Annotated in this window: 40 protein-coding genes; 13 read left to right on the top strand and 27 right to left on the bottom strand. The window is 72.1% G+C overall.

Annotation, left to right across the window (positions count from 1 at the left end; all coding sequences use genetic code 11):
* The 4 genes from E1294_RS26345 to E1294_RS26330 all read right to left on the bottom strand — a co-directional run.
* Positions 1-1,175: MFS transporter (locus E1294_RS26345; protein WP_132512603.1), on the bottom strand; the 1,175-nt coding region annotated here is incomplete at its 3' end.
* A 107-nt stretch (positions 1,176-1,282) separates the two neighbouring features.
* On the bottom strand, positions 1,283-2,683 hold the full coding sequence (locus tag E1294_RS26340; protein ID WP_132512601.1) for an FAD-binding oxidoreductase: 1,401 nt from the start codon (positions 2,681-2,683) through the stop codon (positions 1,283-1,285).
* A gap of 42 nt (positions 2,684-2,725) precedes the next feature.
* Positions 2,726-3,034 carry a hypothetical protein gene (locus tag E1294_RS26335; protein ID WP_132512599.1) on the bottom strand — a complete coding sequence of 103 codons (309 nt, stop codon included), beginning with the start codon at positions 3,032-3,034 and terminating at the stop codon, positions 2,726-2,728.
* Between the two features lie 68 nt (positions 3,035-3,102).
* Complete coding sequence (locus E1294_RS26330; RefSeq protein WP_132512597.1) at positions 3,103-4,002, bottom strand: hypothetical protein; 900 nt, start codon at positions 4,000-4,002, stop codon at positions 3,103-3,105.
* A 232-nt stretch (positions 4,003-4,234) separates the two neighbouring features.
* Between E1294_RS26330 and E1294_RS26325 the strand changes: the two genes are divergently transcribed.
* Positions 4,235-6,055 (top strand): exo-alpha-sialidase, encoded by a 1,821-nt coding sequence (locus tag E1294_RS26325; protein ID WP_132512595.1) that lies wholly within the window; start codon positions 4,235-4,237, stop codon positions 6,053-6,055.
* A gap of 73 nt (positions 6,056-6,128) precedes the next feature.
* Here the strand turns inward: E1294_RS26325 and E1294_RS26320 are convergent, their stop codons facing one another.
* Entirely contained in the window at positions 6,129-7,106 is a 978-nt protein-coding gene (locus tag E1294_RS26320) for a DUF2382 domain-containing protein (protein WP_220447946.1), read from the bottom strand.
* A 349-nt stretch (positions 7,107-7,455) separates the two neighbouring features.
* Positions 7,456-8,598: a methyltransferase, FxLD system gene (gene fxlM / locus E1294_RS26315; protein WP_165977483.1), complete on the bottom strand. Its 1,143-nt coding sequence runs from the start codon at positions 8,596-8,598 to the stop codon at positions 7,456-7,458.
* Positions 8,599-8,736: 138 nt separating this feature from the next.
* Here fxlM and E1294_RS26310 point away from each other — a divergent pair, with 138 nt between their 5' ends.
* Positions 8,737-9,024: a HesB/IscA family protein gene (locus E1294_RS26310; RefSeq protein ID WP_132512589.1), complete on the top strand. Its 288-nt coding sequence runs from the start codon at positions 8,737-8,739 to the stop codon at positions 9,022-9,024.
* A 54-nt stretch (positions 9,025-9,078) separates the two neighbouring features.
* Here E1294_RS26310 and E1294_RS26305 read toward each other — a convergent pair whose 3' ends face one another.
* Positions 9,079-10,059, bottom strand: coding sequence for an acetylxylan esterase (locus E1294_RS26305; RefSeq protein WP_132512587.1), 981 nt, complete (start codon positions 10,057-10,059; stop codon positions 9,079-9,081).
* A 109-nt stretch (positions 10,060-10,168) separates the two neighbouring features.
* On the opposite strand from E1294_RS26305, the gene E1294_RS26300 reads away from it, so the two are divergent.
* Entirely contained in the window at positions 10,169-10,444 is a 276-nt protein-coding gene (locus E1294_RS26300) for a hypothetical protein (protein WP_132512585.1), read from the top strand.
* A gap of 79 nt (positions 10,445-10,523) precedes the next feature.
* Here the strand turns inward: E1294_RS26300 and E1294_RS26295 are convergent, their stop codons facing one another.
* From E1294_RS26295 to E1294_RS26260, 8 genes are all read right to left on the bottom strand, one after another.
* Positions 10,524-14,573, bottom strand: a complete 4,050-nt coding sequence (locus E1294_RS26295) for a hypothetical protein (protein WP_132512583.1) — start codon at positions 14,571-14,573, stop codon at positions 10,524-10,526.
* 173 nt (positions 14,574-14,746) lie between these two features.
* The gene (locus E1294_RS26290; RefSeq protein ID WP_132512581.1) at positions 14,747-15,253 is read right to left on the bottom strand and encodes a methyltransferase family protein; all 507 of its coding nucleotides are present in this window, start codon (positions 15,251-15,253) and stop codon (positions 14,747-14,749) included.
* A 123-nt stretch (positions 15,254-15,376) separates the two neighbouring features.
* On the bottom strand, positions 15,377-16,417 hold the full coding sequence (locus E1294_RS26285) for an ABC transporter ATP-binding protein (RefSeq protein WP_132512579.1): 1,041 nt from the start codon (positions 16,415-16,417) through the stop codon (positions 15,377-15,379).
* Positions 16,418-16,430: 13 nt separating this feature from the next.
* Positions 16,431-18,125, bottom strand: a complete 1,695-nt coding sequence (locus tag E1294_RS26280; protein WP_132512577.1) for an ABC transporter permease — start codon at positions 18,123-18,125, stop codon at positions 16,431-16,433.
* A complete protein-coding gene (locus E1294_RS26275) occupies positions 18,125-19,135 on the bottom strand; it encodes an extracellular solute-binding protein (RefSeq protein WP_132512575.1) in 1,011 nt (336 codons plus the stop codon). Before E1294_RS26275 ends, E1294_RS26280 begins: the two co-directional genes overlap by 1 nt.
* 27 nt (positions 19,136-19,162) lie before the next feature.
* Positions 19,163-20,647: a CehA/McbA family metallohydrolase gene (locus E1294_RS26270; RefSeq protein WP_132512573.1), complete on the bottom strand. Its 1,485-nt coding sequence runs from the start codon at positions 20,645-20,647 to the stop codon at positions 19,163-19,165.
* A 415-nt stretch (positions 20,648-21,062) separates the two neighbouring features.
* A complete protein-coding gene (locus E1294_RS26265; RefSeq protein ID WP_220447945.1) occupies positions 21,063-21,476 on the bottom strand; it encodes an alpha/beta fold hydrolase in 414 nt (137 codons plus the stop codon).
* A gap of 199 nt (positions 21,477-21,675) precedes the next feature.
* Positions 21,676-22,338 (bottom strand): TetR/AcrR family transcriptional regulator, encoded by a 663-nt coding sequence (locus tag E1294_RS26260; RefSeq protein WP_246083293.1) that lies wholly within the window; start codon positions 22,336-22,338, stop codon positions 21,676-21,678.
* Between the two features lie 60 nt (positions 22,339-22,398).
* Between E1294_RS26260 and E1294_RS26255 the strand changes: the two genes are divergently transcribed.
* On the top strand, positions 22,399-23,265 hold the full coding sequence (locus tag E1294_RS26255; RefSeq protein WP_132512569.1) for an NAD(P)-dependent oxidoreductase: 867 nt from the start codon (positions 22,399-22,401) through the stop codon (positions 23,263-23,265).
* A gap of 90 nt (positions 23,266-23,355) precedes the next feature.
* Positions 23,356-23,538, top strand: coding sequence for a DUF1918 domain-containing protein (locus E1294_RS26250; protein ID WP_132512567.1), 183 nt, complete (start codon positions 23,356-23,358; stop codon positions 23,536-23,538).
* Here the strand turns inward: E1294_RS26250 and E1294_RS26245 are convergent, their stop codons facing one another.
* On the bottom strand, positions 23,539-24,066 hold the full coding sequence (locus E1294_RS26245; protein WP_132512565.1) for a hypothetical protein: 528 nt from the start codon (positions 24,064-24,066) through the stop codon (positions 23,539-23,541).
* A gap of 198 nt (positions 24,067-24,264) precedes the next feature.
* Here E1294_RS26245 and E1294_RS26240 point away from each other — a divergent pair, with 198 nt between their 5' ends.
* Positions 24,265-24,804: a GNAT family N-acetyltransferase gene (locus E1294_RS26240; protein ID WP_132512563.1), complete on the top strand. Its 540-nt coding sequence runs from the start codon at positions 24,265-24,267 to the stop codon at positions 24,802-24,804.
* Between the two features lie 174 nt (positions 24,805-24,978).
* Complete coding sequence (locus tag E1294_RS26235) at positions 24,979-25,740, top strand: SDR family NAD(P)-dependent oxidoreductase (protein ID WP_132512561.1); 762 nt, start codon at positions 24,979-24,981, stop codon at positions 25,738-25,740.
* Between the two features lie 622 nt (positions 25,741-26,362).
* Here E1294_RS26235 and E1294_RS26230 read toward each other — a convergent pair.
* The 8 genes from E1294_RS26230 to E1294_RS26195 are packed head-to-tail and all read right to left on the bottom strand — an operon-like array spanning position 26,363 to position 35,002.
* A complete protein-coding gene (locus E1294_RS26230) occupies positions 26,363-27,805 on the bottom strand; it encodes an aldehyde dehydrogenase family protein (protein ID WP_132512559.1) in 1,443 nt (480 codons plus the stop codon).
* The gene (locus E1294_RS26225) at positions 27,802-28,866 is read right to left on the bottom strand and encodes a P1 family peptidase (protein WP_132512557.1); all 1,065 of its coding nucleotides are present in this window, start codon (positions 28,864-28,866) and stop codon (positions 27,802-27,804) included. Before E1294_RS26225 ends, E1294_RS26230 begins: the two co-directional genes overlap by 4 nt.
* A complete protein-coding gene (locus tag E1294_RS26220) occupies positions 28,866-30,044 on the bottom strand; it encodes a M20 family metallopeptidase (protein ID WP_246083292.1) in 1,179 nt (392 codons plus the stop codon). Before E1294_RS26220 ends, E1294_RS26225 begins: the two co-directional genes overlap by 1 nt.
* Positions 30,041-30,841 (bottom strand): ATP-binding cassette domain-containing protein, encoded by an 801-nt coding sequence (locus E1294_RS26215; RefSeq protein ID WP_132512555.1) that lies wholly within the window; start codon positions 30,839-30,841, stop codon positions 30,041-30,043. The genes E1294_RS26220 and E1294_RS26215 overlap by 4 nt, the downstream gene beginning before the upstream one ends.
* On the bottom strand, positions 30,810-31,742 hold the full coding sequence (locus E1294_RS26210; RefSeq protein WP_246083291.1) for an ABC transporter ATP-binding protein: 933 nt from the start codon (positions 31,740-31,742) through the stop codon (positions 30,810-30,812). Before E1294_RS26210 ends, E1294_RS26215 begins: the two co-directional genes overlap by 32 nt.
* On the bottom strand, positions 31,739-32,563 hold the full coding sequence (locus E1294_RS26205) for an ABC transporter permease (protein ID WP_132512553.1): 825 nt from the start codon (positions 32,561-32,563) through the stop codon (positions 31,739-31,741). The genes E1294_RS26210 and E1294_RS26205 overlap by 4 nt, the downstream gene beginning before the upstream one ends.
* 13 nt (positions 32,564-32,576) lie before the next feature.
* On the bottom strand, positions 32,577-33,515 hold the full coding sequence (locus tag E1294_RS26200; RefSeq protein ID WP_132512551.1) for an ABC transporter permease: 939 nt from the start codon (positions 33,513-33,515) through the stop codon (positions 32,577-32,579).
* Entirely contained in the window at positions 33,512-35,002 is a 1,491-nt protein-coding gene (locus E1294_RS26195) for an ABC transporter substrate-binding protein (RefSeq protein WP_132512549.1), read from the bottom strand. The genes E1294_RS26200 and E1294_RS26195 overlap by 4 nt, the downstream gene beginning before the upstream one ends.
* 85 nt (positions 35,003-35,087) lie before the next feature.
* On the opposite strand from E1294_RS26195, the gene E1294_RS26190 reads away from it, so the two are divergent.
* The 4 genes from E1294_RS26190 to E1294_RS26175 all read left to right on the top strand — a co-directional run bounded on the left by E1294_RS26190 (position 35,088) and on the right by E1294_RS26175 (position 38,467).
* Positions 35,088-35,834, top strand: a complete 747-nt coding sequence (locus E1294_RS26190; protein WP_132512547.1) for a FadR/GntR family transcriptional regulator — start codon at positions 35,088-35,090, stop codon at positions 35,832-35,834.
* A 57-nt stretch (positions 35,835-35,891) separates the two neighbouring features.
* The gene (locus E1294_RS26185; RefSeq protein WP_132512545.1) at positions 35,892-36,857 is read left to right on the top strand and encodes an adenylate/guanylate cyclase domain-containing protein; all 966 of its coding nucleotides are present in this window, start codon (positions 35,892-35,894) and stop codon (positions 36,855-36,857) included.
* A 78-nt stretch (positions 36,858-36,935) separates the two neighbouring features.
* Positions 36,936-37,460 (top strand): SigE family RNA polymerase sigma factor, encoded by a 525-nt coding sequence (locus tag E1294_RS26180; protein ID WP_132512543.1) that lies wholly within the window; start codon positions 36,936-36,938, stop codon positions 37,458-37,460.
* Positions 37,457-38,467: a hypothetical protein gene (locus E1294_RS26175; RefSeq protein WP_132512541.1), complete on the top strand. Its 1,011-nt coding sequence runs from the start codon at positions 37,457-37,459 to the stop codon at positions 38,465-38,467. The genes E1294_RS26180 and E1294_RS26175 overlap by 4 nt, the downstream gene beginning before the upstream one ends.
* Positions 38,468-38,511: 44 nt before the next feature.
* Here the strand turns inward: E1294_RS26175 and E1294_RS26170 are convergent, their stop codons facing one another.
* On the bottom strand, positions 38,512-40,029 hold the full coding sequence (locus E1294_RS26170) for an acyl-CoA synthetase (RefSeq protein WP_220447943.1): 1,518 nt from the start codon (positions 40,027-40,029) through the stop codon (positions 38,512-38,514).
* Positions 40,030-40,247: 218 nt separating this feature from the next.
* Between E1294_RS26170 and E1294_RS26165 the strand changes: the two genes are divergently transcribed.
* The gene (locus E1294_RS26165; RefSeq protein WP_165977482.1) at positions 40,248-40,883 is read left to right on the top strand and encodes a class I SAM-dependent methyltransferase; all 636 of its coding nucleotides are present in this window, start codon (positions 40,248-40,250) and stop codon (positions 40,881-40,883) included.
* Between the two features lie 138 nt (positions 40,884-41,021).
* Here the strand turns inward: E1294_RS26165 and E1294_RS26160 are convergent, their stop codons facing one another.
* Together E1294_RS26160 and E1294_RS26155 are read right to left on the bottom strand one after the other, a co-directional pair.
* Entirely contained in the window at positions 41,022-41,471 is a 450-nt protein-coding gene (locus tag E1294_RS26160; protein WP_220447942.1) for a hypothetical protein, read from the bottom strand.
* A 40-nt stretch (positions 41,472-41,511) separates the two neighbouring features.
* On the bottom strand, positions 41,512-42,468 hold the full coding sequence (locus E1294_RS26155; RefSeq protein ID WP_246083294.1) for a LysR family transcriptional regulator: 957 nt from the start codon (positions 42,466-42,468) through the stop codon (positions 41,512-41,514).
* 66 nt (positions 42,469-42,534) lie between these two features.
* Here E1294_RS26155 and E1294_RS26150 point away from each other — a divergent pair.
* The coding region (locus E1294_RS26150; protein WP_246083289.1) for an MFS transporter at positions 42,535-43,114 on the top strand (580 nt) is incomplete at its 3' end.

The raw sequence follows: 43,114 nt of genomic DNA, 5'->3' as shown, positions 1-43,114 counted from the left end.
GCGAGGGTCGTGGCGACGGAGGTGCCGGGGGCGAGCGCGCCGACGCCGACCCCGACCACGACGCTGGCGATCAGGCCCCACACGGTGGGCCCTGACTGCGTCAGCACGAGCACGCAGGCGCCGCCGCAGAGCAGGGAGCCCGCGTAGATCAGCCCGTAGGGGCCGATGCGCTTGATGAGCCGCCCGGCCAGGAAGCTCGACACGACGACGGCCACCGACGTGGGCGTCAGCCACATGGCCACTTCGAGCATGGGATAGCCGAGGTGCAGCAGGTAGAGCGGCTGCACGGTCAGCAGCCCGTACGACAGCGCGCCGAAGCCCCAGGTCGCCAGCCAGCCCCAGACGAAGCGGGGCCGCCGCCACAGGGCCAGGTCGATGGCGGGGAGCCGGTGGTGCCTGGCCTGCGCGAGCGCGCCGCCCAGCAGGGCCAGCGCGGCGAGCGCGAGCCACAACACGTCCGTGCCCCAGGCCATCGCCTTGGAGATGGCCAGCACGATGATCGCGATGCCGGCCGCGAGCAGCCAGGCGCCCAGCACGTCGGGGACGCCCTTGGCGCCGGCCCGCCTGCCGGATGGGAGCCAGGCGCAGGCGATCAGCAGCGCGACGCCGATGACGACGTCGGGGATGAACAGCGCCCGCCATCCGACGGAGGCGGCCAGCCAGCCGCCGCCCGCCTGCATGAGCAGGCAGCCGAGGCCGGACGCGGAGCTCCACAACGCGATCGCGCCGCGCCGCTCCGACTCCGGCAGCTCTCCCAGCAGCAAGCCGAGGCTGGCCGGGATCATCGCGGCCGCTCCCGCGCCCTGGACCGCCCGCGCCGCCAGCACGTACGACCAGGGCTCCACGGTGACGGCGGCGATCCCGCCCAGGACGAACACCACAAGGCCGACGGCCAGCACCCGCCGGCGGCCGAACAGGTCGGCCCACCGGCCCGCGGTGGCCAGCAGCGCCGCGATCGGGATGAACGCCGCGCTGGTCAGCCAGACCAGGTCACCGAGCGGCATGCCCGCGCCGGCGGGCGTGTACCGCAGCACTCCGACTGCCAGGGTGGTGGCCGTGGTGTCGGCCATCACCGTCAACATGACACCCGCACCGACCAGCCGCAGCATCACGCCGTGACGGCGGTCAGCGCCGGCCGTGCTCGTTCCCCGGACGGCCGCTGGTGACGAACGCACGTGGTCCCTCCCTGTCAATCTCGGTGTGGATCTTCGGTGTGGATCTTCGGTTGCCCGGCCGCCCGGCACACTCCGGCTGTGCGGACGGCGGATCAGGATGGGTGGGGTCAGGCGCCGTACCGGCCGGGAGAGAGCAGGCCGTCCGGGTCGAGCGCCGTCTTGAGCCTGTGCAGCATGCCGAGGCTGGCGGTGCTGGTCTCGGACCAGACGTCGGCGGCCGCGTGGTCGATGTCGGAGCGGTAGATGGCGCAGCCGTTGGCGCGCAGGACGCAGCTGCCGTCGTTGCGGAGCTGGTGTGCCCGGTAGGGGGCGTCGGGCGCCCCGCGGTCGAAGAAGATCTGCATGACGCCGTTGGCCATGTGCCTGCTCACCAGGTTCCACTCGACCATGAGGGCGGTGGTGTGCGCGTCGACGGCCGTCTGCAGGGCGGCCAGGACGTGCTCGGTCTTCCGCGCGTGCATGGGCATCAGCGGCAGCAGCGCGAGGAAGCCCATCGGGCCCTCGTCGATCTGGTCGCAGGAGGTCACGCCGAGCGCGTTGTGCACGCCCATGCAGGTGGGGATGCCCTGGGCCATGAGCGCTCTGGGGTAGAGCGGGTCGCCGGCGTCGACCTCGGTGGCGTCGGCCACGCGCAGCGCCTCGGCGCCCTCGACCTCGATGAGCGCCTTGCGCAGCAGTTCCTCGGCCAGTTCGACCGTGGCGTCGCTGCCCATGAGCGGCCCGAGGATGGTGAACAGGCCGGGGTCGACGCCGGCGGGCAGCGCCCAGTCGCCGTGGCCGGGCGTGAGCGACAGTTCGCGCACGCGCATCAGTCCCTCGGCCGGGTTGCCGCGGCGCAGGAACCCGGTCATCGCGCCGACCGCGACGGCCACCTGGTCGCGCGGGATGCGGCCGTGCACGAGAGCGACGGTCTGCGGACGCGGCACGAGCGAGACGGCCATGGCGGTGACGATGCCCAGGTTGTGCTGGACGAACGAGGACGTCAGGTCCGGCCCGGCGACCCGCCCGTGGTAGCGCCCCGCGGGATCGAGCCCGCCCGTGGTGACGACGCTGCCGTCGGCCAGCACGGCCTCGATCCCGGCGACGTCGTGGACGCGGGAGCGGATGCAGCCGTCGCCGCGGTCGAGCGCGTTGCCGATGACGGAGGTGTCGGCGCACGAGGCGGTGACGTTCAGCATCCAGGGGGTGCCGCGCAACACCTCGGCGAGCTGTGCCTGGGTCACTCCCGGCTCGATGACCGCGAATCCGGCTTCGAGGTCGAGGCTGCGTACGCGGTTCATGCCGCCGAGGTCGACGACCAGGTTGTCGTCGGTGACCGGCATGGCCGAGCCCATGCCCCAGTTCCTGCCGGTGCTGATCGGGTAGAGGCGGCGCCTGGCCGTCATGGCCTGGCGTACGAGCGCGCGTACCTCGTCAAGCGTGCGCGGCGTCTCGATGCCCGCCAGGGAGCGTGGCTGGTGTCCCCCGACGTCACGCGACCTCAGCTCCGGTCGCGACAGATCCTGCATGACTCTCCTCAAAGATCAGATATCGCTCGATGGGGGCACACTTCAGGCAGTGTGCTGGAGCAGGTCGTCGATGGAGCCGATGGCCTGGTTGGACATCTCCCTGATCTCGAGCAGCCGCTGCTCGACGTACTCGTCGGGCTCGTCGGGGGGGAGGGTGTCGGGGAAGGCGAGCGTGCCGTGCGGCCCGGCCTGCGCGGGGATCTCGTGCAGGCCGTACGGGTGGCGCCGGGCGTGCCCGGTGTCCCGGTGCCCGGTGTCCCGGTGCCCGGTGTCCCGGTGCTCGGTGTCTCGGGGCTCGGTGTCTCGGGGCTCGTGCCTGGCGCGGGCGGGCAGGTGCGGGGGGGTTCGCATGACGGGAGCTCTCCTACCGGACTTGTGTGGGGTTTCCGGGTGACCGCTCGCCCTTGAGCGGATCGAGGTCAGCGTGCGTCCTCCGTACGGCCGAGGTGTTCGGCCCGTGGAGCGGCGGCCGCGCGGGTCACGCGTGGCACGCCGTGGTTGATGACGCTCGCGGCGATGCGGCGTTCTGCCAGCCCCATGTGAGGGCGGCCGACGCCTGGGGTGCTCGGCCGGGCGCCGGCCGAGCCACGGATCATGGTGCTGGCGTGCACCCAGCGGCGCGACTCCGTCAGCACGTCCCGCTGCGCGCGGGGCAGGTCGCGGTGCCGCGCGTACTGCTCGCAGACGGCACGGGCGAGCACCCGCGCCATGACGAGGTGCTCCTCGCAGGCGCGGGCGACCTTCGCCTCCAGGCCGGCGACCTGCGCGAGGAGGAGCTGCAGATGCGACAGCTCGGAGCTGCGCTCGAACCCGGCGAGCTCGGCCAGCCGTTCCGGCCAGCGCAGCCGCCGCTCGATCGAGGCGCAGACGGCCGTGGCCACCTGCGCGGGCGGCTCGTCGTCCGGGTCCTGCCCGTCGAGCTGCACGGCCCGCTGGGCGGTGTGCCCGAAGTCGGCCAAGCGGCGCAGCCCGCTCTGCAGCAGGCGTACGCGGTTGTGCAGGCAGGCGGCGCTCCAGCCGAGGACCAGCAGGCGGTCGGCGTCCGCCTCGCAGTGCCAGCCGACCAGCGCCACTTCGCGGGCCATGCGGTGGTGCAGCACCCACGGCTCCGGTGCGGCACCGGCGTCCACCGGCGTCTCGATCCACACCTGCAGCCCGCCGGGCGGCAGGTCGCCGACGCCGATCTCCATGCCCTCGGGGGCCACCCTGGCGCAGATCCGCTGGACCACGCGCTGCTGCGCGGCCACCTCCGGCGCGACGGGCACCGGGCCTGGCAGCACACGCTCTGGGGCCACTTGCGCCCTGGGCTCGATGCTCATCTGGGGCCACCTCCCAACCCGTGGTCTTTCGACCTACGTAAATTCACACTTAATGGTGCCGCCTCGATCGTCGTCAGGCAGCGGTTCTCTGTCAACTGTCACTTTACGAATGGCATGAATCCCATCGGCTGTCCAGACGTGAACCAGCGACTCCCCGCAGGTGAATGCCGGGTTACCGGCGCGAGGTGATCTAGAGTCCGTACCGTTGGCGTACGGGCGAAAGGCGAGGCCGGTGCTGGTGCACACAACCGTGGTCACGGCCCTGTCGATGGCCCTGTCGATGGCCCTGTCGGCGGCCGTGAGGCCGCCCGGCGCGCCTGCGCCGGCGCGGGCGCGGCCTGGCTACTGCCTGCTGCCCGACCAGCCCGCATCGGGCGAGGGTTACCTGATCGCCAGTGCTTCCTCACCCGATCTCGTCCATCCTTTTCCGCGGCCGCCCGCGCGGGAGCCGACGGCCTCCGAGCGGCTCGACTTCGCCGGCTTCCCGAACGTGTCGGTGCTCGATGTGACCGGCCGTGGCGGCGCTCCGGAGCGGAAGGTGATCGTCACCTACTCCACGAACGTCGACGAGGTCGTGACCCTCACCAACGCGGCGGCGGTCTCGGACGACGGCGGCGCCGGCTTCGGCCCGCCGAGCCGGACGCCGCTGCGCGAATCGCCCATCGAGCTGCACGACGGCCGCTTCTTCGCCACCGAGTACTATCCGGCCAGGACGGGCCCGCACACGGCCGCCCTGGGCGTGCTCACCTCGTCCTCGCTGGACGACGGCGAGAGCTGGCTGCGTTCCGAGGCGACCCTGACCACGCCGGGCGACCTGCTGCCGGGCGGGGCCGTGCACGGGACGCCGATCCAGCTCGCCGGCGGCACGATCCTGATCACGCTCTACGCCCGTTACAGCGGCACGGGGGCGTACCAGGCCGAGGTGTACGCCAGCGAGGACGGCGGGGCGACGTTCTCGCGGCGCGGGGTGATCGCCACGCCGGCCGAGGGGTTCGCCTACACCGAGGCGGCCGTCGCGCAGACCGTGGACGGCAGCCTGCTGGCCGTGCTGCGCCACGACGGCGGGAAATACTCCACCCTGCGCCAGAGCCGCTCGCTGGACGGCGGCCGCACCTGGTCGCCGGCGCGCGAGCTGCGCTTCACCGGCCGCTCCGGCGCCCCTTTCGCTGACAGGGACTGCGTGGTGCGCGGGGTGGCGCCGAGGCTGCTGCTGACCCCGGCGGGCGTCCTCGTGCTGAGCGCGGGGCGGCCGGACAACTGGCTGGCCGTCTCCCCCGACGGGCGTGGCGAGGCGTGGCAGGAGCCGAGGGTGACGTACCACAACCGTGACGGCATCTGGGACACGCACGGATCGTCCGGCTACACCGGCGTGGCCGCCCTCGGCCCGCACCGGCTGATCCAGGTCTTCGACAACTGCAAACTCCCAGGCGTGCGGCCCGACGGGCGGCTCAACGAGACGGCTTGCCCGGCGCACGGCCGGTTCGAGCACGGCGGCTGGTACGCGATCAAGCGCCGCGTGTTCACCGTGGCCACGCCCGGCCCCGGTCTGCTGGACCTGGCGGCGATGCGCCGGCGCGGCGACCTCACGATCGACACCACCATGACGTGGGCCAGCCCTTACCGGCCCAGGACACGGCCCGCCGCGGCCTTCGACGGCAGCACGGCCTACTGGTCGGCCGCGGTCGCCGCCGGCCGCGGCCGGTACGTCCTGCATCTGGACCGGCCGTACGCCTTCACCCGGATCGGGCTCAGCCTGCGCCCCGGGCGTCCGGCCGGAGCCCGCGTGTACATCTCCCGGGACGGCCGCTCCTGGGGGGAGCCGGCGCTCATTGTCACCGGCAGGACCGACTACGCGATGCGTTACTCGGAGGTCGAGCGCACGGGCCGGCACGTCAAGATCATCCTTGCGCGCACGCGGGACTGCGACCCCGAGATCGGCCGCTCGTGCAGCATGCTCAACGAGGTCGAGCTGTACGGAGCCGGGCCCGGACGGCACGGAAAGGCCCGGGCGCTGACGCCCGCCGCCAGCGGCACGGAAAAGCCCGGGCGCTGATGCCTCTCACCAGCGACCGGGGCTTTTGCCGGTAAGGTCCGCAGCGGCGCGTCCGGCGCCACTGCCCCGTATGTCACCGCTCCGGAGGTAGGTCACCCCCGCGGTGGCCGAACATCCCGTCGGCGTCCCTGTCGCTGGTCACCCCGTCCTCGTCGATCTCCAGCCGCTCCTTGCGGATCTGGCCCTCGACGGTCTCCTCGTGCTGCACGTCCCGCTTGTGAACATGGATCCGCTCGACCGGCCTGCTCTCCTTGCCGACGACCGGACGCTCCTCGTGCAGGACCATCTCGCGATCTTCCTCGCCGATCTCCTGCGCCGCCGTCGCGTCCCCTTCACGGATGGGCTCACGCTCGATCACGAACTCCTCGCGCGAGAGCGGCACCGTCTCGCGGACGGTCTCGGTGTCGACGTACTTGTGGAGGCGGACGCGGCCGGTCTCCCTGCTCTCCTTGCCGATGCGAAGCCGCTCTTCCGACCTGATCATGGAGATGTCGTTCGCGTCGGCGAGGTCGCCGGTGAGCCGTTCGCCGGTGACGTCGGGACCGGCCGTCCTGCCGGCGAAGTCCCGGCGGCCCGTCTCCCCCACGTCGCCCCCTCCGGCCGTCTCCTTGCCCGCTGTGCCGCCCGCCGCGCCTCCGGTGATGAGGTCGTCGCGGGGCGCGTCTGCGGGCCTGTCGGGCCGCTCGCCCGTGACCGGGGTCCGTCCGGTACGCGGTTCGCCGGCGCGCTGCTGCGGGACACCCGAGGGCCGCATGCCGTAGTAGCGGTAGAGGTTGGCCTCCTCGTCGATCGTGAGGCGGTCATCGACGTCGATGTTCGGCGCGCCTTTGATCATCTCCTTGTCGAAGGGGACCCTGATCTCCTCTCCCGAGCGACGGGCGTTGGCCAGAGGTACGAAGGTCTGCTTCATACCGAAGAGCCCCGTGCGTACGGTCACCCACTCCGGCTCGCCCGAGCGATCATTGAGGTAGACCTGGCCCACCTTGCCGATCGACTGACCGTCCGACCCCACCACGTGGCAGTCGAGCAGGTTGCGGATCTCTGTTTCCATTGCCACGACGATCCCCCAATGCGCTCGTCCTGGTTTCAAACAGGACAAATACCCCATATCGCCATAAATCCACATGTGGTCGGGCAGTTTTTGGCCTCATACGGGCATTACTCAAGAGACACACCGTCCCCTTTCGCGCGCCTTCACGTCCGTTCGGCCTCTTCGCCCCTTCACAGCCCTTCACAGCCCTTCACAGCCCTTCACAGCCCTTCACAGCCCTTCACAGCCCTTCACAGCCCTTCACAGCCGTTCGCAGCCCTTCGCGGCCGTTCATGCCCCGCCATGAGGCCGTGTCGGCCACCGTGGGCGCGCCGGCCGCCCCCGCGTTCGGCGGACGGGCGCGGGGCCCCTACAGGAAGCTCAACGCGAGGGTGGTGTGGCGCTTCTCGATGACGGCCGCCCCGCCGCCGGGAACGGGCCCCTGGTACGCCCGGACGCGCAGCGTGCCCGCCTCCGGGCGGCCGGCCGCGTCCCATGCCCTCACGTGCCCGGCCAGGTCGGCCGCCAGCCCGGCGCCGCCGGGTCCGTGACCGCGGGCCACCAGCGGCCCTTCCTGAACGGCCAGCAGGGCGATGCCACCGTCGCCGAGTATGCCCGCCGTGGCGCCGTATCCCGGGCCCAGCCTGCCGCTCAGCGCGCACCAGCGGGGTTCGTGCAGCGCCAGCCACAACGAGACGCCCAGGCCCGCCATGAACGGCGGCGCGTGCTCGATCACGCCGGTGTCGATCTCGGTGGGCGCGGCCTGTAGCGCGGCCGCCACGTCGCCGACCTCCCGCGGCTCCGGCAGGGTCAGCGTCAGCTCAGGGTCGCGGCGCACCGTCACGATCGCCTCCGTGCCGGCGAACGGGCCGCGCATCCGCATGAACCCGCACGGCACCACCGACACGCTCTCCCAGCAGCTCTCGGCGCGCTCCATGGCCACCGACACCTGCACGCCGCGCAGGTCGAGCGGCACCACCAGCCGCCCCGCCGGCGCCAGTTGCTCCAGCCAGGCCGGGGCCAGGTCCCAGACGCCCACCGTGGCGATCACGCGGTCGTAGGGGGCGAGCGGCGGGTGCCCCTGGGCGCCGTCGGCGCACACCACCTCGACCTCGGGTGTCCCGGCGGCGGCGAGGTGGTTCCTGGCCCGGGCCACGACGTCGGCGTCGATGTCGACGCTCACCACCCGGCCGGCGGGACCGGTCAGGCGGGCGAGCAGCGCGGCGTTGTAGCCGGTGCCCGCGCCGATCTCCAGCACCCGGTGGCCGGGCAGCACGCCGAGCTGGTCGAGCATGGTCGCCATGATCGCGGGCTGGGAGGACGAGCTGATCGGCCGGCCCGCCTCGTCGCGTTTGGTGACGATGGGCTGGTCGCGGTAGGCGTCCTCGGGGTCGACGCCGGGCACGAAGAGGTGGCGGGGCACCGCGAGCAGCGCGGCGGCCACGGGCTCGCCGACGTGCCCGCGCTCGCGCAGCGCCGCCACCATGCCTTCCCGCAGCGCCGCGAATTCCATGGGCCCCATTGTCCACGAGCCGGTGTGCGGCCGCGCCCTTCCCGAGAAGTTGGTAAAGAAATGGTCACGAAGGGTTGAGCCGGAGCGAGGAGGGAAGGGCAGCCAACTCGTGAACGTCGAACGTGAGGAGGAGCCGTAGTGCTCACCCTGACAGCCAACGCAGCCCAGGCGATCCGCGACCTGACCGCGGCCGCGCCCGAGCCCACCCAGAGCGGGATCCGCATCTCGTCTCAGGGCGAGGGCGCGAGCTCGCTCACCCTTTCCCTGGCCACCGCCCCGGAACCGGCGGACGAGGTGGTCGAGTCGGAAGGAGCTCGGGTCTACCTCGATCCGGTGGCTGCCACTGTGCTGGAGGACAAGTCCCTGGACGCCGGAGCCGACGACCAGGGGAGCGTGTCCTTCCTGGTCACCGAGCAGAGCGCCTGACGCGGCCTCCGCCGTGCCGGACCCGATCGGCGGTCCGGCACGGCGGGTGTCCGCTCAGCCGTCGCCGAGCAGCTTGTCGAGATAGCGCAACTGCTCCTCGGACTGGAAGCCGCCGCCGCCCTCGTGGTTGTTCCAGGGCCACACCGTGATCTCCTTGGGACCCTGCCAGTGGTTGTAGGCGGCGAACACCGTGGACGGCGGGCACACGTCGTCCATCAACGCCACCGAGTACAACGCCGGGACCCGCCCGCGCGCCGCGAAGTTCAGGCCGTCGAAGTACGACAGCGTGCGGAACACCTGGTCCGCGGTGTCGCGCCGGGTCGCGAGGAAACGCACCAGCTCCTGGTACGGATCACGCCCGGTGATTTCGACGGCGCGCCTGAAGTGGGTCAGGAACGGCACGTCGATGAGCGCGGCCTTGACCGACGGGTGCAGCGCGGCGGTGGCCTGCGCGATGCCGCCGCCCTGGCTGCCGCCCGAGACGATGATGCGCGCGGCGTCGACCGCCGGGTGCTCGATCGCCGCGTCCACGGCCCTGACGGCATCGGTGAAGACGCGCCGGTAGTAGTAGTCGTCCGGGTCGAGGATGCCGCGGGTCATCATGCCCGGCGCCTGCGGTCCCGCGCTGCCGTGCGGGTCGCCGGTGGTGCCGGGGCTGCCCACGTTGCCGCCGCCGTGGCCGCGCGTCTCCATCACGAACACCGCGTATCCGGCGGCCGGCCACATCAGGTGGTCCTTGGGGAATCCGCGCCCGCCGCTGTAGCCGATGTAGTGCATCACGCACGGCACCGGGCCGTCCGCGCCCTTCGGCAGCAGGAACCAGCCGTTGATCCGGTGACCGCCCCAGCCGGTGAACGAGACGTCGAACACGTTCACGGCGGCGAAGGGCAGGTCGTACGGGACGTACTCGGCGGCCGGCCCGGACTCCGCGGTCTCGGCCAGGGTGCGGGACCAGAACGCGTCGAAGTCGGCGGGCTCGTCGCGGTCGGGAAGGTAGCCGCGGAGTTGCTCAAGGGGCATGTCGAACAGGGGCACGAGGTCTCCAACCTGTAGCGGGATCAATGACATTTCATCGCATAGCGCTGGTAAGCGCTATCCCGCACCCCTTTGTTCGAACGAGCCTCCGCCGGGTAGGCGATCACCTGTGACTGAACACGTGGTCGAAGTTCCCTACTCGCACCTCTATCCCGGCCTGGTCTTGGACGCCCCCGCCGGCGCCTTCGACTTCCTCGTGCTGTTCGGCGACGACTCCGAGTCGCGGGCGCAGCTGGTGAGCGACGACACCGGGCGCCCGGTGCTCAGGATGGGCGGCTACATGACGGCCAGGGGCACCGTCATCGACGAGCGCGTGTGGACCGTACGCGAGAGCGTGCGGCACGGGAACCGCGTCCGGCTGCGCCTGGGCCGCTCCCTCCCCTGACCGCACCCTCCCGACCGGGCCGTCCCGTGACCGCGCCGTCCTGACCGCGCCGTCCTGACCGCGCCTCCTGACCGGGCCGTCAGCGGGATTCCGGTCGCGAGGAGTCGCCGCCGGCGTCGCAGGCGCCCGCCTTGGTGTTCGCCACCTTCCACTCCGCGCCCGGGAACGGGCTCATGAAGTGCGTCAGCAGGTCCACCGCGTAGTCCGGCACCTGCCCCCCGGGGTCGAGCAGCGAGACCATCTGAGGACCGTCGGCGCCGCGCAGGGTGATGGAGTTCTTGCCGCCCCCGGCGACGAAACCGGGTTTGGCGTCCACCGTCAGGCAGGCCACGCTGAACCCGGCGGCCTTGATCTCCTGCTTGGCCCCGATGCGCCTCATCCGCTGGTCGTAGCGGCGCATGGCGAGCGACTTGGTGCCGCCGATCCGTACCGACTCGTGGAAGAGATCGTTGCCGATGTCCCTGCTCAGCTTGACGTCCAGGGAGACGTCCGGCCGCAGGTCGACACCATCGGCCGACAGCTTCAGCCGTCCGTAGTTCCCCTCGAAGGCGGGCGTCACGTAGCCGAGGGCGGGTGGCGCCTTCATGCCGAACGGGATCTTGCCCGGCCTGATCCGCAACCACGACATGCCCTGCACCGACAGCGCGACGTCGTCGACCGCGCTCTTGCCGAGCCCGAACTGGCCGGCCACCTGGTAGGTGAGGAAGCCTTTGGTGTGCGGGACCTCCTTGCTCACCGCGATGCGCTGCTTGGCGACCGGGTCCATCCGCAGTCCGGCGCGCAGCGTGATGCGGCCGGTGGCGACGGGTTTCGAGACGAGGTTGAGCGACTGGTCGGGGTTCATGCGGATGGTGGTGTCGGAGGCCAGGTTCTTGACCGCGACCGCCACGTCCCCGAGGCGGCCCTTCGGGTCGATCAGACCGCCTTCCACGCCCAGATAGCCGTCGAGGGTGTTGACGCCGCCCAGCGCCTTGTACGTGACGGCCGGCACGCTGAACCCGGCACCGGAGGCGTCGGCGTCCACCCCGAACCGGGCGGGCACGTCGGAGAAACGCAGCTCGCCGGTGCCCTTGCCGGGCAGGGTGACCTTGGCGCTGAGGCGCTCGACGGCAGCGGAGTTCGTCACGCGGATGCGGGTCTTGGCGCCGTACGTGCCCTGGACGGCCACGGCGGCGGGGACCGGATCGACCGCGACCCTGCCGCGCACCCCGCCCGACTCCGCGTGCACGTCGAGGCTGCCCAGGGTGGCGGCGGGCTCGATGCGGTATCCGGCGTTCACGGCGTTGCCCTTGGCGACGTCGAACGGCCCCAGCGCCATGCTGGTGATCTTGGAGGGCAGCCCGGTCAGGGTGGCCCTGGCCTTGATCGGCACGGGCGCCAGCACGCTGCTGGCCAGGTAGACGCCCAGGCTCTTGCGCTTGGGGCTGAACCCGGAGAATCCGAACGTCTTGCCCGCCAGGTCGACCGAGACCTGCTGGGGCAACCCGGTCACGTCCAGGTAGCCCTGGAGCCCGTAGCAGCCGCGCTGCGGCGTGCAGAAGGGCCCTGGGGAGCAGCCCTTCGATCCGGTGGCGCAGCCTCCGTCCACCAGGGACACGCCGCCGCCGGGCAGGGCGGGGGCGGCCCGCATGCGGTCGAGTGCCGCGACCTTGCCCAGCCAGGCGCGGGCGCGCACGTCGAGGCGGGAGCCCTCGTACGTGAGCTTGCCGCCGGCGGAGGTGACGGCCAGGCGGCCGGGCGCGGGTCCGAGCGTGCCGATCAGGCCGAAGCGGGTGTCGCCTCGGGTGACGTCGGCGTCGACGGCGAGGGTCTGCTTGGCCGAGCGGAAGTCGGCGGCGAAGCCTTCGGCGGCCGGGGTGAACTCGACGTGTTCGAGCCCGTTGACCAGCACGCTGGCGTCCATGTCGCCGGAAGCCTGGTCGTAGTGCGCGGCCAGGTGGGGGCCCGTGGGCGACTTGGCGCCGTCGTGGTTGGTGAAGGCCAGCTCGGCCGTCCCGACGGGGCCCGACTGGCCGCGGAAGCGGTAGGACGTGGCGTTCCACGAGGCGTCGAAGCGGGCCGGCACGTCGCGTACGTCGGCGGCGGCCCTCACGTAGCGGTCACCGAGCTTGACCCTGGCCAGCGCCGTCACCTTGTCGATCGGGGCGGCGGCGGTCCAGGTGAGCGTTCCCGCCTTCGTGTCGGCGACGAGCTCGGCCTGCTTGCCCAAGCCTTTGGCGCTCACCCGCAGGTCCTCGCCGGTCGGCTGCTTCACGTACGCTTTATTGGCATAAATCCGCAGTTCGTCGAGCTTTTTGGACGCGGCGACCCGCATCGTGGACCGCTCGCCCAGCTCCCATGACGCCTTGACGTCGTCGTGCACGCCCATGAGGGTGCCGTCCACGGTGGGGCCGGACTTCAGGTTGGCGTAGGCGGCGTGGATACGCTTGATCTCGCCGCTGGCCCGGAAGGCCGCCTTCCTGGCGGCGGGGTCGAGCGTGACGTCGACGGTGGCGGGCGTGTTCGAGATCTCCATCCTGGCCACGTGGATGCCGTCGAGGCTGGCCGCGCCGATGAACGAGCGGCCGCTGGAGTCGACCTCCAGGTGGGCGTGCGGCTTACCGCCGTACGTGACGTCGAACGCGGACAGGCCCGACAGCAGCGCGGAGACCCCGACCGCCGCACCGTTCTTGATCATGGTGACGTGGCCGCCGCGCGGGCTGGAGATGGCGCCCCCGTTACGCTGCAGCACCGCCTCGAACTTGCCGACCGGCGAGCTCGTCTTGTGCGTGACACGATGTTCGGTCAGGTCGTTGACCAGGCGCACCTTGGCCGGCAGAGCGCTCAGCTCCGTCTTGACCACGGTCTGGGACGCGTTCCTGTCGTAATAGACCAAGCTGGCGGCCCCGGCGCGCGATCGGCCCGCGCCGGCGTTGACCGACACGGTCTGCTTGCTCTTGCCGGAGCCGTACTTGGCCACGAAGGAGCGCGGGACGCGTTCGAGCTCGGCGCTGACCACCTTCGACAACCGTCCGTCGCGGTAGGTGAAGGAGTTCAGGCGGGCGCGCGCGGCGGCCGACGAGCTGGAGAAGCGGATCTGGCCGCCGGAAAGGTTCACCTCGGCGCGGGCCGCCATCTTGTCGAGCACCGCGTGGACGAACCGGCGGCCGTTCACGGCGAGCGCGTCCAGCGTGGCGGGCGAGGAGGCGGCGACGTCCAGCGTGGGCGTGTCGAGCGCGGCGTTGACGGTCAGCTTCTCGGTGGCGGGCGTCTGGCGCAGGCTCACCGCGCTGCGCCCGGTCATGCCGGCGATCATGGCCGCGGACTCGCCGGGCTCCTTGCGCGTGATGCTCGCCTTGACCCGCCTGCCCTCCATGTCGACGGTGAAGTTCCCCCAGTCGCTGGCCGACAGGGACGATCCGCGCTTCAGCCCGTCGAACCCGACCGACACCTTGCCGTCGTACTCGGCCCAGACCCGGGCCTTGAGGTTCTCCTGCGACAGCCGCCTGACGGCGAACCCGAGCCCGACGGACCCATTGGCGGGGCTGGCGGTGGGCACGAGGTCGGCGGCCAGGTCGGGCTTGACGTCCCCCGTCACGTCGGCGGCGACCGGCACGCCGACGGGCTTGGAGATCGAGCAGGACACCGGCACGCTCTCGCTCTCGACACAGAGCCGGTACGTCAGCCCCGGCACGGCCTTGCCGAGATCGCCGAACGACTTGAGCACGGACGCCAGCGGCTTGATGAGCGTCAGCGTCTCGGCCCGGGAGGTGTCGGGCAGCACGTCACGTGCGTCGGGCGCGTTGGCGCCGAGACCCTGCTCCTTCTGGACGGCCGCGGCCTGGGCGGCGATCTCCTGGACGAGCCCGGGGCCTGCGGAGGTGGTCACCTCGGGCGCTTGAGGCCCCACCCCGTCGTCTCCGGCGGGCCGGAGCGCGAGCGACTCGCGGGTGGGCACGGTGACCGTGGCGGGCGCCGGCTCCCCGACGGCGGGCACGGGACGGACCTTCGCCGCATTCTTCTGGACTGCGGCTGATGCGACCCCAGTTGGGGCGATCTCGGCTTTTGCGACGGCCGGAGGCACGGCCACCAGGGCCGCGGCACTTGCGATGGACGTCGAGACGAGCACGCGCAGGAGGGCGTGCGGCATGTAGCGTTCTCCCCGGACCGGTCTAATTCATCCCATCAGAAACATAGGTCACGAGCCGACCACATTCCCTCACTGGCCGTCAAACTGGTTCCTATCTTGGAACTCCAGTTTTCTGACTCCGATGATCACTCACGGTCACTGCCGCGAGAACCGGGAGACTCCCCTGGGGCACGTCAGCGCTGGTAGGGGTGGAACCGCGGCCACCAGCCGGGCACGTGCGAGCGGTAATCGTCATATTCGGCGCCGAACCGCCTGCGCAGCTCCGGCTCCTCGTACCAGCGGACGAACGAGACGACAGGGATCGCCATGACGGCGGCGTAGACGAGCAACCACGGGTCACCGAACACCATCGCCTGGCCGACGATGGCCGCGAAGATCGCCACGTACATGGGATTGCGCACATACCTATAGAAGCCGCCCACCACCAGGCGGTCGGGCGCGGCGACCGGGATCGGCGTCCCGAACCCCTCGACCACGAACTTGAGGAACGCGCCCGCCACCACGACACCTCCCGCGAGCACGAGCACCGCGCCGAGCACCCTGATCGGGAGCATGGCCGCGCCAGGCAGGGGGTCGTGGACCTGCCAGCCGTTGATCCAGTAAGGGACGAGGCCCGTGACGGTGCCGGGCCCGGCGGCGAAGAACAGGGAGCTGACGACCGCGGCGGGACTTCTGCGCATGAGACCGCTCCTTACTCAATTCACTATGTGATGAGTTTATGAAGCGGGATGGAGGCCGTCAACGGGTCGGAGGTGGATCTACGTGGATCTACGTGGACCTCGTGGGCTTCGCGGGCGAACCCCTCAGGCGACGCCGGTGTCCTCGCCGACGACGGTGAACCTCTCGGCCACCAGGCCCACGGTGGCGCCGGTGGCCAGGGGACGGCGGTGCTCGAAGGCGAGCAGCTCCCCTCCGGGCAGCTCGGCGACCGACTCCCTGGTGCCGCCCTGGAAGCTGCTGCGCACGACCTTGCCGGTGAACTGGGCCTGGCCGTTCTCGACGATGCGCAGATCCTCGGGACGCAGCGCCACGTGCACGGCGGCCCCGGCCGGGCCGAGCGGCCGGCCGAACCCGACCTTCCCGCCGCTGCCGAGCGCGAGGTCGCCGTCGTCGGTGACCTGACCGCGCAGCAGGGTGACGCTGCCGACGAATGAGGCCACGAACGTGGTCTCCGGCCGTTCGTAGACGTTCTCGGGAGCGCCGATCTGCTCGACCCGGCCGCCGTTCATGACGGCGACCAGGTCGGAGATCTCCAGGGCCTCGTCCTGGTCGTGGGTGACGTAGACGGCGGTGATGCCGGTCTCCTGCTGGATGCGGCGGATCTCCCTGCGCATCTCGACGCGGAGTTTGGCATCGAGGTTGGACAGGGGCTCGTCCATGAGCAGCACGTCGGGCTCGAGGGCGAGCGCCCTGGCCAGGGCCACGCGCTGCTGCTGGCCGCCGGAGAGCTGTCCGGGCCGGCGCTGCTCCCTGCCGGTGAGCCCGACCATGGCCAGGCCCGTGGCGACCTTCTCCGCGACGGCCTCCTTCGGCAGCTTGCGCAGGCGCAGCCCGTACGCGACGTTCTCGGCGACCGTCATGTGCGGCCAGAGCGCGTAACTCTGGAACACGAACCCGATGCGGCGCTTCCACACGGGGACCTTGGCGATGTCGCGCTCACCGAAGCGGATGGCGCCGGTGTCGGCGGTCTCGAACCCGGCGATGATCCGCAACAACGTGGTCTTGCCGCAGCCGGACGCGCCGAGCAGGGTGGCCAGCCGCCCCGACGGCACGGACAGGTCGACCGACTCGAGCGCGGTGGTCTCCCCGAACGTCTTGGAGACCCCTTCGATGCTGATGTCCATGATGAGCTCCGGATCACAGGGAGACCGTCTTGTAGCGACGGCGCAGCAGGTAGAGCGGGACGTAGACCGAGACCAGCAGCACCGTGGTCATGGCCGAGGCGACGCCGAACGGGCTGCCCGGCTGCATCGCGTTGGTGAAGATGACCACGGTCATGGTCACCCAGGGCACCGCGTACAGCATGACGGTGGCCGACAGCTCGGTGATCATCTGCAGGAATCCGACGGTGCCGCCGGAGATGACGGCGGGCCTGATGATCGGCACGACGATGTCGCGGAAGCTGCGCCGCGGCGGCGCGCCCACGCTCATCGCGGCCTCCTCCAGCGACGGGTGCACCTGCCCGAGCGCGGTCTCGATCGACTTCATCACGTACGGCAGCCGCCGGATGAAGTAGGCCACCACGATGATCAGCGCGGTGCCGGTGAGGATGACGGGCAGGTGGTTGAAGGCCAGGATGAACCCGATCGCGAAGACCGTGCCCGGCAGGATGTACGGCACCATGACGAGGTTGTTCAGCAACGGTCCTGAGATCCTGAACCGCTTGCGCGCCACGATGTAGGCCACCACGACGCCCAGCACGAGCGCGACCAGGCAGGCGATGCCGGCGAAGACGAAGCTCAGCACGATGGGCTGCAGCGACTCCTCGAACAGCCGCCGGTAGTTCTCCAGCGTCGGCTCCCACTGCAGGATGCCCGACTGCCAGCGCAGGAAGCTGGTGAGCACCACCACCAGATGCGGCACGAACCCGAGCAGCAGCGCCGTCCAGATGCCGATCAGCACCAGCGCCTTGGGGCCGCGGCGCAGCTCGCGCAGCGGCTGGTCCCTGCCCCCCGTCACGGCGAACGACCGCCTGGCCACGATCCTGCGCTGGGCCACCAGCGCCAGCCCGGAGACGAGCACCATCATGAGGCTGGCCGTGGCGGCCACGCCTGGGCTGGCGGCGACCTCGGACATGAAGTTCTGGTACACCACGACCGGCAACATCGAGTAGCCGCCGCCGATCAGCATCGGCGTGCCGAAGTCGGCGAAGATCCGCATCGCGGCCAGGTAGCAGCCGGTGGCGATGGCGGGCACGGCGAGGGGCAGCGTCACCTTCCCGTGGGTGCGCCACGGCGTCGACCCGACGGACGCCGCGGCCTCCTCCAGCGCCGGGTCCACCGCCCTGAACGCGTCGTACACCATGAGGAAGATCAGTGCGAAGGTGAACCACACGCCGACCCAGATGATGCCGCCGACGCCGAGAATGGACTCGAACGGCAGGGGCAGGCCGGCCTCCCTGGCGGCTCTGGTGACGATGCCGCCGCTGCCGAGCAGCAGCAGCCACGCGTACGCGCCGAGGAACGGCGGCGAGGTGGTGGCCATCGTGAGCATGGTGAGCACGCCCTGCCGGCCGGGGATGCGGTAACGCGCCATGACGAACGCGAGCGGCACCGCCACCAGCGCCGCGCCCGCGCCCACCGCCAGGCTGACGACGACGCTGTGCAGCAGCGGCTCGGTGAACCGCGCGTCGGTGACGAACGCGCCGAACCTGGCCAGCGTGAACGCGCCCGCGTCGTCGGTGAACGCCGCCCTGACGATCCACGCCTGCGGGTAGACGATGAAGATCAGCAGGATGAGCAGCGCGATCAGCCCGGCGAGGCGCCACGGGTCGCGCCAGTTCGACCGGGACCGCCGGCCCGGCCGTCCCCGCGCGGTCGTGGAGGCCGCCATCAGCCCGCGCTCTTGACGGCGTCGTCGAACTTGGCGAGGATCTCGTCTTTCTTCTCCGCCGCCCACGTCTCGTCGACGTCCGCCCGCTTGAGCCGCTCGACCGCCGGCAGGCCCTTGGGGGCGGGCACGTCGCCACGCGACGAGCGGCGCTGCACCTGGTCGACCATGATCTGCTGGGCCTCCTTCGACATGAGGAAGTCCACGAGGGTCTTGGCGGCCGCCTCGTGCCGGGCGCCCTTGATGATGCCGGCGGAGCCGATCTGGCCGGACACGCCGTCCTCGGGGTAGATGAGCTTGATCTTCACGCCGGCGTCGATCCACTTGGCGCCCAGGTCCTCGTTGATGAACGACGTGCCGACCTCGCCGTCCTTGACCATGTTGAACATCGCGGTCGAGCCGTCGAGCATGCGGGCGTTCTTGACGAAGCGATCGACGTAGTCCCAGTCATGCAGGGTGACCATGGTGGTGAGCAGGCTGTAGGACGTGCCCGACGACTTGGGCGTGGCGAAGGCCACCTTCCCACCCGCGTACCCCGGCTCCGCCAGGTCCTCGAACGTCTTCGGGTGCTTGGCCGCGTCGGAAAACTTGTCGGTGTTCACGGCGATCGCCTGGAAGAGCAGGTCGGTGGCGTGCCAGATGTACTCGGGGTCCTTGGCCACGGTGGCGGCGTCGTTCGGCAGCTCGACGGGGGCGATGAGGTCGGCGTTGGCGGTGTAGAGCTCCGACGAGCCACCCCAGATCACGTCGCCGAGCGGCCGGTCCTTCTCGGCCCGCACCCGGGCGAACGCCTCCCCGGTGCCCGGCAGGCCGATTTTGTTGACCCTGATGTCGGGGTGCTTGGTCTTGAACGCGCCGAGGATCGGATCGGTCACCTCTGGGCCGCTCACCGAGTAGAGCGTCACCGTCTTGTCATCGCTCTTGCCCGCGGTGGCGTTGTTGGTCAGCACGCCCGAGCAGCCCGTGAGGACCAGCACGAGCAGGCCGGCGCCGAGCGTGGTGGCATACCGCATGAACTCTCTCCTGACACGAGGGGGGTTTCAACCGTCAGGGCGCACCCAGACCGGGTTGCCCGCGGCCCGCAGCGAGCCGTGGTCCCTGAGGGAGCTCGCCCAGAACTGGGGGTCGTTCCTGCCGGGGTCGGCGTGGACCTCAGCCCTGTAGTAAGCGCCGGAGTGGTCGCCGGGGGCGGCGAGCCGGTCCTCGACGGTGATCCGGTCCTCGACGGTGATCCGCTGCCACTCCCCTGGCTTGTCGGCCGCAGGGACGACGTTGATCAGCAGTCCGTCGCGCAACACGAACACCACGACGGGCTCGTCCGCCCGCACGTCCACGTCGATCTGGACCCGCCCGCCGGGCGCCGCGGCGGTTCCGCCCATGGGGGCGCCGTTGACGCGCGTGTCGATGTCCGCGCCCCGCCAGACGCGCACGCGTCCCCGCCGCAGGCCCTCGACGATGCCGCGCTCGCTGCCCTCGTCCGCGTACACGACGGTGACCACCTGGCCGAGCGCCTGCCCGGGGTCGGCCGGATCGTGGCAGTCGCTGCCCGCCACGCCGATCACCCGGTGGCCCGAGGTCAGCAGGCGGTCCCACAGGCCGATCTGGGCGTCGTTGTTGGCGCCCTGCTGGAGGTGGGCGATCTCGATGAGGTCGACGGCGTCCCAGGGGGTGTCGAAGCGCCGCCAGGCCTGGTCGCCGCTGAAGGCGTGATTGACGCAGACCAGGCCGCCCTGCTCGTGCACGTCGGCCGCGACGTCGACCATGGTGTGGCCTGGACGGTCGACGTAGGTGTCGACCCAGCGGGTCAGGCCGTGCAGGTTGGCGTGGCCGCGGTGGCTGGTCAGCTCCATGGAGTGCAGCAGCACGATGTCGTCATGGGCGTCGAGATCGAGCCAGTGGGCGGCGGTGAAGTGGTCGGTGACGGCCAGGAAGCCGAGGCCCGCCTCCTTGGCGGCACGCACCAGGTCGGCGACCGGCCGGCGGCCGTCGGAGTGCGCGGAGTGGCTGTGCAGCTCGCCGCGGTACCAGCCGGGGCCGCCGATCGGCGGCCGCGGGCGCGCCTCCCGGCCTCCCGGCCGTGTCGCCGGCTCTGCCGCCGCACCGCGTGCCACTCCTGTCGCCGCACCGCGTGCCGGTTCGGCCGCCGCGGGGGTCTGCGCCGCGCGTACGGTCAGCGTGTACGGCGCCGCCGCCTTGTGCCGGTCGAGGTCGAGCCGCACCGTCCAGCGGCCGGCCGGGACGGGACCGGCGACGCAGCCGGGACCGGCGCCGTCCGCGCCCACCCTGATCACCAGCCGGCGCGGGCCAGGACCTCCCGGGCACTGGACGTGGCCGCGAAAGGTGCCGTCGGGCTCCAGCAGCACCGCGTAGATCTGCACGACGTCGACGACCTTGTCGTACTCCAGCACCAGCTCCAGCTCGCTCACCCCCTCGGGGACGTCGAGCGGGTAGTGCAGGTAGTGCAGGTCGAACGCCGGCTCCGGCAGGGTGGTCGTCACCGAGAGCAGCTCGGTCCCCCCGATCATGCGGTGCCCGCCTCCGCCCCTGTCTGAATGGTTAATGCTTTCTATCTATCAGATGAACGGAATGTCAACGATTTGTTAAGACATAAGGGCAATCTGTTGTCTACCCGTGAGCCGGAAGCGCCCTGCTCCTGGCCGCAGCCGCGGCGCAGCGGCTCCCAGCCGAGCAAGGAGCGGTTGGCGCCGTGGATCAGCACCACGTCGGGGCCGTGCCCGCCGTGGTCGGCCACGGCGATGCGGCCGGACGGGCCGTCGATGACGGTCGTCGCCGGGTCGGGGAAGATCTCTCACGGTGTGTCTCTCAGCTCGGCGCGGGTGGTGTCGTCGGCTCTGCGGCGGGCCGCCGCCGAGGTTCCATGCGGTGCTCAGGTGCGCAAGCTCTTGAGAAGAAGCTCGCCGAACTCGGCGGGGTGCGTGGTCAGGCCGGTGTGCCCGCCGGGGAAATGCACGAGCTCGATGCCGAGCCGCTCGGCCAGGAAGGCGGCCGGGCGGTAGGGCAGTTCGCCGCGCGAGTCCTGGCCGCACGCGAGCTGGCGCCGAAGACGCGGGCGGGCTCGCCGGGCGACAGCAGGTCCAGGATCCGCAGCGCGTCGTCGGCGTGCTCGGCCACCCGCTGTTCGGCCCCGGGATCGTCCAGCGTGCTCCGGGGCATGCCGCGCGGGTCGTAGGTCGCGACCGTGTAGTGAGCGGCCAGGTCGCCGGCGACGCCGTCGAAGGACGCCGCCCCGCCTGACCCTCCGGGGATGAGAAGCAGGAGCGGGCCCTGGCCGCGCACCTCGTAGTGCAGGCTCGCGCCGTTGACCCGCAGCGTGCCGGTCGTCGGTTCTGTCATGGCGGAACTCCTTCTCGAGGTGCCTATTGGTCCTAGGATAAAACCTAGGACCCATAGATTTACTTGAGAGCCCCAGGAAGGGAACCGATTTTCGCCGAGATCGCCGGTCAGGGCGGCCTCGGCCCGCCGGCGGCACGGCGAAGCGGGCCCCGGGTCACCACCCGGGGCCGCCCGGCGCTGAGAGGCGGGAGCCGGGCGGCTACCCGTGGGCGGCGTGGGTCCGCGGATCGCCCGCGACCTCGCGGCTGTGCGCCAGCAGGGCCGGGTAGTCGGTGGCGATCCCGCCCAGCACCGCCTCGACGGCGCTCTCCACCTGGTCCCCGGTGATCGGCGCGTGCCCGAACAGCGCGCGGTAGTGCACCAGCGAGCCCAGCATGTCCAGCACCAGCTCGCGGTCGAGGTCGGCCCGCAGGTCGCCGCGCGCCACCGCACGCTCGATCATCTCGGCCACCGCCGCTCTCGGCGGGTCGAACAACGTCGTCATGAACGTCTCGCGCGCCTCCGGCTCGGCCGCGCAGTCGGCGAACAGCGGCTCCAGCACGCCGGGCCTGATCCGGCGGAACGCCGCGACGAAGACGTTGATCCCCTCGTTGAGATCGCAGAGTGTGCAGCCGGTGTCGGGCGTGCGGGCGGTGCCGAGCCGGGTCGCCAGCGCTGCCAGGACGAGACGCCGCCGGTCGGGCCAGCGGCGGTAGATCGCCGGCTTGGTCGCGCCCGCGCGCCGGGCGACCTCCTCGATGGTGAGCCGGGTGTAGCCGGCCTCGTCGAGCACGGCCAGGGTCGCGTCCAGCACGGTCCGGCCGATCTGCGGGTCGCGCGGGCGGCCCGTACGCGGGGCCCGCCCCTCCTGACGTGGTTGCACGAGCCCGAGTCTACCCATTATATTACGTTACGCCCCGTAATGTTATGAGGAGGCTCCCCTATGAACGATCTCTCCGTGACGGTGCTCGGCCTCGGCGCCATGGGCGGCGCCCTGGCCCGCACGTTCCTGGAGCACGGGCACCCGACCACGGTCTGGAACCGCTCCCCCGCGAAGGCCGGCCCTCTCGTGACGAGCGGAGCGCGGCACGCGGGCACGGTCGCGGACGCCATGGCCGCGAGCGACCTCGTCGTCCTCTGCCTGACCGGCCACGACGCGGTCATGGAGGTGCTCGCCGCCGGGGGTGCGGCCGCGGCCGGCCGTACGCTGGCCGACTACACCACCGGCACCCCCGACGAGGCCCGCGAGAGCGCCGCATGGGCGCGCGAGCACGGCGCCGTCCACCTCGACGCCGTCATCCAGGCGGGCCCCGCGGACATCGGCACCCCGGCCGCCACGCTGGTCTACAGCGGCCCGGCGCGGGCGTTCGCGGCCTGCCGTCCGGCGCTGGAGCCGCTCGGGACGACCCACCACGTCGGCGAGGACCCCGGCCAGGCCGGGCTGTACGACCTCGCGCTGCTCGGCCTCTGGTACGACACCACGCTCGCCTACCTGAACGCCCTCGCGCTGGCCGGCGGGACCGGGGGCGTCGAGCCGGAGACGTTCGCGCCGTTCGCGGCCAAGCAGATGGGCTACGTCGTGGCGGCGGCCCAGGAAACGGCCCGCGAGGTCCGCGACCGCTCCTACCCGCGGGGCCCGGCCTCCCTGACCGAGCACGCCCCGGTGCTGGAGCACCTCGTCCGGCTACGCGCCGCCGCCAAGCTCGGCACCGCCCAGCTCGAACACCTCCTGGCCCTCGTCAACCGGCGCATCGCCGACGGCCGCGGCGACGAGGGCTTCACCGGCGTCGTGGAAGAGCTCGCACGCTGACCCCGCCCACACGGCCAGTCGTCTTTGCGAAGACGTCCACCTGGTGCAGTGTGGGAGTGAGCCTCCAGAGCCGGCCGAGGGGAAGTCACCATGCAGGCGAACGTCGGCGACACGCTGATCGTCCACGGCCATGTCGTGGGCCAGGGAGACAGGAGGGGCGAGATCATCGAGATCCGCGGCCCTGACGGCACTCCGCCCTACGTCGTCAGGTTCGAGGACGGGAGCGAGCATCTCATCTTCCCCGGACCCGACGCGGTGATCAGCCCGGCCTGATCAGTCGTCCTCCAGCGCGTCGAGTGCCCGGCCGATGCTGTCGCCCGAGCCGAACGCGACCTCGGTGCCCTCCTGGTCGCGCACGCTGGCGGTGGTCCGCCCGTGCGCGTCGAGGGCGAGGACGATGGTGCCGCCGCCGAGCAGCATCACGTCGGCAGTGGGCAGATGACGTGGAGCGGGGCCCTCGATCAACCGTGCGGCCGCGATCAGGGCGGCGACCGGCCTGCGGTGCCGGGACAGCAGCACGGGCTCGTACGTGTACGGGTGGGCGACCTGGCGTACGAGGTCGCCGAGCTTGCCGCGGGCCGTCGACACGGGCACCAGCGGCAGACCGCTCAGCAGCCCGGGCACCTCCGACAGCGGCACCAGCGCGGCCCATTCCGAGCGCTCCCGGGTGATCAGCGTGATGGCGCCGCTCCTGGCCTCCTGCACGAGCGAACCCCAGCGGGCGCGGGCGTCCTCCACGCCGAGCGGCGCGCCGAGGCGTGCCACGAGTTCGTCGTACGCGGGCCGTGCCGTGTCGATCACCCGCAGATCGTAAGCCCCCTTACGAAACATGCGCAAGCCGCCTGGCGACGCCGCGCATGCGGGAAGCCCGGGAACGCGCGGCGACCGTCATGCGCCGAGCCGGTCGAGGGCGGCCAGGTCGCCGGAGCCGGGCAGACCCCGCAGATGACCGCGCAAAACCTGTCGAGCCGGCACGATCCGGCTGGCTACAGTTTCCCCGTGCACGTTCACCTGGAGACCGAGCGGCTGATCCTGCGCCGCTTCACCGAGTCCGACGCCGGGCTGCTCTTCGCCCTGCACAACGACCCCGACGTCATGCGCTACCTCAACGGCGGAAAGCCGACGCCGCGCGAGGTGATCGTCGGCGAGACGCTGCCGAAATTCATCGCGACGGACTTCTTCGCCGCCGTCGAGAAGACCTCGGGGGAGTTCATCGGCTGGTTCCACCTGCGCGCGCCGGAGGGCAAGCCCGCCGACGAACCCGAACTGGGCTACCGGCTGCACACGTGGGCCTGGGGCAAAAGGTACGCGACCGAGGGCTCGCGGGCGCTGATCCGCGAGGCGTTCGAGAAGCTGGGCGCCCGCCGGGTGTTCGCCCAGACGATGGCCGTCAACCTCGGCTCCCGGCGCGTTATGGAGAGGTGCGGGCTGCGGTTCGTGCGCACCTTCTTCGAGGACTGGCCCGACCCCCTCCCGGGCTCCGACCAGGGCGAGGTGGAGTACGAACTGCTGCGCTCCGAGTGGCGGCCGTACCGCTGAACGGCCCCTCAGGGCGCGAGCCCGCGCTCATAGGCGTAGATGACCGCGCGGACCCGGGTCCGCACCCCGCGTCTGCCTTTCGACAGGTCTTTCCCACCGTACGGTCCCTCGCCGGAGGGCACCGCGCGCCGAAAACCTGGTGCACTGGTCTGACCAGTCGTTAGGGTGCCTCGTATGAGATATGACGCGCTGTTTCGCCTGGACGGGCGGCGGGCCGTGGTGATCGGGGCCGGAAGCGGGATCGGCCGGGAGGCGGCGCTGGCGCTGGCCGCGCACGGCGCGTCCGTGGTGTGCGCCGACCGTGACCTGGCCGCGGCCGAGGAGACCGCCGGGCGGTGCGCGGGCCGTGCGCGGCTGGTCGACGTGCTGGACTCCGCCGCCGTGCGCCGGCTCGCCGACGAGGAGCCCGCCGACGTCCTGGTGTTCACCGCCGCGACCAACGTGCGCAAGCGACTGCTCGACTACACCGGCGAGGAGTTCGACCGGGTGGTGGGGCTGAACCTGCGCGGCTCGTTCGACGTGGTGCGGGCGTTCGGGGCGGGCATGGTGGAGCGGGGGTGCGGCTCGATCATCGGGTTCGCCTCGATCCGGGCGTCCGTCACTGAGCCGGGGCAGAGCGTCTACTCCGCCACCAAGGCCGGGCTGGTGCAGCTGCTGCGGACCGCCGCGGCCGAGTTCGGGCCGCACGGGGTGCGGGTGAACGCGATCGCGCCCGGCGTGGTGGAGACGCCGCTGACGGAGCAGATCAAGAACGACCCGGGCTGGTACGACGCGTACGCCGCCAAGAGCGCGCTCGGCCGGTGGGCGGCGGCGGAGGAGATGGCCGGCGCCGTGGTCTACCTGGCGGGTGACGCGGCCAGCTTCGTCACCGGCTCGATCCTGTACGTCGACGGCGGCTGGACCGCCGTGGACGGCCGCTTCGACCCCCCGAACTGACCCTGCCGGCGCGGCGGCGGTCAGGAGGATCTGGCGATGTGCGTGTCCGTGCCGTGGGTCCAGCGATCACCTCCAGCCACGGCTTCACGCTAACACCAGGGCCGGGCCGTTCACCGCGGCCGGCAGGGGAACATGACCTGCGGCATAGGCCACGGTCGTACCCGGATAGGCCGCCGGCTGGATTCGCCTCGCGCGGCGTTTCCCTACCTTCGGCGACATGACTTCTCCTGCCGTCGCCCCCACCGGCGCCGCCACGGGCGCCGGACGTGACACCCATCCCCTGCTCACCGTGCTGCTGGCGCAACTGATCTACGCGGCGGGCCTTCTCGCGGGCGTGCTCCTGTACCAGACGCCGGGCGCGGCGCTGGCAGGAACGCAGCCGTCGCCGCCGCTCATCGCCGTCTTCGCGGTCGTGAAGCCCGTGATCGGGCATGCGCTCATCTTCCTGCTGCTCTGGGCCTGGACGCGGTTCTACGAGCGGCGGCCGTTCGCCGCCTCGCTCGGCCTCACGTGGACCGGCTCGCCTGGAGAGCCCGCCACGGCCGGCCGTTCACGGGGCTACCGACCACGGTGCTGCTCGCGCTCCTGTGCGGCGCCGCCTACCGGAAGCGGGGCCGGCGGGTCACGCCTGTGGCCGGATGATGGCCATCCTGGTGACGGTCAGCTCCTCGATGGCGAACCGCGGGCCCTCGCGGCCGGCGCCCGAGTCCTTCACGCCGCCGTACGGCATGTTGTCCGCCCGGAAGCCGGGCACGTCGTTGACCACCACTCCCCCGGCCTCGATGCGCTCGATGGCCGCGAACGCCGTGGCCAGCGACCGGGTGTAGACCGCCGCGTGCAGTCCGTACCGTGAGGCGTTGACCGCGGCGAAGGCGGCGTCGAGGTCGGGCACCGAGCGCACGCACACCACCGGGCCGAAGATCTCCTCGTCCCAGGCGGCGGCCCCGTCGGGGACGCCGGCGAGCACGGTGGGCGCCAGGGCGCGGCCGCCGGGCTGCTCGCGGTGCCCGCCGATGACCGGCTCCGCTCCCGAGGCGGAGATCCACGCGAGCACGCGGTCGGTGGCGGCCCCGTCGATGAGGGGGGCGACGCGGGTGCCCGGCAGGCGCGGATCGCCGACGGTGACACTCTTGACCCGCTCGGCCAGCAGGGCCAGGAACCGGTCGCGTACGGGCTCCTCGACCAGCACCCGCTGCACCGAGATGCACGCCTGGCCGGAGGCGTAGTAGCCGCCGCGCACGACAGCGTCGGCGGCGGCCTCCAGGTCCGCGTCGGCCGCCACCACGAGCGCCGCGTTCGAGCCGAGCTCCAGCAGCACCTTGGTGGGGGCGGCGCCGCGCGCGATGGCGTGACCCGCCGCGGCCGAGCCGGTGAACGAGACCGCGCCGATCCGCCGGTCCTCCACCAGCGTCCTGCCGACCTCGACGTCCCCGGTGACGAGCTGCACGGCGGCCGGGGGCAGTGCGCCGGCCGAGCGCAGCAGGTGGACCAGCCAGAGCGTGGCCAGCGGGGTCGCGGGCGCCGGCTTGACGATCACGGGACAGCCGGCGGCCACGGCCGGGGCGATCTTGTGCGCGGCGAGGAGGAGCGGGTAGTTGAAGCCGGTGATGCCGACGACGACGCCGATCGGCCGGCGCGTCCAGAACCCGATCAGGCCCTCCCCCGACGGCAGCAGGTCGAGCGGCACGGTCTCCCCGTGCAGCCTGGCGACCTCCTCGGCGGCCGTGGCCAGGGTGACCAGCGTCCTGGCGACCTCGACCTCGCAGTCGGCCAGCGGTTTGCCGGTCTCCAGGACGAGGAGCCGCTCGAACTGCTCGCGGGCCGCCTCCAGCGCGTCGTGGGCGTGCATGAGGGCGGCACGCCGGGCGTGCGAGGGCAGCCCTGCCATGGCGGGGGCGGCGGCCAGCGCCGCGTCGACGGCCTGCCGGGCGTGCTCCGGCGTGCCCAGCGGGGCCGCGGCGACCCGGGTGCCGTCGTAGGGGAAGATCACGTCGGTGGTGGCCGCGGTCGCCGTCCATCCGTCGCCGATGGGCAGTCCGGTGGGCCAGGCTTGCTCGATGCTCATGGCTCTTTCCGTAGGGCGCTGGGAAACACGTCGAGGTACGCGGGCGCGCCCTCGCGGCCGGTCGCGGCCAGGACGGCGTGCGCCACCGCGCGGCTGAACACGTCGGCCGCCGCCGCCAGGGCGTCCTGGAGCACGTCGTGGTCAGGGGCGGGGCAGGCGCAGGTGGCCAGGGCGAAGATGGTGTCGCCGTCGGTCATGGTGTGCGCCGGCCTGATCGCCCTGGCCAGGCCGTCGTGGGCGACCGCGGCCAGCTTGCCGCACTGGGCCTTGGTGAGGGTGAGGTCGGTGGCCACCACGCCGATGGTGGTGTTGAACGACGGGGCCTTCTCCGGACGCCAGGCCGCGGCCTCCTCCGGCGCGGGCGGCTCAAGGGCGAACTCTCCGGGGAGGCCGTACCTCGCGCCGGCGAGGGTGGCGTCGGCGGGGTCGAGAACGGAGCCCGCGGCGTTCACGACGGCCAGGGCGGCCACCGTCGTGCCGTCGGGAAGCACGGCGCTGGCCGTCCCCACGCCTCCGGCCAGCCCGCCCGCCACCGCGCTGGTCCCGGCCCCGACCGACCCGTTCGCCGTCGCCGGCGCCGTCGTGCACGACACCCCACCGTCCCGGGTTCCCGCCTGCGGGACGTCGTACGCCGCCGGGGAGAGGGCGGCGTCGTAGGCGGCTGCGCCCAGCGCGGCGTCAGGGACGGCGCGGAACGTGCCGCCCCGTCCGAGGTCGAAGATGACGGCCGCCGGGACGATCGGTACGGCACCGCCCTTCACGGGGTAGCCGACGCCCGCGTCGGCGAGCCGGTCCACCACCCCGCACGCCGCCCCGAGCCCGAACGCGCTCCCGCCCGACAGCACCACGGCGTGCACACGCTCCACCAGGTTGCGCGGGTCGAGCAGCTCCGTCTCCCTGGTGCCGGGCGCGGCCCCGCGCACGTCTACCCCGGCCACCGCGCCCCCTGCGGGCGCCACAACCACGGTGGTGCCGGTGCGGTGACCGCCGCCGACCCGCTGCGCGTGGCCGACGCGCAGGCCGGGCACGTCCACCAGCGCGTTGACCGGGCCCGCGGGCATCAGTGGTCCCCGGTCAGGAACCGGCGGGCGGCCTCGGCGAACACCTTGGCGCACTGGACGATCTCGGCCACCTCGACGAACTCGTCCGCCTGGTGCGCGATCCACTTGCCGCCCGGTCCGTACACGACGGAGGGGATGCCGCCCCAGTGGGTCAGCACGGTCCCGTCGGTCGAACCGGGCACCCCGCCGTACACCGGTTCCCGCCCCGTCACGGTGCGGTGCGCGGCGGCCAGCGCGGCCACGACCGGGTCGGAGACGGGCACGTCCACCGGCGGCCGGTCCACCAGCGTCGACACCTCGGCGGTGATCCCGTCGCGGGAGGCGAGGGCCGCCACCCGGTCGGCGATGACCTTGTGCTCGACGCCGGGGATGGTCCGCACGTCGACGAAGACGGAGGCGACCGCGGGGATGACGTTGACCTGTTCCTCGGACCCGGCCCGCAACACGGTCGGCGTCACGTACACCTCGCCGAGGTGCTCGTGCGCCGGATGCAGCGCCTGGAGCTCGTCCTGCAGGGACCGCAGGCCGGCGAGGAGCTCGCCCACGGCCTGGATGGGGTTGCGGCCGTGCTGCGGCATCGCGCCGTGGGCCATCTTGCCGGTGAGGTCGACGCGGAGCCGCAGCGCGCCCTTGGCGACGGCGCAGATCTCGCCCGCCTCGGGCTCGGCGACGATCGCGCCGTCCACGTCGGCCGCCAGGTCTTCGGAGACGAAGTGGTGCGCGCCGATCATGAGGCCTTCCTCGTCGGCCAGCGCGCACACCTTGATCCGGCCGGGGAACGGTCCAGCGAGTTGCAGGGCGCGGGTGGCGTAGAGGGTGGCGGCCAGGCCGGACTTCATGTCAGCGCTGCCCCGGCCCCACAGCCGCCCGTCGCGGATCTCGCCACCGAACGGGTCGACGGTCCAGGTGGACAGGTCCCCCTCGGTCACCACGTCGGTGTGGCCCTCGAACATCAGGGTCGGCCCGTCGCCGCCGCCGCCCTCGACGACCGCCACGACGTTGGGCCGTCCTGGCGCGGCCTCGTACACAACCGGTTCCCAGCCCCACTCGCGCATCTTCGCCGCGACGAGCTCGGCGGCGGGCCGCTCGTCGCGGCCGCGCGCCGGGTCGTTGGTGCTGGGGATCCGCACCAGCGCCTGCGTGAACTCCACCACGCCGTCGGCGTCGACCTCGATCACCACAAACCCTCCAATGTCGGTACGGCCCGCAGCAGCGTCCGCGTGTACGGGTGGGCGGGCGCCTCCCAGACGTCGTCCACGGGCCCGGTCTCCACGATCTCGCCCGCGTTCATGACCGCGACCGTCTCGCACACGTGCCGCACCACGGACAGGTCGTGCGAGACGAAGACCAGCGTGAGACCCAGCTCGTCTGCGAGGTCGGCCAGCAGGTTGAGGATCTGCCCGCGTACGGACACGTCCAGGGCGCTCACCGGCTCGTCGGCGACCAGCACCTTCGGCCGGGGCGCGAGCGCGCGGGCGATGGCGATGCGCTGCCGCTGCCCCCCGGAGAACTGGTGCGGGTAGCGGTCGGCGGCCTCGGGCGGCAGCCCGACCGCGGCCAGCAGTTCGCTCACGCGGTCGCCGGCCGGCAGGCCGAGGGCGACGAGCGGCTCCGCGACGAGGTCGCGTACGCGCATGCGGGGGTCGAGCGAGCTCATCGGGTCCTGGAAGACGATCTGGAGGTTCTCGCGCAGGAACCGCAGCCGTCTCTCCGGCCGGCCGGCGACCTCCTGCCCGTCGAAGCGGATGGAGCCGCTGGTGGGCCGGTCGAGCGCGCACAGCAGGCGGAGGAGCGTGGACTTGCCCGACCCGGACTCGCCGACGATGCCGAACCGCTCCCCGCGCCGGATGGTCAGCGACACGTCGCGCAGCGCGTGGACGGCGGCGCCCGGCCTGGTCAGCGAGGTGCGGGGCCGGTGGTAGACCCGGTTGAGGCCGGTCGCCTCAATCAGCGGGGTGCCAGCATGCGAAGGCATGTCCGTCTCCTGTCAGCGCCGGCGCCGTCTCGCACGCGGGGGTGGCGTGCGGGCAGCGGTTCCTGAACACGCAGCCGTCGGGGAACTGGCCCGCCGACGGGACGCTGCCCCGGATGATGGGCAGCCGGGTGCCGCGCGGGGTGAGCTTGGAGGCGGCCAGCAGCCCCTCGGTGTAGCGGTGGCGGGGGCGGGTGAAGACCTCCCGGATGGGGCCGCTCTCGACGACGCGGCCGCCGTACATGACGAGGACCCGCTCGCAGACGGAGGCGACGACGGCGAGGTCGTGGGTGATGAACAGCAGCGCGGGCGCGACCTCGGCGATCAGCTCGAGCATCTGCTTCTGCACGGTGACGTCGAGCGCGGTCGTGGGCTCGTCGCAGATGAGCAGGCCGGGTCCGTTGGCCAGGGCGATGGCGAGCATGACGCGCTGCCGCTGGCCGCCGGAGAGCTGGTGGGGGTACGCGCGGGCGACCTGCCCTGGCTCGGGAAGGCGTACGCGTTCCAGCATCGCGACGGCGCGTTCGCGGGCCTCATGGCGCGGCGTGCCGTGCAGCGTCATGACCTCGGCCACCTGGGCGCCGACGCGCATGAGCGGGTTGAGCGCGGTCATGGGCTCCTGGAAGACCATGGACACGGCGCGCCCGCGCAGGTCCTTGACGCGGCTCTCCGGCACGCCGACCAGGTCGCGATCGCCCAGCCGGGCCGTGCCCGAGGCGGTGACGTCCTCCGGGAGCAGGCCCATGAGCGACAGCGCGGTCAGCGACTTGCCCGATCCCGACTCGCCGATGAGGCCGACCCGCTCGCTGGGCGCGATCGTGAAGGACACCTCGCGTACGAGCTCCAGCGCTTCGGCCCTGACGGTCAGCCCTTCGACCCTCAGCGTGCTCACCGGGTCGCTCACCGGATCCTCCTGAGTTTCGGGTCCAGGTAGTCGCGCAGGCCGTCGCCGAGGAGGTTGAAGCCGAGCACCGCCAGCGCGATCGCCAGGCCGGGCCAGAGCGCCAGGCGCGGGGTGGAGAACAGCAGTTCCTGCGACTCCTGCAACATCCGCCCCCACGACGGCGTGGGCGGGCGCGTCCCGAAGCCGAGGAACGACAGCGCCGCCTCCGCCAGGATCGCGATCGCGAACGACACCGACGCCTGCACGATCAGCATCGAGCCGATGTTCGGCAGCACGTGCCGCACGGCGATGGCGGGCCGCCGGCGACCCGCGGCCCTGGCGGCCAGGACGTAGTCGGTCACCATGACCTGCAGGGTGGCGGCGCGGGCCACCCGGGCGAACGCGGGCACGGTGGCCACCCCGATCGCGATCATCGCGGTGAGCGTGCCGGCCCCGTAGACCGCGCCGAACATGACGGCGAGCAGCAGCGCGGGGAACGCGAACACCAGGTCGTTGACCCGCATGATCAGCTCGGAGAGCCAGCCGTGCGGCGTCATCCCGGCGATCATGCCGAGCGGGACGCCGAGCGCGGCGGCGATGCCGACGGCCACGATGCCGACGTAGAGGGTGGTGCGCGCGCCGACCATGAGCTGGCTGAAGGTGTCGCGGCCGAACTTGTCGGCGCCGAGCGGGTAGCCGCCGCCTGGCTCGCGCAGCTTCTGCGCGGCGTCCACGAGGGTGGGGTCGTGCGGCGTCCAGAAGAACGACGCCACGGCCGTCAGCACCACGAGCCCGACGAGCGCGCCGCCGACGACCAGCCCGGCGTTCGTCCTGCCCCTCATCGCACCCTCCGGTTCACCGCAGCCTCGGGTCGAGCAGGTGGTAGGCGACGTCCACCGCGAAGTTGATCAGCAGGACAGCCGCCACCAGCACCATCACCACGCCCTGGACGAGCAGCAGGTCGCGCCCGGCGACGCCGTTCAGCAGCAGGTCGCCGAGCCCGGGGATGACGAAGACCCGCTCGACCACGACCGCGCCGATCAGCAGCGTGGCCAGTTGCAGGCCGAGCACGGTGACCACGGGAACGGAGGCGTTGCGCAGCCCGTGGCGCCACAGCGCGCCGGTGCTGCCGCGGCCCTTGGCGCGGGCGGTGCGCAGGTAGTCCTCCCGCATCACGTCGAGCACGGCGCTGCGCACGTAGCGGGTGAGCACCGCGCCCTGGACGAGCCCCAGCGACGCCCACGGCAGCAGGAGGCCGCGCAGCCATTCTCCCGGGTCCTCCGCGAAGGGCACGTAGCCGCCGGACGGCAGCACCTGGGCCTGGACCGCGAACACGAACACGAACAGGATGCCGGCCAGGAACGCCGGGATCGCGATGCCGACCTGGCTGGCCGCGCTGATCGCCGCGCCGAGCGGGTCGCGGTGGTGCACGGCGGCGAACGTGCCCAGCGGCACCGCGACGGCCAGCGCCACGGCCATGCCGCCGAGCACGAGCACGGCCGTCACGCCGAGCCGGTCGCCGATCTGCGGGCCGATGGGCGAGCTGGTCACGTAGGAGGTGCCGAAGTCGCCCTGCACCAGGCCGCCGAACCAGTCGAGGAACTGCACGACGGGGGCCCGGTCGGTGCCGAACTGCTCGCGCAGCGCGGCCACCGCCTCGGGGGTGGCGTTGACCCCCAGCGCGATCTCGGCCGGGTCGCCGGGCAGCAGCGCCATGAAGGCGAACACCACCACAGCGGCCACGGCGGTGCTCGCCATCAGCACCGCCAGCCGTTTGAGCAGGTAAAGGGTCACTGCTTGGCGAGTGCGGTGAAGTCGAAGGACTCCGAGATGGCGTTCTCCGGCAGGCCGGTGACGCCCTTCTTCGCCACGATCAGGTTGGGGAAGAGGAAGAGCCAGTCGGCGGCGGCGTCGTCGGACAGGAGCTTGGCGGCCTGCTTGAGGTCGTCGGTCTGCTCCTGCTCGGTGCCCTGGTCGGCGGAGGCGAGGAGCTTGCCGAACTCGGGATTGTCATAACCGAAGTAGTAGGACTTATCGGCGAAAATCCCCATGTCTCGGGGTTCGACGTGGTTGATGATCGACAGGTCGTAGTCGCCCTTCGTGAACACCTGGTCCAGCCAGCGTGCGGGGAACTCCAGCGGCTCGATCTCGGCCGTGATGCCCACCTGGGCGAGCTGCGACTTGACGACCTGGGCGCTCGCCACCGCGTACGGCAGGTTGGGGATGCGCATCTTGACGTCGTACGTCTTGCCGCCGAGCAGCTGCTTGGCCCTGGCCGGGTCGTACGGGTAGTCGCCGGTGCGGTCTTCGTACCACGGGTCCGTGGGCGGAACCATCGAGCCGATCAGCCCGCCGCGCCCGGCCCAGGCAGTGTCGAGCAGCGCCTTGTGGTCGATGGCGTGCCGGACGGCCTGCCTGGCCTTCTTGTCGTTGAACGGCGGGCGGTCGTTGTTCATCGACAACACGACCTCGCCGTTGGTGGTGCCCTCGATGACCTCGAAGCGGTTGGGGTCGGCGAACTGCTGCAGCGACTCGGGCGCCTGCACGCTGGAGATGACGTCGATGCCGCCGGTGAGCAGCGCGTTGTTCATCGCCGTCGCGTCCTTGAAGTATTTCAGCGTGATCGACGACAGCGGCGGCTTCGTGCCCCAGTAGGAGGGGTTGGCGTCGAGCTGGATGGAGTCGCCGCGCCGCCACGAGCCGAGCGTGTACGGCCCGGTGCCGACGGGCTTGTTGGCCAGGTCGGACACTCCCGTGCGGCTGAACATCGCGCCCAGCCTGGTGGCCATCGCGTAGAGGAAGCCGTTGCTCGGCTGCTTGAGCGTGACCACGGCGGTGGAGTCGTCCTTCTTCTCCACCTTGTCGACGACGTCGAGCTGCGACTTGATCTTGAGCTTCCAGTCGGACTTCACCCGGTCGAGCGAGAACACCACGTCGTCGGCGGTGAACGGCGCGCCGCTGGAGAACGTCACGTTGTCGCGGAGCGTGAACGTGTAGGTCTTCCGGTCGCCGGAGACCTCCCACTTCTCGGCCAGCAGTGGCACGATCTCGCCGGCCTGGTCGAGCTTGACCAGGCCCTCGTAGACGTTGACGAGCAGCGCCTGCGGGATCGCGGCGCCCTCGGTGGAGGTGAAGTCGAGGTTCGCCGGCTCGGCCACGAACCCGACGGCCAGCGACTGGGCCTTGGGGGTGCCGGACGCGGATCCACCGCTGTCGCCGCCGCAGGCGGCCGTGGCCAGCAGAAGACCGCCGACGGCGATCCAGATGCCGATGCGCCTCATGTCTTCAGCCTCCTGGCTAGTGCACTGGTCGGACCAGTAGGCTGCACATTGCCAGTCGTCGGCGGCTCGGGTCAAGGGGGATTGCATGGGTGGTCCGCGGTTCGAGCCGGTGCGTGCCGTACACGCCTATGAGCGGGTCGTGGAGCAGGTCGAGGAGGCCATCGAGAGCGGCGCGCTCAGCCCCGGCGAGCGGCTGCCGAGCGAACGCGACCTGATGGTGCAGTTCTCGGTCAGCCGGTCCACCGTGCGCGAGGCGCTGCGGGTGCTGCAGGCCCGCGGCCTCGTCCGGTCACGTCCGGGCGATCCCCACGGGGCGGAGGTGCTGCCGTTCACGCCCGCCGCCCTGCACAAGTCGATGACCACGCTGGCCAGGGTGGCGGAGCTGTCGCTGGCCGAGCTGGTGCAGTTCAGGATGGTGCTCGACTCGTCGGCCAGCCTGCTGGCCGCCCGGTTGCGCACCGACGGGCACCTCGCCGAGATGGGGGCGGCCGTCGCGCGCATGCGCGCCGCGACGGACCACGACGCGTTCGTGGCCGAGGACGTCTCCTTCCACGACGTGGTGGCACGGGCCAGCGGCAACAAGCTGATCCAGATCTGCACGGACGTCGTCCGCTCGATCGTGCTCGGGCTGATCTCGGAGAAGCTCGCCGCCGCCCCCGACCGGCAGGCGCTGATGCGGCAGACGATCAAGCACCACGAGGAGGTGCTGGCCGCGGTGCGCGCGGGAGACGGGCCGCTGGCCGCCCGGCTGACCCGCAAGGCGATGTACGACTATTACGCCGACTATGTGAGGGACGCCGAACGTCCGGCCCTGCGGGCCCTGCTGGAGTGATCGCGCTGACCCTGCACTGGCCACCTGCCCAGGGGCCCCGAATGTTATCTTGCCCACGTGCCGCTCGATGAAGAGGACGCGTTGCGCGAGGCGTTCCTGCGTGAGCCGCGCCGCTACACCAGCCACCAGGTCGCCGACATGGCGGGGGTGCCGGTCTACCGCGCGCGGCGGCTCTGGCGCGCCCTCGGGTTCCCCAACGTGGCCGACGACGCGGTCGAGTTCACCGACTCCGACGTCGAGGCGCTCAAGACGATGTTGCGCATGGTCGGCTCCGGCGCCTACGACGAGGAGCACATGCTGCTGATCGCCCGCTCCATCGGCCGGGCCACGACCAGGCTGGCCGAGTCGCAGGCCGAGGTGGGCGTGGAGTCGCTCGACCAGGCGGGCGTGCCGCTGGAGGAGCGTTCGCCGGCGTGGCGCAGGCGGGCCGAGCTCGTGGTGCCCGACCTGGCGCGGCTGCTGGTCTACGCCTGGCAACGCCAGCTCGCCGCCGCCGCGGGGCGCATCGCGGGCCAGGACATGAGCGCCGTGCGGCTGTCCGTCGGGTTCGCCGACCTGGTCGCGTTCACCCGGCTGAGCCGGCAGATCACCCTCGGCCAGCTGGCCCGGCTGGTCGACAGGTTCGAGGGGCGCTCGGCCGACATCGTGACCTCGTCCGGCGGGCGGGTGGTCAAGACGCTGGGCGACTCGGTGTTGTTCGTGGCCGACCAGGCGCACGTGGCGGCGGACATCGCGGTGCGGCTGGTGGAGACGCACGCGCGCGGCAAGGACATGCCGGAGCTGCGGGTGGGGCTGGCGGCGGGGCCGGTGATGTGGCGCATGGGCGACGTGTTCGGCACCACGGTCAACCTGGCCAGCAGGCTCACCGCGCTGTCGCTGCCCGGCACGATCCTGGCCGATCCGCAGCTGGCGGAGGAGCTCGAGGGTGACCGGGCGTTCCGGCTGCGGGCGGTCGACCGGCTGTCGGTGCGGGGGCTGGGCGAGCTCGTGCCGTTCACGGTCACGCGCGCCGAGACCACCTGACTCCGGTTTCCCGGGTGCCGGTGCCCGGCGACGCCGTGCGGCGTTCTTCGCGCGCGGGGCAACCTGACGTCACGCTCGATGCGTCACTACCGTCAGCAAGCTTCGAGGAGGCATCTCACGTTGGCGGATAGGGCGATATTTCATGACTTTGTGGCGACCAGGTCCGATCGACTGCTGCGCACCGCGTACCTGCTGACCCACGACTGGGGGGTCGCCGAGGACCTGCTGCAGGAGTCACTGGCCAAGGCCTGGTTCGCCTGGCCGGGCATCGACGAGCCCGAGGCGTACGTGCGCAGGGTCCTGGTGACCACGTACACGTCCTGGTGGCGGCGCAAGTGGCGCAGGGAGCTGCCCAGCGACGACCTGCCCCACGCCGTGGCGCATGACCCTCCCGGCGGCGAGCGGGAGGAGCTGTGGCAGGCGGTCGGCCGCCTGCCCGCCCGGCAGCGCGCGGTGGTCGTGCTGCGGTTCTACGAGGACCTGCCGGTTGCCGAGGTGGCCGGGCTCCTGGGCTGCCAGGAGGGCACGGTCAAGAGCCAGTGCGCCAAGGCGCTGGCCAAGCTGCGAGTGGACGAATCGATCGTGAAGGAGCTGCACCGATGAGCGCGCACGACCTGCGTGACGTCCTGCGGGAGCGGGCAGAGGCCCCGGCGCCCCCGAACCCGCACCGGCACGACCAGATCCGCTCCCGCATCCGCAGGACCCGCCTCCGCCGGGGCGGGGTGGCCGGCGCGGCGGTGGCGGCGGCCGTGGTGGCCGGCGTCTCCCTGATCCCCGGCGCGGCCGAGCCGCCCGCCCGGGAGATCACCGCGGCGGCCGAGCCCGCGACCGAGCTGCCGGAGCGGTTCACCGCCGACGACGGCACCGAGTACCGGCGGCTGGTCACGGCCGAGCTGGCGGCGAAGGGCGGGCAGAAGACGTCGGTCACGGTCCCGGTCTCCGGCAAGCCGCTGGACGTGGCCGGGGTGTGCGCGGGCACGTTCGGGAGCCGGCCGCCGAGCATCTCCGTGAACGGCAAGCCGTCCGCCCGGGCCACCTCCCTGAGATGCGGGAAAGACATGCAGCTCAGCCCGCTGGTCGTGCCGGAGGGCGCCACGGAGGTCACCGTCACGTTCGACACGAAGGTCTCCGCGTACAGCTGCGTGAGCGAAAGGAAGGGCGGGCCGTGCGAGCCGATCAAGCCGCGCTGGGTCGCCTGGGACCTGGCCGTCTACGAGTGGACACCGCCCGCCGAGCCGGTCGAGCCGGACGCGCTCAAAGCCTTCCCCGCCAGGCTGGGCGGTATGGAGCTGGCCGCCAAGGCGGCCGGCCTGGGGGACGAGGACCGCTCCTTCGAGCTGGTGGTCGAGAGCCCTGGCGGGAAGCTCGGCCTCGAACAGCTCTGCACGGGCGAGCTGGCCCCGCGCATGCGGTTCACCTACCGGATCGACGGCAAGGACACCGGCTCGACCGCAAGCTGCGGCATCTGGAAGAACGGCCCCTTCCCGCTGGCGATGAGCGAGCACGCCGTGCCCAAGGGCGAGCGGGTGACGATCACCGGAAAGGCGGCCCTGTGGGGTGCGGCAACCAACCGGCCGGTCCGCTGGTCGGTGGCGGCGTACGTGAAGTGACACGCTCCCGGCACGCCCACTGACCGGCCGCCGCCGGCGGCCGGTCAGAACCTGTCGCGCAGCTCCCGCTTGAGCACCTTGCCCGAGGCGTTCTTGGGCAGGGACTCCACGAACACCACCCGCTTCGGCGTCTTGAAGGCGGCCAGCCGCTCCCGCAGAAAAACGATCAGCTCCTCGGCCGTCACCCCGGCGCCCTCGCGCAGCACCACGGCGGCCGTCACCGCCTCGATCCACCGCTCGTCCCGCACCCCGAACACGGCCGCCTCCGCGACCTCCGGGTGCTGGTAGATGGCCTCCTCCACCTCGCGGCTCGACACGTTCTCGCCGCCCGACTTGATCATGTCCTTCTTCCTGTCGACCACGGACAGGTAGCCGTCGGCGTCCATGACACCCAGGTCTCCGCTGTGGAACCAGCCGCCGCGGAACGCCTCCTCCGTCTTGCCGGGGTCGTTCCAGTAGCCGAGCATGGCGTGCGGGCTGCGGTGCACGATCTCGCCCACCACGCCGGGCGGCACCGGCCTGTCCTCGTCGTCGACGATCCTGGTTTCGACGTTCAGGGCGGGCCTGCCCGCCGAGCCCAGCCGGGTGAGCTGCTCGTCGGGCCCGAGGATCGTGGCGACGGGGGCCATCTCCGTCTGCCCGTAGAAGTTGAACAGGCGCACCTCGGGCAGGCGGGTGGCGATCTCCTTCAGCACCTCCACGGGCATGATCGAGGCGCCGTAGTAGCCCTTGCGCAGCGACGACAGGTCGCGGCGGCCGAAGTCGGGGTGGCGGAGGAGGCCGATCCAGACGGTGGGCGGGCAGAACAGCTTCGTCGCGCGCTCGCCCTCGATCGTGGCCAGGATCACCGCGGGGGCGGCGCCGGGCAGGATGATGTTGGTGGCGCCCAGGTAGATGCCGGGCGTGAGGAAACAGTGCAGTTGCGCGCAGTGGTAGAGGGGCAGCGCGTGCACCTCGACGTCGTCGGGGCTCATCTCGCCGTCGGCCACGCACGTGACGTACTGGGAGATCAGGCTGCGGCTCGACAGCGTGGCGCCCTTGGGGCGCGACTCGGTGCCGCTGGTGTACATGAGCTGGATCGGGTCGTCGTCAGCGATGTCCACCTGCGGCTCCGACGCGTCGTCGCAGGCCGTCCAGGCGGCGAACGGCTCCCAGCCGTCCCCCGCCGCGCCGATCACCCCGCGCACGGCGACCCGCGGGCCCGCCGCCGCGGCGGCCACCGGCAGCAGCCCCTCCTCCACCAGCATCCCGGTCGCACCCGAATGCTCCAGGATGTACGCGACCTCGTCGCTCCCCAGCATGAAGTTGATCGGCACGGAGATCGCGCCCAGCCGGGCCAGCGCGAAATACGCGACCACGAACGCGTGGTTGTTATGGCTCAGCACCGCGAACCTGTCGCCCTTGCCGACGCCCCGCGCCGCCAGCGCGTTCGCCGTGCGGTTGACCATCAGATCGAGGTCGGCGTAGTTCTGCCGCACGTCGCCGTAGACGATGGCGGTCTTGGAGGGGTGGCGGGCGGCCGAGCGCCGCAGCAGGTCACCGATGGTATGCCGGCGGATCATGGGGACATCCTTCAGTCGCGCTGAACCATGTTCGGGCGATCCTAACGGTTCGCCGTCTCCTGCGCCCGCGCGCGATGCCGTCACCATCGGGTGGCGGGCATAGACGGTGGTCATCAGGGAACTCGCTTCGGTGACGACGTCATCTCAGCTCACGGAGATGCTCACGCGTCTCATCCGAGAGAGGCTGCGCCATCGCCATGCCGCCCATTCCAGAGATCATGCACCGTACGTTGTTCCGCGCCCTGTCGCTGCTCCCGCCGCAGGCCCAGGGCCTGGCCCTCGGCCGTTTCTTCGACTGGCGGCACCGGGTCCCCGACCCTTGGAAGTTGTCGTCCGACAGCTACGAGCGGCAGAAGTACGAGGCCACGCTGAAACACGTGCCGCCGAAGCCGTACCGGCGCATCATCGAGGTCGGGTGCAGCGAGGGCGCTTTCACCCGCGCGCTGGCGGCCGCCTATCCCGAGGCCGAGATCGTCGGGGTCGACGTCTCCGCGCGGGCGCTGGCGCGGGCCCGCCGCCGGGTCCCCGACACCGGCCGGGTGCGCTTCGTCCAGGCCGACATCCTCACCCATGTGCCCGAGCAGCGCTTCGACCTCGTGTTCTGCTCGGAGACCCTCTACTATCTGGGCCGCCACGAGCGCCTGCGCCGGGTCAGCGCCCGCCTGGGCCGGCTGCTCGTGCCCGGCGACGGGGTGCTCGTGGCCGTGCACCCGTGGCCAGAGGCCGGGCGGCTGCACCGCTGCCTCGACGCCGACGCGGCGCTGTCGCGGCTGGCCGAGGAGGTCTATCTGGCGCCTCCCCGCCCGTACGCCGTCACGATCTACACCACGAGGGCCGGCCCGCCGCCCGCGTGACTCATGGCCCCTCCCCCAGCAGGTCGGCGCGACGGGATCAACACGCCGTCGTCGTCGAAGGCGGAACGCCGGCCTGGGGCGCCGTGCTGCCCAGCCCACCGCACCCAGACGGGCTGGAGCGCGGGCAGCCTGCCCGGCCTACCCCGCACTCCTCTGGTCTCGTGCCTGGGAGGGGCCGGAAGCCGTGCTGCGTGGGCGTCCGGGCGGGCGGCGGTCGAGGGCCTGGGCCCATTTGACGGCCACGGCGGCCACCTGGACGAGTTCGGTACGCAACCGGTCCGGCTCGGTCTCCGCGAACGCCTCCATCACCTCCTCCGCCAGGATGTGCCGCCACGTCAGCGCCCCGGCGCGGGCGGCCGTGTCCGTCGCGTGCCGAGCCGCGTCGGACTCGGCCGCCGCCCGCTCGCCACCGGTGCCGTCGGGCAGGACCTGCATACCCCACCGCACGTCCTGCGCCGCCCGCTCCGCCGCCACGTCGGCGAGCACCCTCGCCAGCGAGCCCGGCACGCCCGCATCGCCGTCCCCCGCCACGTCCGCGAGCACCCTCGCCGGCGAACCCGGCACGCCCGCATCGCCGTCCTCAGCCATCTGCCCAGTCTGCCCCATGGGGTTTCTCATACCTCACCGGTCACGGAGGGCCCCTGGGCGGCGGCTCACCACGGAAGCCCGGCCCCAGGTCCGTCATACCGGCGCACACGTGATCCCTGAACGCCCGCGCCGCAGGGGGCAGCCGCTCGCCCGCCGGCCAGCTCACGCCGATCGTCCTGAACACCGGCGGCGACAGCGGGACCTCCATGACCCCGGCGACCGAGCCGGGCGGCCCGGAGCGGGGCAGGATCGCCACCCCCAGCCCCGCCGCCACGAGCCCGCGCACGGTCTCCGACTCCTGCCCCTCGAACACGATCCGCGGTTCGAATCCCGCCCTGGCGCACAGGTCGTCGGTGATCTGGCGCAGGCCGTACCCGGGTTCGAGTGTCACCAGCTCCTCCCCCGCCAGCTCGGCGGCCCGCACCCGCTTTCTGGCCGCGAACCGGTGGGAGCGCGGCACGGACAACACCAGCTCCTGGTCGGCGAGCGGCCTGCTGACCAGGCCCGGGTCGTCCAGCGGCATGGGCGCGAGGAACACCAGGTCGATCTCGCCCTCGCGCGCGGCCCGCAACATGTTCCGCCGCGAGCCCTGCACCAGGCTGAACCGGATCCCGGGATGGCGCTCGCGGAAGGCGCGGATGAGGGACGGGACGAGCGTACGGCCGAGCAGGTGCAGGAAGCCGAGCACGACGCGGCCCGTGGCCGGGTCGATCTCCTCGCGCACCTCGCGTACGGCGGCGGTCACCGAGCCGAGCGCACGGGCGGAGGCGGCGGCGAGCACGCGCCCGGCCCTGGTCAGTCGGATGCCGCGGCCGGCGGGGAGCACGAGCGGCGCGCCGACCAGGTCAGCGAGCGCGGCGAGGCGGCGGCTGGCGGTCGGCTGGGGGATGCCGAGCAGCTCGGCCGCGCGTGTCACGTGCCCGGTCTCGCCGACCGCCGCGATCAGCGCGAGGTCGGAAGCGAGGCGGGCGGCCAGCCGCTCGTCGGACTCATCCATCACAGTATGAATCATCTCCCATTTCTGCATTAGACGTATCTATGAGCCGTGCTTAGCGTGGCGCGGGTGGTGGTCACTCAGACTCAGGCACCGCCCGCGGGCACACGGCGGGTCAGCGCGGCCGTGGCGGCGGCCGGAGTGTCGTCGTTCGCCCTGCTGTACGCGCCCCAGCCGGTGCTGCCGCAGCTCGCCGGGGCGTTCCGGCTGGATCCCGGGAGCGCGTCGCTGGCGATCGGCGTGGCCACGACCGCGCTCGCCGTGACGGTGCTGCCGCTGGCCTGGCTCGCCGGGGTGGCGGGGCGGCGGCGGGTGATGCTCTGGTCGGTGCTGGTGTCGGCGGTGGTCGGGCTGCTGCTGCCGCTGGCTCCGTCGTTCTCCGTGCTGCTGGCGATGCGGGCGGTCCAGGGGGTGGCGATCGCGGGGTTCGCCGGGGTGGCGGCGGCGTACCTGGCCGACCAGCTCGGCACGGCGCGGTTGCCGGGCGCGGTGGGCGCGATGATCGCGGGCAACACGATGGGCGGGATGCTCGGCCGGCTGGGCGCGGGCTTCGCCGTCGGCCCGCTGGGCTGGCACGGCGCGCTGTTCGCCGTGGCGAGCGTCGCCCTGCTGTGCGCGCTGTTCACGGCCCTGGCCCTCCCCCGCGACC

It is taken from the genome of Nonomuraea diastatica, assembly GCF_004349015.1.
GTDB classification, from domain to species: Bacteria; Actinomycetota; Actinomycetes; order Streptosporangiales; family Streptosporangiaceae; genus Nonomuraea; species Nonomuraea diastatica.
Note: the sequence above shows the minus strand (reverse complement) of the source record. Positions and strands in the feature narration are given on the sequence as shown.

Excerpts from the sequence above, each read along its gene's own strand:
- E1294_RS26165 (WP_165977482.1), top strand. The coding sequence starts at position 40,248 with ATGCACCGTACGTTGTTCCGCGCCCTGTCGCTGCTCCCGCCGCAGGCC.
- E1294_RS26195 (WP_132512549.1), bottom strand. The coding sequence starts at position 35,002 with ATGAGGCGCATCGGCATCTGGATCGCCGTCGGCGGTCTTCTGCTGGCC.
- E1294_RS26160 (WP_220447942.1), bottom strand. The coding sequence starts at position 41,471 with ATGGCTGAGGACGGCGATGCGGGCGTGCCGGGTTCGCCGGCGAGGGTG.
- E1294_RS26265 (WP_220447945.1), bottom strand. The coding sequence starts at position 21,476 with ATGACAGAACCGACGACCGGCACGCTGCGGGTCAACGGCGCGAGCCTG.
- E1294_RS26255 (WP_132512569.1), top strand. The coding sequence starts at position 22,399 with ATGAACGATCTCTCCGTGACGGTGCTCGGCCTCGGCGCCATGGGCGGC.
- fxlM (WP_165977483.1), bottom strand. The coding sequence starts at position 8,598 with ATGGAATTCGCGGCGCTGCGGGAAGGCATGGTGGCGGCGCTGCGCGAG.
- E1294_RS26175 (WP_132512541.1), top strand. The coding sequence starts at position 37,457 with ATGAGCGCGCACGACCTGCGTGACGTCCTGCGGGAGCGGGCAGAGGCC.
- E1294_RS26280 (WP_132512577.1), bottom strand. The coding sequence starts at position 18,125 with ATGGCGGCCTCCACGACCGCGCGGGGACGGCCGGGCCGGCGGTCCCGG.
- E1294_RS26275 (WP_132512575.1), bottom strand. The coding sequence starts at position 19,135 with ATGCGGTATGCCACCACGCTCGGCGCCGGCCTGCTCGTGCTGGTCCTC.
- E1294_RS26170 (WP_220447943.1), bottom strand. The coding sequence starts at position 40,029 with ATGATCCGCCGGCATACCATCGGTGACCTGCTGCGGCGCTCGGCCGCC.
- E1294_RS26215 (WP_132512555.1), bottom strand. The coding sequence starts at position 30,841 with ATGCCTTCGCATGCTGGCACCCCGCTGATTGAGGCGACCGGCCTCAAC.
- E1294_RS26320 (WP_220447946.1), bottom strand. The coding sequence starts at position 7,106 with ATGGAAACAGAGATCCGCAACCTGCTCGACTGCCACGTGGTGGGGTCG.
- E1294_RS26340 (WP_132512601.1), bottom strand. The coding sequence starts at position 2,683 with ATGCAGGATCTGTCGCGACCGGAGCTGAGGTCGCGTGACGTCGGGGGA.
- E1294_RS26205 (WP_132512553.1), bottom strand. The coding sequence starts at position 32,563 with ATGAGGGGCAGGACGAACGCCGGGCTGGTCGTCGGCGGCGCGCTCGTC.
- E1294_RS26180 (WP_132512543.1), top strand. The coding sequence starts at position 36,936 with ATGCGTCACTACCGTCAGCAAGCTTCGAGGAGGCATCTCACGTTGGCG.
- E1294_RS26295 (WP_132512583.1), bottom strand. The coding sequence starts at position 14,573 with ATGCCGCACGCCCTCCTGCGCGTGCTCGTCTCGACGTCCATCGCAAGT.
- E1294_RS26335 (WP_132512599.1), bottom strand. The coding sequence starts at position 3,034 with ATGCGAACCCCCCCGCACCTGCCCGCCCGCGCCAGGCACGAGCCCCGA.
- E1294_RS26235 (WP_132512561.1), top strand. The coding sequence starts at position 24,979 with ATGAGATATGACGCGCTGTTTCGCCTGGACGGGCGGCGGGCCGTGGTG.
- E1294_RS26190 (WP_132512547.1), top strand. The coding sequence starts at position 35,088 with ATGGGTGGTCCGCGGTTCGAGCCGGTGCGTGCCGTACACGCCTATGAG.
- E1294_RS26225 (WP_132512557.1), bottom strand. The coding sequence starts at position 28,866 with ATGCCCGCGGGCCCGGTCAACGCGCTGGTGGACGTGCCCGGCCTGCGC.
- E1294_RS26330 (WP_132512597.1), bottom strand. The coding sequence starts at position 4,002 with ATGAGCATCGAGCCCAGGGCGCAAGTGGCCCCAGAGCGTGTGCTGCCA.
- E1294_RS26270 (WP_132512573.1), bottom strand. The coding sequence starts at position 20,647 with ATGATCGGGGGGACCGAGCTGCTCTCGGTGACGACCACCCTGCCGGAG.
- E1294_RS26285 (WP_132512579.1), bottom strand. The coding sequence starts at position 16,417 with ATGGACATCAGCATCGAAGGGGTCTCCAAGACGTTCGGGGAGACCACC.
- E1294_RS26250 (WP_132512567.1), top strand. The coding sequence starts at position 23,356 with ATGCAGGCGAACGTCGGCGACACGCTGATCGTCCACGGCCATGTCGTG.
- E1294_RS26230 (WP_132512559.1), bottom strand. The coding sequence starts at position 27,805 with ATGAGCATCGAGCAAGCCTGGCCCACCGGACTGCCCATCGGCGACGGA.
- E1294_RS26290 (WP_132512581.1), bottom strand. The coding sequence starts at position 15,253 with ATGCGCAGAAGTCCCGCCGCGGTCGTCAGCTCCCTGTTCTTCGCCGCC.
- E1294_RS26155 (WP_246083294.1), bottom strand. The coding sequence starts at position 42,468 with ATGGATGAGTCCGACGAGCGGCTGGCCGCCCGCCTCGCTTCCGACCTC.